This window comes from Bacillus sp. SDLI1 (genome assembly GCF_001553895.1).
GTDB lineage: Bacteria > Bacillota > Bacilli > Bacillales > Bacillaceae > Bacillus > Bacillus siamensis.
This window is the reverse complement of the sequence record NZ_CP013950.1, coordinates 1,085,684-1,142,358: the sequence shown is the minus strand read 5'-3', so window position 1 is coordinate 1,142,358 and position 56,675 is coordinate 1,085,684. Positions and strand designations below refer to the sequence as shown.

At 46.9% G+C, this 56,675-nt stretch carries 57 protein-coding genes, 4 pseudogenes, 1 riboswitch and 1 other annotated feature (2 of these 63 running past the window's edge); of the genes and pseudogenes, 43 read left to right on the top strand and 18 right to left on the bottom strand.

Translation table 11 applies throughout. The features are described from left to right. Positions 1 to 323: the 3' portion of a YisL family protein gene (locus tag AUL54_RS05145; RefSeq protein ID WP_045925301.1), read on the top strand. 34 nt of this gene lie to the left of the window's left edge; 323 of the gene's 357 nt are visible here — the last part of the coding sequence; its start codon lies beyond the left edge, outside the window; it ends in the stop codon at positions 321 to 323. 250 nt (positions 324 to 573) lie between these two features. Here AUL54_RS05145 and AUL54_RS05140 read toward each other — a convergent pair whose 3' ends face one another. Next, positions 574 to 1,116: a DUF2777 family protein gene (locus AUL54_RS05140; protein WP_060963116.1), complete on the bottom strand. Its 543-nt coding sequence runs from the start codon at positions 1,114 to 1,116 to the stop codon at positions 574 to 576. 174 nt (positions 1,117 to 1,290) lie between these two features. Between AUL54_RS05140 and asnB the strand changes: the two genes are divergently transcribed. Next, on the top strand, positions 1,291 to 3,132 hold the full coding sequence (gene asnB / locus AUL54_RS05135) for an asparagine synthase (glutamine-hydrolyzing) (protein ID WP_060963115.1): 1,842 nt from the start codon (positions 1,291 to 1,293) through the stop codon (positions 3,130 to 3,132). An 84-nt stretch (positions 3,133 to 3,216) separates the two neighbouring features. After that, on the top strand, positions 3,217 to 3,960 hold the full coding sequence (locus AUL54_RS05130; RefSeq protein ID WP_060963114.1) for a squalene/phytoene synthase family protein: 744 nt from the start codon (positions 3,217 to 3,219) through the stop codon (positions 3,958 to 3,960). 37 nt (positions 3,961 to 3,997) lie between these two features. On the opposite strand, the gene AUL54_RS05125 is transcribed toward AUL54_RS05130, so the two are convergent. Continuing rightward, positions 3,998 to 5,365, bottom strand: coding sequence for an MATE family efflux transporter (locus tag AUL54_RS05125; RefSeq protein ID WP_060965055.1), 1,368 nt, complete (start codon positions 5,363 to 5,365; stop codon positions 3,998 to 4,000). 122 nt (positions 5,366 to 5,487) lie between these two features. On the opposite strand from AUL54_RS05125, the gene AUL54_RS05120 reads away from it, so the two are divergent. Next, positions 5,488 to 6,351 (top strand): AraC family transcriptional regulator, encoded by an 864-nt coding sequence (locus AUL54_RS05120; RefSeq protein ID WP_060963113.1) that lies wholly within the window; start codon positions 5,488 to 5,490, stop codon positions 6,349 to 6,351. A gap of 141 nt (positions 6,352 to 6,492) precedes the next feature. On the opposite strand, the gene AUL54_RS05115 is transcribed toward AUL54_RS05120, so the two are convergent. Continuing rightward, entirely contained in the window at positions 6,493 to 6,987 is a 495-nt protein-coding gene (locus AUL54_RS05115; protein ID WP_060963112.1) for a DinB family protein, read from the bottom strand. 54 nt (positions 6,988 to 7,041) lie between these two features. Next, complete coding sequence (locus AUL54_RS05110) at positions 7,042 to 7,650, bottom strand: LysE/ArgO family amino acid transporter (RefSeq protein WP_060963111.1); 609 nt, start codon at positions 7,648 to 7,650, stop codon at positions 7,042 to 7,044. A 124-nt stretch (positions 7,651 to 7,774) separates the two neighbouring features. On the opposite strand from AUL54_RS05110, the gene pdxR reads away from it, so the two are divergent. Next, complete coding sequence (pdxR, locus tag AUL54_RS05105; protein WP_060963110.1) at positions 7,775 to 9,217, top strand: MocR-like pyridoxine biosynthesis transcription factor PdxR; 1,443 nt, start codon at positions 7,775 to 7,777, stop codon at positions 9,215 to 9,217. Positions 9,218 to 9,224: 7 nt separating this feature from the next. Here the strand turns inward: pdxR and AUL54_RS05100 are convergent, their stop codons facing one another. From AUL54_RS05100 to AUL54_RS05085, 4 genes and pseudogenes are all read right to left on the bottom strand, one after another. Next, on the bottom strand, positions 9,225 to 9,851 hold the full coding sequence (locus AUL54_RS05100) for a pentapeptide repeat-containing protein (protein ID WP_060963109.1): 627 nt from the start codon (positions 9,849 to 9,851) through the stop codon (positions 9,225 to 9,227). Positions 9,852 to 10,034: 183 nt separating this feature from the next. After that, positions 10,035 to 10,201, bottom strand: a pseudogene (locus AUL54_RS21630) (GNAT family N-acetyltransferase); the annotation flags it as partial. A gap of 76 nt (positions 10,202 to 10,277) precedes the next feature. Beyond that, entirely contained in the window at positions 10,278 to 12,119 is a 1,842-nt protein-coding gene (locus AUL54_RS05090) for a bifunctional homocysteine S-methyltransferase/methylenetetrahydrofolate reductase (RefSeq protein WP_060963107.1), read from the bottom strand. Between the two features lie 89 nt (positions 12,120 to 12,208). After that, a riboswitch (SAM riboswitch) is annotated at positions 12,209 to 12,330 on the bottom strand. Between the two features lie 100 nt (positions 12,331 to 12,430). Next, positions 12,431 to 12,922 (bottom strand): YajQ family cyclic di-GMP-binding protein, encoded by a 492-nt coding sequence (locus AUL54_RS05085; RefSeq protein WP_060562135.1) that lies wholly within the window; start codon positions 12,920 to 12,922, stop codon positions 12,431 to 12,433. Between the two features lie 99 nt (positions 12,923 to 13,021). Here AUL54_RS05085 and AUL54_RS05080 point away from each other — a divergent pair, with 99 nt between their 5' ends. Next, on the top strand, positions 13,022 to 13,918 hold the full coding sequence (locus AUL54_RS05080) for a CvfB family protein (protein WP_201025258.1): 897 nt from the start codon (positions 13,022 to 13,024) through the stop codon (positions 13,916 to 13,918). Positions 13,919 to 14,088: 170 nt separating this feature from the next. Here AUL54_RS05080 and AUL54_RS21110 read toward each other — a convergent pair whose 3' ends face one another. Then, positions 14,089 to 14,211, bottom strand: coding sequence for a DUF3941 domain-containing protein (locus AUL54_RS21110; protein ID WP_101605560.1), 123 nt, complete (start codon positions 14,209 to 14,211; stop codon positions 14,089 to 14,091). A gap of 49 nt (positions 14,212 to 14,260) precedes the next feature. Then, a pseudogene (locus AUL54_RS05075) lies at positions 14,261 to 15,111 on the bottom strand (DegV family protein). Between the two features lie 125 nt (positions 15,112 to 15,236). Between AUL54_RS05075 and AUL54_RS05070 the strand changes: the two are divergent. Both AUL54_RS05070 and AUL54_RS05065 read left to right on the top strand, forming a co-directional pair. Further along, positions 15,237 to 16,079, top strand: coding sequence for a YitT family protein (locus tag AUL54_RS05070; protein ID WP_007610547.1), 843 nt, complete (start codon positions 15,237 to 15,239; stop codon positions 16,077 to 16,079). 14 nt (positions 16,080 to 16,093) lie between these two features. Next, positions 16,094 to 16,555 carry a BsuPI-related putative proteinase inhibitor gene (locus AUL54_RS05065; RefSeq protein WP_007409142.1) on the top strand — a complete coding sequence of 154 codons (462 nt, stop codon included), beginning with the start codon at positions 16,094 to 16,096 and terminating at the stop codon, positions 16,553 to 16,555. Between the two features lie 36 nt (positions 16,556 to 16,591). Here the strand turns inward: AUL54_RS05065 and AUL54_RS05060 are convergent, their stop codons facing one another. The 3 genes from AUL54_RS05060 to AUL54_RS05055 form a co-directional block, all read right to left on the bottom strand. Then, positions 16,592 to 16,789, bottom strand: a complete 198-nt coding sequence (locus tag AUL54_RS05060; protein WP_003155097.1) for a DUF3813 domain-containing protein — start codon at positions 16,787 to 16,789, stop codon at positions 16,592 to 16,594. Next, positions 16,789 to 16,938, bottom strand: a complete 150-nt coding sequence (locus AUL54_RS21470) for a hypothetical protein (protein WP_003155094.1) — start codon at positions 16,936 to 16,938, stop codon at positions 16,789 to 16,791. The genes AUL54_RS05060 and AUL54_RS21470 overlap by 1 nt, the downstream gene beginning before the upstream one ends. 85 nt (positions 16,939 to 17,023) lie before the next feature. Then, positions 17,024 to 17,836 carry a Cof-type HAD-IIB family hydrolase gene (locus tag AUL54_RS05055; RefSeq protein ID WP_029973157.1) on the bottom strand — a complete coding sequence of 271 codons (813 nt, stop codon included), beginning with the start codon at positions 17,834 to 17,836 and terminating at the stop codon, positions 17,024 to 17,026. Between the two features lie 120 nt (positions 17,837 to 17,956). Between AUL54_RS05055 and AUL54_RS05050 the strand changes: the two genes are divergently transcribed. Further along, positions 17,957 to 18,724: a prolyl oligopeptidase family serine peptidase gene (locus tag AUL54_RS05050; RefSeq protein WP_007409140.1), complete on the top strand. Its 768-nt coding sequence runs from the start codon at positions 17,957 to 17,959 to the stop codon at positions 18,722 to 18,724. Between the two features lie 62 nt (positions 18,725 to 18,786). Then, a complete protein-coding gene (locus AUL54_RS05045; protein ID WP_003155088.1) occupies positions 18,787 to 19,095 on the top strand; it encodes a metal-sulfur cluster assembly factor in 309 nt (102 codons plus the stop codon). A gap of 73 nt (positions 19,096 to 19,168) precedes the next feature. Here AUL54_RS05045 and fosB read toward each other — a convergent pair. Next, positions 19,169 to 19,589 (bottom strand): annotated as a pseudogene (gene fosB / locus AUL54_RS05040) (metallothiol transferase FosB). Positions 19,590 to 19,808: 219 nt separating this feature from the next. Between fosB and AUL54_RS05035 the strand changes: the two are divergent. The 10 genes from AUL54_RS05035 (at position 19,809) to AUL54_RS04990 (ending at position 31,571) form a co-directional block, all read left to right on the top strand. Next, complete coding sequence (locus tag AUL54_RS05035) at positions 19,809 to 21,245, top strand: FAD-binding oxidoreductase (protein ID WP_060965054.1); 1,437 nt, start codon at positions 19,809 to 19,811, stop codon at positions 21,243 to 21,245. Continuing rightward, a complete protein-coding gene (locus tag AUL54_RS05030) occupies positions 21,242 to 21,784 on the top strand; it encodes an MFS transporter (protein WP_016938260.1) in 543 nt (180 codons plus the stop codon). Before AUL54_RS05035 ends, AUL54_RS05030 begins: the two co-directional genes overlap by 4 nt. A gap of 132 nt (positions 21,785 to 21,916) precedes the next feature. Beyond that, positions 21,917 to 22,954, top strand: a complete 1,038-nt coding sequence (gene argC / locus AUL54_RS05025; protein WP_060965053.1) for an N-acetyl-gamma-glutamyl-phosphate reductase — start codon at positions 21,917 to 21,919, stop codon at positions 22,952 to 22,954. Positions 22,955 to 22,976: 22 nt separating this feature from the next. Beyond that, positions 22,977 to 24,194, top strand: a complete 1,218-nt coding sequence (argJ, locus tag AUL54_RS05020) for a bifunctional ornithine acetyltransferase/N-acetylglutamate synthase (protein ID WP_060963105.1) — start codon at positions 22,977 to 22,979, stop codon at positions 24,192 to 24,194. A gap of 14 nt (positions 24,195 to 24,208) precedes the next feature. Next, positions 24,209 to 24,985 (top strand): acetylglutamate kinase, encoded by a 777-nt coding sequence (gene argB / locus AUL54_RS05015; protein ID WP_060963104.1) that lies wholly within the window; start codon positions 24,209 to 24,211, stop codon positions 24,983 to 24,985. Continuing rightward, positions 24,982 to 26,139, top strand: coding sequence for an acetylornithine transaminase (locus tag AUL54_RS05010; RefSeq protein WP_060963103.1), 1,158 nt, complete (start codon positions 24,982 to 24,984; stop codon positions 26,137 to 26,139). Before argB ends, AUL54_RS05010 begins: the two co-directional genes overlap by 4 nt. Positions 26,140 to 26,209: 70 nt before the next feature. Further along, positions 26,210 to 27,268: a carbamoyl phosphate synthase small subunit gene (locus tag AUL54_RS05005; protein ID WP_060963102.1), complete on the top strand. Its 1,059-nt coding sequence runs from the start codon at positions 26,210 to 26,212 to the stop codon at positions 27,266 to 27,268. Further along, positions 27,261 to 30,356, top strand: coding sequence for a carbamoyl-phosphate synthase (glutamine-hydrolyzing) large subunit (locus tag AUL54_RS05000; RefSeq protein ID WP_060963101.1), 3,096 nt, complete (start codon positions 27,261 to 27,263; stop codon positions 30,354 to 30,356). Before AUL54_RS05005 ends, AUL54_RS05000 begins: the two co-directional genes overlap by 8 nt. After that, positions 30,344 to 31,315: an ornithine carbamoyltransferase gene (argF, locus tag AUL54_RS04995; protein WP_060963100.1), complete on the top strand. Its 972-nt coding sequence runs from the start codon at positions 30,344 to 30,346 to the stop codon at positions 31,313 to 31,315. Before AUL54_RS05000 ends, argF begins: the two co-directional genes overlap by 13 nt. A 76-nt stretch (positions 31,316 to 31,391) precedes the next feature. Beyond that, positions 31,392 to 31,571: a YjzC family protein gene (locus tag AUL54_RS04990; protein ID WP_016938252.1), complete on the top strand. Its 180-nt coding sequence runs from the start codon at positions 31,392 to 31,394 to the stop codon at positions 31,569 to 31,571. Between the two features lie 36 nt (positions 31,572 to 31,607). Here the strand turns inward: AUL54_RS04990 and AUL54_RS04985 are convergent, their stop codons facing one another. After that, on the bottom strand, positions 31,608 to 31,793 hold the full coding sequence (locus AUL54_RS04985) for a YjzD family protein (RefSeq protein WP_016938251.1): 186 nt from the start codon (positions 31,791 to 31,793) through the stop codon (positions 31,608 to 31,610). Between the two features lie 261 nt (positions 31,794 to 32,054). Between AUL54_RS04985 and AUL54_RS04980 the strand changes: the two are divergent. The 4 genes and pseudogenes from AUL54_RS04980 (at position 32,055) to AUL54_RS04965 (ending at position 34,683) form a co-directional block, all read left to right on the top strand. Next, positions 32,055 to 32,788 (top strand): annotated as a pseudogene (locus AUL54_RS04980) (hypothetical protein). Between the two features lie 82 nt (positions 32,789 to 32,870). After that, the gene (locus AUL54_RS04975) at positions 32,871 to 33,437 is read left to right on the top strand and encodes a hypothetical protein (RefSeq protein WP_060963099.1); all 567 of its coding nucleotides are present in this window, start codon (positions 32,871 to 32,873) and stop codon (positions 33,435 to 33,437) included. An 88-nt stretch (positions 33,438 to 33,525) separates the two neighbouring features. Further along, complete coding sequence (locus AUL54_RS04970; RefSeq protein ID WP_060963098.1) at positions 33,526 to 34,479, top strand: BMP family ABC transporter substrate-binding protein; 954 nt, start codon at positions 33,526 to 33,528, stop codon at positions 34,477 to 34,479. 12 nt (positions 34,480 to 34,491) lie between these two features. After that, positions 34,492 to 34,683, top strand: a complete 192-nt coding sequence (locus AUL54_RS04965; protein ID WP_003155061.1) for a ComZ family protein — start codon at positions 34,492 to 34,494, stop codon at positions 34,681 to 34,683. 29 nt (positions 34,684 to 34,712) lie between these two features. Here the strand turns inward: AUL54_RS04965 and AUL54_RS04960 are convergent, their stop codons facing one another. After that, complete coding sequence (locus tag AUL54_RS04960; RefSeq protein ID WP_060963097.1) at positions 34,713 to 34,955, bottom strand: hypothetical protein; 243 nt, start codon at positions 34,953 to 34,955, stop codon at positions 34,713 to 34,715. 165 nt (positions 34,956 to 35,120) lie between these two features. Between AUL54_RS04960 and AUL54_RS04955 the strand changes: the two genes are divergently transcribed. From AUL54_RS04955 to AUL54_RS04915, 9 genes are all read left to right on the top strand, one after another. Then, entirely contained in the window at positions 35,121 to 36,059 is a 939-nt protein-coding gene (locus tag AUL54_RS04955) for a beta-ketoacyl-ACP synthase III (RefSeq protein ID WP_060963096.1), read from the top strand. 23 nt (positions 36,060 to 36,082) lie between these two features. After that, positions 36,083 to 37,321, top strand: a complete 1,239-nt coding sequence (gene fabF / locus AUL54_RS04950) for a beta-ketoacyl-ACP synthase II (protein ID WP_060965052.1) — start codon at positions 36,083 to 36,085, stop codon at positions 37,319 to 37,321. Positions 37,322 to 37,405: 84 nt separating this feature from the next. Further along, entirely contained in the window at positions 37,406 to 38,191 is a 786-nt protein-coding gene (locus AUL54_RS04945; RefSeq protein ID WP_060963095.1) for a DUF2268 domain-containing putative Zn-dependent protease, read from the top strand. A gap of 172 nt (positions 38,192 to 38,363) precedes the next feature. Next, positions 38,364 to 39,350, top strand: coding sequence for an ABC transporter ATP-binding protein (locus AUL54_RS04940; protein WP_060963094.1), 987 nt, complete (start codon positions 38,364 to 38,366; stop codon positions 39,348 to 39,350). Next, entirely contained in the window at positions 39,347 to 40,336 is a 990-nt protein-coding gene (locus tag AUL54_RS04935) for an ABC transporter ATP-binding protein (protein WP_060963093.1), read from the top strand. The genes AUL54_RS04940 and AUL54_RS04935 overlap by 4 nt, the downstream gene beginning before the upstream one ends. A gap of 77 nt (positions 40,337 to 40,413) precedes the next feature. Next, the gene (locus AUL54_RS04930) at positions 40,414 to 42,042 is read left to right on the top strand and encodes a peptide-binding protein (RefSeq protein ID WP_060963092.1); all 1,629 of its coding nucleotides are present in this window, start codon (positions 40,414 to 40,416) and stop codon (positions 42,040 to 42,042) included. A 66-nt stretch (positions 42,043 to 42,108) separates the two neighbouring features. Then, entirely contained in the window at positions 42,109 to 43,059 is a 951-nt protein-coding gene (locus AUL54_RS04925) for an ABC transporter permease (RefSeq protein ID WP_045925327.1), read from the top strand. 21 nt (positions 43,060 to 43,080) lie between these two features. After that, positions 43,081 to 43,995 (top strand): oligopeptide ABC transporter permease, encoded by a 915-nt coding sequence (opp4C, locus tag AUL54_RS04920; RefSeq protein WP_060963091.1) that lies wholly within the window; start codon positions 43,081 to 43,083, stop codon positions 43,993 to 43,995. A 148-nt stretch (positions 43,996 to 44,143) separates the two neighbouring features. Next, the gene (locus tag AUL54_RS04915; RefSeq protein WP_016938238.1) at positions 44,144 to 44,896 is read left to right on the top strand and encodes a YjbA family protein; all 753 of its coding nucleotides are present in this window, start codon (positions 44,144 to 44,146) and stop codon (positions 44,894 to 44,896) included. Between the two features lie 31 nt (positions 44,897 to 44,927). On the opposite strand, the gene trpS is transcribed toward AUL54_RS04915, so the two are convergent. Then, positions 44,928 to 45,920 carry a tryptophan--tRNA ligase gene (gene trpS, locus AUL54_RS04910; protein WP_060963090.1) on the bottom strand — a complete coding sequence of 331 codons (993 nt, stop codon included), beginning with the start codon at positions 45,918 to 45,920 and terminating at the stop codon, positions 44,928 to 44,930. Positions 45,921 to 45,975: 55 nt separating this feature from the next. Continuing rightward, positions 45,976 to 46,188: a binding site (T-box leader), on the bottom strand. A gap of 477 nt (positions 46,189 to 46,665) precedes the next feature. Between trpS and AUL54_RS04905 the strand changes: the two genes are divergently transcribed. From AUL54_RS04905 to spx, 8 genes are all read left to right on the top strand, one after another. Continuing rightward, on the top strand, positions 46,666 to 48,300 hold the full coding sequence (locus tag AUL54_RS04905; RefSeq protein WP_060963089.1) for a peptide ABC transporter substrate-binding protein: 1,635 nt from the start codon (positions 46,666 to 46,668) through the stop codon (positions 48,298 to 48,300). A 106-nt stretch (positions 48,301 to 48,406) separates the two neighbouring features. Then, the gene (locus AUL54_RS04900; RefSeq protein WP_016938235.1) at positions 48,407 to 49,342 is read left to right on the top strand and encodes an ABC transporter permease; all 936 of its coding nucleotides are present in this window, start codon (positions 48,407 to 48,409) and stop codon (positions 49,340 to 49,342) included. 3 nt (positions 49,343 to 49,345) lie between these two features. Beyond that, on the top strand, positions 49,346 to 50,263 hold the full coding sequence (oppC, locus tag AUL54_RS04895; protein WP_049628257.1) for an oligopeptide ABC transporter permease OppC: 918 nt from the start codon (positions 49,346 to 49,348) through the stop codon (positions 50,261 to 50,263). A 12-nt stretch (positions 50,264 to 50,275) separates the two neighbouring features. Further along, positions 50,276 to 51,352 (top strand): ABC transporter ATP-binding protein, encoded by a 1,077-nt coding sequence (locus AUL54_RS04890; protein WP_060963088.1) that lies wholly within the window; start codon positions 50,276 to 50,278, stop codon positions 51,350 to 51,352. Then, on the top strand, positions 51,345 to 52,262 hold the full coding sequence (gene oppF, locus AUL54_RS04885) for an oligopeptide ABC transporter ATP-binding protein OppF (protein ID WP_060963087.1): 918 nt from the start codon (positions 51,345 to 51,347) through the stop codon (positions 52,260 to 52,262). Before AUL54_RS04890 ends, oppF begins: the two co-directional genes overlap by 8 nt. 105 nt (positions 52,263 to 52,367) lie before the next feature. Next, a complete protein-coding gene (locus AUL54_RS04880; protein WP_082761606.1) occupies positions 52,368 to 53,555 on the top strand; it encodes a putative glycoside hydrolase in 1,188 nt (395 codons plus the stop codon). A 117-nt stretch (positions 53,556 to 53,672) separates the two neighbouring features. Then, complete coding sequence (locus AUL54_RS04875) at positions 53,673 to 54,251, top strand: GNAT family N-acetyltransferase (RefSeq protein WP_045925331.1); 579 nt, start codon at positions 53,673 to 53,675, stop codon at positions 54,249 to 54,251. 178 nt (positions 54,252 to 54,429) lie between these two features. Further along, positions 54,430 to 54,825, top strand: coding sequence for a transcriptional regulator Spx (gene spx / locus AUL54_RS04870; RefSeq protein ID WP_003327578.1), 396 nt, complete (start codon positions 54,430 to 54,432; stop codon positions 54,823 to 54,825). A 57-nt stretch (positions 54,826 to 54,882) separates the two neighbouring features. Here the strand turns inward: spx and AUL54_RS04865 are convergent, their stop codons facing one another. Further along, positions 54,883 to 55,539: a TerC family protein gene (locus tag AUL54_RS04865; protein ID WP_060963085.1), complete on the bottom strand. Its 657-nt coding sequence runs from the start codon at positions 55,537 to 55,539 to the stop codon at positions 54,883 to 54,885. Between the two features lie 275 nt (positions 55,540 to 55,814). On the opposite strand from AUL54_RS04865, the gene mecA reads away from it, so the two are divergent. Both mecA and AUL54_RS04855 read left to right on the top strand, forming a co-directional pair. Beyond that, a complete protein-coding gene (gene mecA / locus AUL54_RS04860; protein ID WP_060963084.1) occupies positions 55,815 to 56,471 on the top strand; it encodes an adaptor protein MecA in 657 nt (218 codons plus the stop codon). 150 nt (positions 56,472 to 56,621) lie between these two features. Further along, positions 56,622 to 56,675, top strand: the 5' end (the start) of a protein-coding gene (locus tag AUL54_RS04855) for a competence protein CoiA family protein (protein ID WP_060963083.1). It continues 1,107 nt past the right edge of the window; 54 of the gene's 1,161 nt are visible here — the first part of the coding sequence; its start codon is at positions 56,622 to 56,624; the stop codon falls past the right edge of the window.

Here is a 56,675-nt window from a genome sequence, read left to right as displayed (position 1 = left end):
CGCTTATCCTGGTGTTTGTCAGCTACGGGCTGTACGGCTCCGGAAAAGCGAAGGGCGCAAAAATAACGCATATGATTCTGCGCTTATTCTACATTATTATTATTTTGACCGGCGCTGAACTGTTTGTCCGTTTTGCGAATTGGAACGGAGAATACGCCGGAAAAATGCTGCTCGGCATCATTACCATCGGACTGATGGAAATGCTCGTCATCCGCAAGAAAAAAGGCAAATCGACCGGAGGACTGTGGATCGGTTTTATTATCGTGCTCATCCTGACGGTGCTTCTCGGCCTTCACTTGCCGATCGGCTTTCACATATTTTAATCAATCGCTTGAAAACCCGGATGCAATCCGGGTTTTTTTATTTATGCATACATTCTGCGCAACTGTGCCGCTGAATGAGAAATGCCGTGACAGGGGGATGTTGATGAGGCGAAGGAGATGTGCAGGATGCCAAAAGCGTCAATCACTCTTGTGACCGCAAAAGCTACGGCTGTGAAGGGTAAAAGCAAACGCCGGGCGTCAATCAGCGTAAAAAACAGGCGGCACCTATTTAAAAGGCACCGCCTGTTTTTTACGCTGTTCCGCCGTGTTTGGCCGCTGAATACATAATGGAGCGCCGCCCGTCAGATGCCGTCCATTCAAATCTGTCATGCTTACCCGGGCTGCCGCGGTGATGCTGCAGGGCGCATTGGGCGTCATCTGCCGAAAAGTGATAAAACGAGACCCCTTCACCGGAAAACAGCGTCTGATTGTAGGAAAATACGCAATCATATACAGACAGGCCGAACCCGTGCAGATGGCTGAGAAACAGCAGAAACGTTTCATCGTCCAGCGAATCGAGCAAGGTTAACAGCGGCCGTTTGACTGCCTTCTCATATCGGATCTCTTCTCCGCCGAACAGGGCAACCGTGTCTGCGCCGATTTCGGCTGAAGCGCCGTGAATCCGGGCTTGCTGCCATCTGCCGTCACGTTTCATCAAGACGGCGGCGTTTCCTAGACTGTCTGCCAGCAGGATATCACCCTCATCGTTTTCGACGAGACAGATGCCGTCTTCTATTATCAGAGTGCCGCGCCCCCATTTGTTTTTTTCTGAGAAAAGCTGTTTTCGTTTCATATCCGTGCGGTCTCCTTTGTTTGTTTCTTCTCTTCCGTTCTTTCCAAATCAGGCTTGTCTCATACAACTCTTAGTGGGACAAATCAACTATCTGCGTTTCTTTGCATAAACTGGGTAAAGTGCTGATAGAAACGAATTTGATACCGACAGAAATGGGATTGGAGCTGATATCACATGTGTGGAATTGCGGGTTGGGTCGATTTTCAAAAGCAGCTCGTCCAAGAGAAACATATTATGAACAATATGATAGACACTCTTTCAAAACGAGGGCCTGATGATTCAAACGTCTGGGGAGAGCCCCATGTTTTATTCGGACATAAACGACTTTCGGTCGTTGATATTGAAGGCGGCCGCCAGCCGATGGGCTGCACGCATCAAGGGGAAACGTACACCATCATTTATAATGGCGAGCTGTATAATACGGAAGAATTGCGGAGGGAGCTGCAGGCGAGGGGCCACCGTTTTGAACGGACCTCTGATACAGAAGTGCTGCTGCACAGCTATATTGAGTGGCGGGAGGAGTGCGTTGACCGCTTAAACGGTATTTACGCTTTTGCCATCTGGGATGAAAAACGGGAGCGGCTGTTTGGGGCAAGAGACCGGCTCGGCGTCAAACCGTTTTTTTATAAAGAACACGGCTCTTCCTTTCTGTTTGGATCGGAATTGAAGGCCATCCTTGCCCATCCTGATGTGAAAGCCCGCACAGACAGCAGCGGACTTGCGGAAGTTTTCGGGCTTGGGCCGTCCAGAACACCGGGCTGCGGGGTATTTAAAGGAATTCACGAAGTGCGTCCCGCTCATGCGTTCACTTTTTCAAAGGACGGTTTGTCCATATGGCGTTATTGGAATGTAAAAAGCGAAAAGCATACAGACAGCTTCGATGACACTGCAGCTCACATCAGGTACTTATTTCAGGATGCCGTAACGCGCCAGCTCGTATCTGACGTGCCGGTTTGTACGTTTTTGTCTGGGGGGCTTGATTCAAGCGCGATTACCTCGATAGCCGCCGCTCATTTTGAGAAAGAAGGCAGAGATCCCCTCCATACTTATTCCATTGATTATGAGGAGAACGGCAAATTCTTTAAAGCGAGTTCATTTCAGCCGAATGATGACGGCCCGTGGATCGATAAAATGACAGCTGCATTCGGCACACAGCACCATAAGTGTGTGATTACGCAGGATGAGCTGGTTGAACATCTGGAGGAATCCGTTCTCGTCAGAGACCTGCCGGGCATGGCGGATGTTGATTCCTCGCTGCTGTGGTTCTGCCGTGAAATTAAAAAAGATTTTGTCGTGAGCCTTTCCGGGGAATGCGCAGACGAAATTTTCGGCGGATATCCATGGTTTCACACCGCGGCCGAAGAAGACGGATTTCCTTGGATGAGATCCACTGAGGAGAGAATCACCCTCTTGGACGAAAAATGGCAAAAACGTCTGAACCTAAGAGAATACGTAAATGCGAGATATGAAGAAACCATTGCGGAAACGCCGCTGTTAGACGGTGAGACGGGAACAGACAAAGCGAGACGGCAGCTTTTCTACTTAAATATGCTTTGGTTTATGACAAATCTGCTCGACCGCAAAGACCGCATGAGTATGGGAGCAAGTCTGGAAGTGCGCGTGCCGTTCGCCGATCACAGGCTTGTAGAATACGTCTGGAACATCCCTTGGGAAATGAAAATGCACGGCAGCCGGGAAAAAGGCATTTTGCGGAAGGCGCTTGAAGGGCTGCTTCCGGAAGAGGTTCTGTACCGCAAAAAAAGCCCTTATCCGAAAACCCATCATCCGAAATACACGCAAGGGGTCACAGAGTGGCTGAAAACGATTTTGCAGCATAAAGATTCCGTGCTTCACACCCTGCTGGACAGAAAGAAGCTGGAAATGCTGCTGGAGACAGAGGGTTCGTCTTTTCAGGTTCCGTGGTTCGGCCAGCTGATGAAAGGCCCGCAGCTGATCGCCCATCTCGCCCAGATCCATACATGGTTTGAGGCGTATCGTATCGATATAGAAGAATAACAGTGCCGCGACCGGTTTCCGCTGAGGATATCGGTCTTTTTATTGTGAAACATATGGTACACTAAAAAACAGAGGAGTGATACCATGACCGAATACGAAACATGCGCGCAGCTTGCCGAGGCGCACTTTCCTTTATATAAACGGATCTTTTCATCCCTGCCGCCAAAAAACAGACAGGCCGCGTGGGCGGTGCTGGCTTTGTTTCATGAAGCTGAGCAGCTTGCGGATGTCCGTGAGTTTGAGGGATTTGAACAGGCAGCACAAGACTTTATGAACGGGACAGGCGCCGACGGCTTTTTGTGGAAAGCGCTCGCCGATGTGAGGCAGCAATTTGCGCTCGAAGAAGAACCGTTACGTGAGTTTATCGCCGGCCAAAGATCTGACAGAGAAAAAGAGACCTGCCAAGAGTTTAACGACCTGCTGATGTACGCGGGCCAAACAGGCGGAGCCCTCGGTCTGCTTCTGCTGCCGGTTTGCGCCCGCCGAAATCAAGAGAAACTCCGCCATGCAGCCGTTTCATTAGGAGCTGCCATTCAGCTGAGCCGGGTTCTCACCAGGGTCTGTGCGGATGAGCGGATGAAAAAGCGCCTTCCGCGTCAGGTGATGGCGCAATTCGGCTATACGGAAGAAGAGCTGGAGAACCGCACGATCAACAAAGCTTTTGTGAATGTATGGGAGTATATCGCATTCGAAGCCGAGGCGTATTTTGAGGAGGCGTCTGAAGAGCTGGAGCTGTTTCCGTTATACTCAAGGCCCGCCGTTACCGGTTTGCTGGCTCATTACCGGTCAGAGCTCGAAAGCATGAGAAAACGGCTTTCTCAAGCATAAAAAAAACGCCCCGGCTTCATAATGAAGCTTCGGGCGTTTATGCAATCCCTTTTTGAATCCAAATCCGTGACCGCCATCTTCTGTACATGAGAATGCCTCTGACCCATTCATCCGCGATAAATGAAATCCAAATCCCCATAAGCCCCAATCCGAAATGGATGCCGAACAGGTAAGCGAGAGGCAGACCGATGCCCCACATGGAAATCATCGCCATATAGACGGGGAATTTTGCATCTCCGGCAGCCCGGAGCGAGTTGATGATAATGACATTAAATGAACGGCCGGGCTCAAGAATGATCGTCATGGCAATCAGCATGCTCGCCGTCGCAATAATATCAGGGCTGCTTGTGAAAATTCCGATCAGCTGCTTTGAAAACAAGGTCATGATAACCGATGTCATAGCGGCAATGCCAAGCGCCCAGTACAGGCTTTTCATACAGCGGTCATAAGCGTCGTCAAACTGTTTGGCGCCGATGTACCTGCTTATCAAAATCTGGGTGCCTTGGCTGATCGCCGTTCCGAACAGCAGGATAAACATGGTGATGTTTTGTGTATATACCTTTGTTGTAAGCGCCTGGGCGCCCATAATGGCGATAAAATAAGTGACAACCATTTGTGAAATGTTATAAGACAGCTGTTCACCTGCAGACGGAATTCCGATTTTCAGGAGTTTCCGCAAGTGCTCTTTATGAACGTGAAAGATCTTTTTCCATGTAAGACCGAGTCCGATACGTTTTTTGACGATCACAACCATAGCGATCAGTCCGATGATCCGCGCGATGGACGTTGACATCGCAACTCCGGCGACGCCCAGCACCGGCAGGCCGAGCGGCCCGAAAATGACAAGAAAGTTTCCGGCAATATTTAATATATTCATCCCAATCGTAACGAACATCGTATCTTTCGTATGGCCGTAGCTTTTTAAAATGGCGCTGAACGTCATAATCAGTGCCTGAATAAATGACAGCCCGCCGACCACCTGCAAAAAGACTTTGGCATCCGGCATCAATTCATCGGAAAGACCCATGACATGAAGGAGCGGAACAGCCGAGAAAAACACGGCGGCGCTGATGGCGAGACTGATGACGAAGTTCGCTCCTATCGATACATAAGCCACTTCCTGCGCTTCTTTTTTCTGTTTAGAGCCTAAAAACTGCGAAATTACAATTGTCGTACCCGTTGCGATAAAGCTGAACATCACGATAATTAAATTTAAGATCTGATTGCTGACGCCCACGGCCGCCACACTGTTGTCAGAGTATTGGCTAAGCATAAGAGTGTCGGCGTTTCCCATAAACATATATAATGAAACCTCAATAAAAATCGGCCAAGTCAGCGCGTATAATGAGAGTTTGTGATCAGAAGATTGTTTGAATGCAGCCCGTTTTAAAATCGCTTGTTTCATTTCTTTTAACCCCTTTCCTGACAAAATCAACGTTTAACAGTGTACCTCCATTTTCTTATAATAAAAAGGGAGAGAAACGAAACTTCTTGCAAAAATCCGACTTAAAAAGGAGGGCCGAAAATATGACCTTTCTCGAGTTCACAGTCCCTCCGTTCCCGGTCTTTATCGCTGCGGGAGAAGGGGTGTTCAAAAAAGGCGAAACCCATGTGAGACGGGTCTTCCCGGTGTTTGATCTGCTGTATGTGAAAGAAGGCGTCCTTCACATTACAGAAAGCGAAAACGCCTTTTCCGTTGAAGCCGGAGAATATATTCTGCTCTCTCCAGGCCTTGAACATTACGGAACAAAAGGCAGTGAAGAAACGACCTCCTATTTGTGGCTTCATTTTGAGGGAGCGGATTATGAGGTGGCGGAAACAGCCGGTAACAACTGGGCGGAGCTGAGGCGGAAAAAAGGCAGTTTTGAAGAGCCGGCCCGCTACCGTCTGTCCTTGCCGCAAAAAGGAAAAGTGAGACGCCCGCAGTTTATGGCCGGGCAATTCAGTGTCCTGACAGATGACAGCGCTGAGAACTCCGACCTGCCGCTGAGAAAGCAAATTTTGTTTGAGGAGCTGCTGCTTCACCTTCAAAAGGAAGCGTTCCAAATACCGTCCGCAAAGGAAAGAGTCGCATGGGAGGCCGCCCGGTACCTGCAGGAGCACTATCAGGAGAAAACAACCATCAAAGCGCTCTCTTCGGCTCTTCATTACAATCAAGACTATGTGACCCGCTGTATGCAGCAGGTGCTCGGCGTCACGCCCGGCCAGTATACGAACAAAGTCAGAATGACGGAGGCGAAGCGTCTTTTGTCCGCAACCAATGACAAAATGGGGGCGATCGCGGACGCCATCGGCATGGAGGACCCGACCTACTTTTCTAAACTGTTTAAACAGATTGAAGGCATTTCGCCGCTTGAATACCGCAAATTCGTAAGCCGGAAAACGGACTGACCTAATACCAGAGAACAGAAGGGATCAGCAAGCATGAAAATAACAATTTACGACGTGGCCGAAAAAGCGGGCGCTTCCAGCTATGCCGGATGATGATAGATTTGAAGTAAAAAAGCAAAGGCTCAGCCAGCCTTTGCTTTTTTATGATTCGTATGAAAAAAAAATGTAGTCAGTCGGCACGCCTTTATATCCCATTTGATGAAGCATCGCGGTTATATTGCCGCGATGGTATGTGCCATGATTCACAACATGGCGGATCACATCGGCATATGTCGTCTGGAGCGATCCCAGACGCGGGTGGGAAATGGAGATCGGACTTTCCGGGTTCTCCAATTCTCTTAAAAATTTGTTGTATTCTTTGTCCAGCTCAGTCATTCTATGTTCAATCGCCGCAAAATCTCCGCCGAGCTTTTCAAATTGGTCAAATTGCGAGACGATTTGTTCGTAAGTTTCTCCGTAAAGCACATGAAGCCAAATGTAATCAGCCCGGTATATATGCACAAGCACGGCGTTCACAGTCGGAAAAACACTTTGCAGTTTCTGCTGTAAGCTTGCAGCGGGCAAGGTCTTCAGATGCTGGAGGACCTCCTTATTCGCCCATCTGTGATAGTGATAAAGCTTTACAATGTCTGACACTCCAATTCCCCCTTTTCCTTTCGATACATTCAACATGGCTTGGGAGAATTCCTTTTATCTGAGCAAAAGCGCCGCAAAATAAAAAGCCGCACCCCACATCACTAATGCCGAGCATTTATTCAGGATGCCGAGCAGCTTGCCGCCTGTATCCGCTGTTTGAACGAGCCGTCCCGCAAATGCCAGTCCGGCGAACCATACCCAGGACACCGCGATACAAGCACCGGCAAACAGCCATTTATCAATTCCCGGATAGGCGGCGGAGCTTGTGCCGATGACACTGACGGTATCCAAAATCGCATGAGGGTTCAAAAGGGACACCATGGCGGCTGTGGCCGCCTGTTTTTTCGCCGTGAAAACCGTTTTTTCCGCCTGTTCGGCCTGCGGCTTGCTTCGCCATGTCTGCCAGCCTAAAAAACTGAGAAACAAAAAGCCGCATATAAGCATGACGGTCTGAAAGAGGGGAATCTCTGCAATAATGACTGACACGCCTGCGACGGCGGCGCTGATGAGAATCGTATCGCATATCGCGGCAACTGTGACTGCGGGAAACGCCTGCCACACATGTTTCTGCCAGGCTCCCTGCTGAAAAATAAACACGTTTTGCGCGCCCAATGGCAAAATAAGACCGAAAGCGAGCATCACTCCGTGAAGAATAGCATTCATGTCGTAAACTCCTCCAATCATCAACTGAAAACTATTGTAAACGCCCCGTGTGCGGATGTCTCCGGCCATTTGGCTGACGCTTGAACCAGCCAAATGTATAATGAGTAAACAAGGAGGGATTCGTATGAAAAGCTGGCGTCCGGATCGTGAGTCATACATACCGCTTTATCTTCAGATTGAACAGCATATCAAAGAAAAAATACTTCATGGGGAATGGACGATCGGCACGAAAATTCCCTCGCAAAGAAAGCTCGCCGAGGAGCTTCAAGTCAATCGAAGCACAGTGACGGCGGCAATTGATGAGTTAATCGCCCAAGGTCTTCTGGAAGGAAAAAGAGGGGGAGGCACAAAAGTCGTCAACAATACGTGGAGCATGATGGCGGCGGCTAAGCCGCTTGATTGGACCGCATATGTGACATCGGGAAGTCATCAGCCGAATTCAGCCTTGATTCAGGCCATTAATCAAAACGAGCCGCGTCCGGATCTGATCAGGCTGGGGACAGGTGAGCTGAGTCAAGAGCTGCTGCCTGAGCAGGAGACGGCGGAACTGTTTCGTGAAGCGGGAACTAACATTTTTGCGCTCGGCTATGAAGAACCGAAGGGCAGCCTTCAGCTTCGGCAAAGCGTTGCGGAACATTTAAAAACAAAGGGGATTCACGCGTCCCCGGCCTCCATCGTCATCGTCTCGGGCGCGCTGCAGGCGCTTCAGCTCATTTCAATCGGGCTGCTAAAACCAAACTCCGTCATGCTGACTGAAAATCCGTCGTATCTCCACTCCCTGCGCGTGTTTCAATCAGCGGGCGTCACGCTTAAGGGAGTGCCGATGGATGAGAACGGAATCAAAACGGACCTTCTTCCCGCTTACCGTCGGCAATACGAAGCGGGACTGCTGTACACCATTCCGTCATTCCATAATCCGGCGGGAACGGTGATGTCACTTAAGCGGAGAAAGGAACTCATCGCACTTGCAAGAAATCACCGCCTGCCTGTCATTGAAGATGACGCATACGGTGATTTATGGATCGATAAAGAACCGCCGCCTCCGTTAAAATCGATGGATGGTGAGGGGAATGTGCTTTATATCGGCACACTGTCAAAAACCGTAAGCCCGGGTCTGCGCATCGGATGGGTCGTCGCCCCTGAGCGGGTTGCAGACAGGCTCGCCGATATTAAAATGCAGACGGATTACGGTTCCAGCGCTTTATCTCAATGGGCCGCATGTCAATGGCTGTCAAGCGGCCGCTATGAAAAGCGTCTCTTGCGTCTCAGAAAGGAACTCAAAATCAGAAGAGATGCGGCACTGCGTTTTCTTGAAAGATACGCGGGAGATATTGCGGAGTGGCGTGTGCCGGAGGGAGGGTTTTATATTTGGGTCACCTTTCATCAAGCGTTCGCCGTTCAAACGTTTTTCACCCGTGCCTTGGATGCCGGCGTGCTGATCAACCCGGGCGCTCTTTATCTTCCCGAAGACCGGAAAAGCCTGCGTCTTTCCTATTCGTACGCATCCTTACCGGACTTGGAAAAAGGCATTCAAACGATAGCGGACATCGCCCGCCGTTTCGTTTGATAAAAGGTCACGTTACAATGGCTCCGAGCGCTTCTGCGAATGTAACGGCATGCGCCGGAGAGATTCGGCATCCTTTCAGCTTATCAAGTGAGATGTGCAGGTGATCAAATGTGCACGTGCTGATATCCATGTTAAAAAGGGATGTGCCGATGAAGTTCGCGCCGTTCAGATCACATGCCTCAAGATCTGTGTGTTCAAGCGCGGCATCATTCCACTCGCTTTCTGTAAGAGCACACGTGTCGAACCGGACATGCTTCATATTGGAATAGCTGAAGGAGCTGTAATTTGCGAGGCAGTCTTCAAACCGTACATTGCGCATGGCAGCATCGGCCAGATTCAAACCGAGAAGTTTTGAATGCTGAAAGACTGTTCTATGGATGATGCTTCCGCTGAAATCTGCGTTTGAAACATCACATTTTTCAAACAAAACATCCGTACATTCCATATGTCTGAAAGAGACATCTGTAAAAACGGTATTTCTGAAAATGACTTTTTCGGCGCGCAGGCCGTGCAGTTTGCCGCTTATGATGCCGTTTTCAATGACCGCTTCTTTGATCTGATCGTCCTGAAGCGCTTCAGCGAAAGAAAGCACCGGCAGCTCTTTCGGGATTTTCGGTTTTTGGATCGTATTCATCTCATACTCCCTTTTCATAAAAAATAGCTGATCAGCAGTTGACAGATATCGTTTCATACCCGGTGTCCTTGCCGAATTGCATGTTGCTTTATGAACAAAGGGTAATAAAAAAGCGGGGAGGCGTCAATACGGCAGCTGATGCAAAAGCGCTCAGAGGATGCTTCTCTGGGGGCTTTTTCTGTTTCAGGAGAATTCTTTATACATGATCACATGGGGGGCCGGTGCCGGGTATTCAAAGGGGCCGCCGGTGCTTTTCCAGCCGAGCTTTTCATAATATCCCTTTACGTGACATCTAACGTGCTTCCCGCTTTTTGCGTCCGGTATTCCTCAAGCGCCGCCATGCCGCGCAGCACGTCGTGTCTGATTGCGTACGTGTCTTCTGCTGTGATAAAAAGCCGCCTGTCACATCAGGCGGCTTCTTGATTATTAATGCAAATATACATCGGCCCGCTTTTCATCCTTTTGCTTAATATAAGCAGCAAGCTCTGACGTCAAATCAGACCGGAGAAACGGGGTGATTAAATAAATTCCGTTGAACAGTTCGCACGCAGTGTCAAGAAGCGACTTGGCGATGGCAAGGCCCTCGGCTTTCTGCTTCCGCTTGTCTTCGCCGGCGAGCGCCATTTTTTCGCGGATGCTGTCAGACAGCTTAATGCCCGGGATTTCATGATGAATGAACTCTGCATTGCGGCTGCTCGTTAACGGCATGATTCCGATATACACCGGTGTATTGAGATGTTTTGTTTCATGATGAATGTCAATGAGCTGCTGCTCTGAGTAGACAGGCTGAGACACGAAGTAGTCAGCGCCGCACTCGATTTTTTTCTCCAGCCGTTTTACGGCCTTATCCAAATGACGGACATTCGGGTTAAACGCCCCTGCTACGGAAAAGTTTGTTTTCTTGCCGAGCGGTTTCCCCGATAAAGAAATGCCCTCGTTGAATTGTTTAATCAGTCTGATCAAGTCAAAGGACGTTAAATCATAGACGGAGGTAGCCCCCGGAAAGTCGCCGATTTTTGAAGGATCGCCGGTGATGGCTAAAATGTCGGTAAGCCCGAGCGTATCCAGCCCCATTAAATGTGACTGAAGGCCGATGATGTTGCGGTCTCTGCATGTAATATGGACGAGAGAACGGATATCAAGGCGTTCTTTCAGCAATGAACCGCAGGCGGCATTGCTGATTCTCGGTGTCGCCAATGAATTGTCGGCGAGCGTCAGTGCTTCTATGCCGGTTTCCTTTAATTCTGCCGCCGCTTGCAGAAATTTGTCAAAATTCAATTTTTTCGGCGGGTCAAGCTCTACGATAATTGACCGTTTTTGCGCGGCGATTTCGTTTAAACCCGGCTCGGTCCGTTCATCCCGGACTGAGATGACTTCTTCTTCCCGCCTGATTTTCACTTCTTTATCAGTGACGGGTGAAAGTCCGCGGACCGCTTCAGCCATGGCTCTGATATGGTTGGGCGTCGTGCCGCAGCAGCCGCCGATAATGCGAGCGCCCTGAGTGCGGAATTGTACGGCGCTTTCCCGGAAATAGGCATCATCCGTATCATAAACAAGCCGGCCTTCTTCTAAGGACGGAAGACTGCTGTTCGGATAGACCGATAAATAAGCGTCACGGAAAATCGGCACTTCTGTCAGCGCTTCAATCATGTGGTACGGGCCGAGCCGGCAATTGATTCCCGTTATATCAGCGCCGAGATCGGCAATTGAACTGAGAGCTTCCCGAAGCGGCGTTCCGTCCTGAAGCACGCCCTGCTCGTGCATGGATACGTTCAGCATGATCGGAAGTTCAGTTTCTTTTCTGGCGATCTTCAGCACTTCGCGCGCCTCTTCTAAATCATAGTATGTTTCCAAAAGCAGGCCGTCCGGCTCTTCGTGCAGCAATAAATAAAGCTGCTCCCGAAAGCTGCGTTTAATCTCTTCAAGGCTGTAGGCGTTTTTGTTAAAGGTGCGGATGCCGCCCATCGTTCCCAATACATAAGCGCTGTCTGAGGAAGCGCGCGCGATTTTGACCGCTTCCTGATTGATTTTTTTCGTTTCATCCTCAAGGCCGTATCTGGAGAGCTTAATAAAATTCGCGCCGTACGTGTTCGTCTGGATGATGTCTGCACCTGCTTCCACGTATGCCTTATGTATCCGCTTGATCTCATCGGGCTTAGATACATTCAGCTCCTCAAAACATCTGTCAATGCCGTAGGAGTAGAGGAGAGTGCCCATCGCGCCGTCTCCGATTAAAATCCGTTCTTCTAAGTCTTGTAATAGTCCCATTGTTTGCCTCCTTCATCACATTCAGCAAGGAAAAAAGAGAAATAAAAAAAGTCTTCTTAAGAAGAAGACTTTGTAATCATTTGTCTCTCTTCTTATCTTCCAAGCTGTTTTTAGCTTGCTGGATTTAGCACCTTGGTCATGGTTTGGGTAAACCACTACACCGGTTGCTGAAGCGTCGTCGGGCCAGTCCCTCGGCTTCTCTTGATAAGAACGTTCATGTAATTGTCATGGGTTTCCAAAACTTAACTGTGAAAATCCCTTTCTCCAAATTTACCGAAAATAGAGACAATAATCAATAGGAATCACATAATTTATCTGAAATTAATAAATTGAACGTCAATCGGCAGGTCTGCTCCGCGGACAGCTGCAATAATCTGCTGCAGATCATCTTTATTTTTTCCGGTGACGCGCACTTGGTCATCCTGAATCTGCGACTTAACCTTCAAGCCGGAGTTTTTAATCACCGCGTTGATTTTTTTGGCGTTGTCTTTATCAATCCCCTGTACAAGCTTCGCGCGCTGGCGCACCGTGCCTCCCGATGCATTTTCGATTTTGCCGTATTCAATGTTTTTCGTCGGCACGTCCCGTTTAATCAGCTTGCCGCTCAGCACATCCTTGAGCTGATTCAATTTAAACTCATCATCAGAAATCAGAACAAGTTCTTCCTTTTCTAAAGTCACATCGCTTTTAGATCCTTTAAAGTCATAGCGCGTGCTGATTTCTTTCAGCGTCATCTGAATCGCATTCTGCACTTCAGGAAATTCAACTTTGGATACAATATCAAAAGAACTTTCTTTTGCCATGAGAAAACCTCCTATAACATTTCACTTATGTGTTGATTATAGTAGAATAAAGAGAAATGTCCAACAGCACAAAGCATGAATTTGTGCGAATTGGAAAAAATGAGAAAAACATCAGCCTCTGACGGGCGAAGCAGGAAGGACGATAACATGAAACCAGGGCAGCAGCTCACGCTTAGTATAGATCACCAGACCGATTTCGGTTATTTTTTAACGGACGGCGAGGATACGGTTCTTTTACATAACAGTGAAATCACGGAAGATATCGAAGACAGAGATGAAGTGGACGTATTTATTTACGTCGACCATCAGGAAAGACTCGCGGCGACGATGAAAAAGCCGCTTATCAGCTTTTATGATTACGGATGGGTGGAAGTGACGGACGCTGTGGAAGATATGGGCGTATTCGTCGACGTCGGTCTGTCAAAAGACGCGCTTGTCGCAACGGAGCACCTGCCTCCGTACAAATCCGTCTGGCCGCAGAAAGGCGACAGACTGTATTGCATGCTGAAGGTGACAAGCCGCGGACGCATGTTTGCCAAGCCGGCGCCGGAGGATATCATCAGCGAATTATTTACGGATGCAGAGGAAGACGTCATGAATAAAGACTTGACAGGCACGGTGTACAGACTGATCGCATCTGGCTCTTTTCTGATTACAGATGAAGGCATCCGCGCGTTTATTCACCCTTCAGAAAGAAAGGAAGAGCCGAGACTCGGCAGCCGCGTGACAGGGCGTGTCATCGAGGTGAAGGAAGACGGGTCCGTCAACATGTCGCTGCTGCCGAGAAAGCAGGACGCGCTTTCGGTTGACGCAGAAGAGATTCTGACCTATCTGAGATCAAGAAACGGCGCAATGCCTTACGGAGACAAAAGCCATCCTGACGATATCCGCGAACGGTTTCATTTAAGCAAAGCCGCCTTTAAGCGGGCGCTCGGGCACCTGATGAAAAACGGCAAAGTGTATCAGGAAAACGGCTGGACATACGAAAAACAATAAATATTCTGCAAAAACATCGGTGAACAAAAACCGATGTTTTTTATTTCCTCAAAATCCGCTATATCCTGCATTTATTTATCAGATCCGCCGGTTTACTATGTAACTGGCGAACTTATGGCCGTACAGAAAAAACAGCCCTCTTTTTCTAAGGTAAGAGGGCTGTTTTGCATTTACAGATGGTCCGGTTTTTTTGAATTCTGGTTTTTTCCCGCCTGCCGGTTTTTTTCGGCAAGCCGGTTCTTTTTTTGATTTAAGGCGTTATGATCCAGCGGTTTTTTGTCATCATCTTTCATATGGCAAAGCCTCCCTTCTTTACGATAGGATGCCCGCCGGCATTGGAAATTATGGCTTCAGGAAAAAAATCGCGAGCGTTCCCGGACCGGAATGGGCGCCGATGGCGGAACCGATTGAATGAAGAATGATCTCTTTCGGACCGAACGCATCTTCAATCATCTCTTTCATGCGAAGCGCCGTCTCTTCATTGTCGGCATAGCTGATTCCGACTGTTTGATCCGGCCAATCGCCGCCTTCTTCCTTCATCATTTCTAAAATCCGTTTAAACAGTTTCTTCTGTCCGCGCAATTTTTCGAGCGGCACGAGTCTGCCGTCAGCCACATGCAGGATCGGTTTGATGTTCAAAAGCCCCCGACAAAAGCGGACGTTTTTGAAATTCTGCCGCCCCGCGCGAGATAAGCGACATCATCGACCGTAAATATATGTTTCATCCGTGCGCAAAAGCTCTTTACAGACGTTTCGATTTCTTGTATTGTATTCCCGTTAACACAGAGTGTTTGCGCGTGCATCACCGCAAGGCCGCAGCCCAATGAAGCGCATTTGGAATCTACAATCCGTAAATCAAAATCGGGAAATTCCTCTTTTACTTCATTGGCGATCATCACCGCCGTCTGATAGGTGCCGGAAAGACCTGAGGAAAAGGCGATGTATATCGCCGGTTCTCCCAGTTCCGCGTATTGTAAAAATACTTTTTTTATCGTATCCGGTGATGCCTGGGATGTTTTCGGAACTTTCCCGTCCCGCATCGCTTGAAATATATGATCCGCCTGAATGGTGACCGTGTCCTCATATTCGTTTCCGTCAAGTGTTACGTGCAGCGGAATGAACCCGATCCGGTTTTCTTCAATATAAGATTTCGGCAGGTCAGAGGCGCTGTCAGCAATAAGGTGAACTGTCATCATAATTCCCTTCTTTCCGATTGGTGAGAGTGATGCCAACTATATCATATAAATGTGGCAAAATAGTGTTCAAAACTTTATTTTAAGGGAAAAGCTAATAATGAAAATGAGCGGAGGAGCAAGCCATGGTACTAGAACAAGCAAAAAAATTAGCAATCGTCGTCATCGGCGCGTTTCTGTATGCGGCGGGACTGAATTTATTCCTGATACCGGCGAATGTATATGCCAGCGGTTTTACCGGTGTCGCCCAGCTGCTGTCAAGCGTCGTTGATCAATACGCCCCCTTTTATATTTCGACAGGAGTTCTCATGTTCCTCTTAAACATTCCCATCGGTGTGTTAGGGTGGCTGAAAGTCGGCAGATCATTCACCGTATACAGCATATTAAGCGTAGCGATGACGTCCGTCTTTATGGGAATTCTCCCGGAAATGAGACTGTCGCACGATATTCTTCTGAATACCGTATTCGGAGGAGTCATCTCAGCTATCGGCATCGGTTTAACGCTGAAATTCGGCGCTTCGACAGGCGGTCTTGATATCGTGTCGATGGTGCTGGCCAAATGGAAGGATAAACCGGTCGGCACATATTTCTTCATTTTGAACGGGATTATCATTTTGACGGCAGGATTATTGCAAGGATGGGAGAAAGCATTATATACCCTTGTCGCTCTGTATGTCACAACAAGGGTGATTGACGCCATTCACACCCGCCACATGAAACTGACCGCCATGATCGTTACGAAAAAAGCCGATGAAATCAAAGAAGCGATTTACGGGAAAATGGTCCGCGGCATTACGACGGTGCCGGCAAAAGGCGCTTACACAAACGAACAGAAAGAAATGATGATCATCGTCATCACGCGGTACGAATTGTATGACCTCGAGAAAATCGTGAAAGAAGTCGACCCGAAAGCCTTCACAAACATCGTGCAAACGACGGGGATCTTTGGTTTCTTCAGAAAAGACTGATAGGAGCGGATAGAATGAAGTGGCTGTTTGGCCTGTTATTACCGGTCATTTTACTGATCGGATGCAGCAGTCAATCCGGGCAGAAGGAGCCCGCTGAGGAGGTATCCGGAGAGATGAATGAACAGCAAGCGGAATTAGCCGTAAACCCTGTGCAGACGGATCAGCAGATCGAATTTCAAATGTCTTTAAAAAACAAGAGCGGCAGCCCGATCGATTTCACATTCAGCTCAGGGCAGAAATTCGAATTGACCGTACATGACCAACATCACAAAGAACTGTACCGCTATTCAAAAGACAAAATGTTTACTCAGGCGTTTCAGACCGTGACCTTAATGCCGAATGAAACGTATGACTTTTCAGATGTGTGGAAAAACGTGCCCGGTCCGGGAACATACACGGTGACGGTGACGTTTTTAGGGAAGTCCGATCAGATCGGAAAAAGGCTGAAAACGGTAAAAACATTTGAAGTGAAATAAAAAAGCGGCGCCCTCGTCTAAACGGGGCGCCTTTTTTTATTGCAATTTCTCCAGCTGATCCTGAAATTGGTGCAGCTGCTGACGTTCTGCATCCGTCGAATTGGCGTACGCGGAAGACACGGCGTTTTTGGCGCGTGAGACGGCTTTTTCCTGATCGCCGTCCTCGAAACCGTTAGCAATCATGACGGCCTGCTGGACAAATGACTTGGCTTGAGAAAACAGTTCGTTTCTCATTAAAAGTCAACCTGCCTTTCAGCCGAATCTTTTGCTGCATCATGCTGTGCTTCCTCTAATGTAGACCGATATGGAAATCTTGCGTCATGAAGACTGACAGAGTCCTTGCCTTGCTGAATAAACCGTTTTGATTTGTTTCGTTTACCCATTGCAATGTCCCCCTTCCATATTTAGACGAGATGAGTCGTCTGTTTTAGTATGGGCGGAAGGCTTTGTGTTATGAGCGGCAAAACCTCACAGGGAGAAATAGGATTTTAAAAATTCGGCGATTCCGTCCGCTTCATTTGATCCCGTGACGCGGCCGGCGGCCTGTTTGACTTCATCCGTGCCGTTTCCCATCGCTACGCCGCACCCGGCAAATCGGAGCATTTCAAGATCGTTGTCTTCGTCGCCGAACGCGATGATCCGTTCTCTCGGCACTTGGTAATAGTCGCTGATTTTCTTCAGGCCTACCGCTTTATTCATGCCGTGTTTAATAATTTCAATCACATGCCAAGGAGCCGCCCATCTTCTGTGGTCAATGACCTCGGCGTGCACATCGGATAAATGCGCGCGTATGTCCGCGACGTCCTCTTCCTTTGCATGTATCAATACGGACGTCACATCTTCTTGGACTGTTTCGCGCAGATCGCCGAATGTGACATTCGCCGTATTCATATGAAACGCCTCAATTAAATGCTCATCATGATAATGGAAGTACACATCATCAATGATCTCAGCGAGCACATTATGTATTTGATAGGTCTCTGTAAGTTCGGCAAGCTGTCTGACCACATCGACAGATAAGGACGTGTGGTATCGTCCCCATGACTCGTCTTTCGGGTGGTGGACAAATGCCCCGTTAAAATTGACAATCGGCGTTGTCAGCCCGAGCTCGTCATAATACATCGAACTGGAACGGAAAGGGCGGCCGGTTGAGATGCAGACATGATGACCCGCTTCTTTCAGCGTCTGAATCGTCCGCGCCGTTTCAGGGGAAATGGTTTTATCATCTTTTAATAAGGTTCCATCCAGATCTAAAGCGATGAGGTAAGGTTTTGTCTCCATAAATAACTCCTTTTGTCATGTAATTTGCTGTTTTTCTCTTATGTACAGTGTAGCTTTTTACCATCTTTATTGTCTACATGTTACACTTATGATTATGGTTATCCTAAGGAGGGAGTCAACGTGATTCTTATTGATCATCAAACCGTATCAGGCATTCCGTTTTTACATATTGTAAAAGAAGAAAATCGGGACCGTCCCGCTCCCCTTGTTTTCTTTATTCACGGTTTTACAAGCGCGAAGGAGCATAATCTTCATTTCGCTTACCTGCTTGCTGAAAAGGGCTTCAGGGCGGTGCTGCCGGAAGCTCTTTACCACGGTGAACGCGCTGAACAGCTGTCAGCAGAAGAGCTCGCCGTCCATTTTTGGGACATTGTATTAAATGAAATCGAGGAGCTTGACGTGCTGAAAAAGGATTTTGAAGCGCGCGGTCTGATTGAAGACGGGCGGATCGGTCTTGCGGGCACGTCAATGGGCGGAATTACGACATTCGGCGCGATGGCCGCGTATGATTGGGTCAAAGCCGGCGTCAGCCTGATGGGAAGCCCGAACTATACGGCGTTTTTTCAGCAGCAGATTGACCACATTCAAAAGCAGGACATCGACATTGACGTCACAAAAGAACAGGTCGATGAACTGTTTGCGCGGCTCAAACCGTTTGATCTCAGTCTGGAACCGGAAAAACTCCGGAGCCGCCCGCTGCTGTTCTGGCACGGCGTTCAAGACAAAGTCGTTCCGTATGCACCGACCCGCGGCTTTTATGAAACGATTAAACCTCATTACAGCAGCCGGCCTGACCATCTTCAGTTTCTGAAAGACGAACGGGCTGACCATAAAGTCCCGAGATACGCCGTTTTAGAAACCGTCGCCTGGTTCGATAAGCATTTATAAAGCACAAAGGTGTTAACAAAACCCGCTTTTACGTTATACTGAGGAAAAAGGAGTGATGGAACGTGGAAGAAGCATTAAAAGAAAACATCATGGGCGCCTTGGAGCAGGTTGTTGACCCTGAGCTCGGCGTCGATATCGTCAATCTCGGCCTTGTATACGACGTTGATATGGATGACGACGGCCTGACGCACGTTACGATGACACTGACATCAATGGGGTGCCCGCTCGCTCCGATCATCGTCGACGAGGTGAAAAAAGCGCTCGCCGACATTCCGGATGTAAAAGAGACGGAGGTCCACATCGTCTGGAATCCGCCGTGGACGAGAGACAAAATGTCACGCTACGCGAAAATCGCATTAGGGATTCAGTAATAAGAAAATGCACCCCGGATTTTAGGTACACCCTAAAGTTTGGAGGTGCTTTTCTTTTGTCTGCATAAAACCTTTATATATAAAACGTCATATGGGGTTTATCTTTTTTGTAATAAGACAGTCTGTCTTGGAGTGTGCCTGTGTGGAATTCAAATTTATGTCCATCGGGATCAGTAAAATAAATTGATTTTTGATCCTGCTGATCTCGGGGCCGTCCGTTTAATATATTTACATTTAGATTTTCCAGCCTTTGATGTATTGCATCAAAATCTTGGATCAATTGAAAAAGCCGTATGTGTGTAGGATTTATGTATTTCATTCCTTGGAATATCTTCCTCTAAGTTCAGTGCAAGCCAAAGCCCATTCAGATCAAAATATGCTGTTTTTTGCCCTTTCACCAGGAGCTGTGCATGAAATACTTTTTCATAAAATTCTATGTATTTTTCCAAATTTGAAACAGAAAAAAGAAGATGATTGATTCCTTTTATGTTCACGTTCCCACCTCATTTAACATGTTTATTATATATAAAGAGTATATACCAACTAAAAAAATTTCGGCGGTCGCTGAGGCCGGCGTGCGGAAAAAAGGGCAAATTACTAAAAAAACTCCGAGTGTTCCAGCATTCGGAGTTTTTTTCGGTATCGGGATAAAAAGGAAAAAAGAGGGCGGAAGTCGTGATATAATAGACCGGCTGCACGCGAGGGAGGAACATATGAAGAAAAAAATACTTCTCATTATCCTTAGCATCCTTGTTTATACGGCGCTGTTCGCTGTTTCTGTCTTCCACAAAGAGCAGCATCAGCAGGCGGGAACAATGACGGATGTCAGCCGTCTCATGCCGGTGAAAATTAAGCAGACGGTCAAAGGAAAAGAGAAAGAAACATTGGTCGAAACGATTAAGGAAGCAAAGAGAAAGCATCTGAAGATCTCGATTGCAGGCGCCCAGCACTCAATGGGCGGCCAGACGTATTATGAAGACGGTATCGTTCTCGACATGACGGGATACAACAAAATACTCGGTCTCGACCGAAAGAAAAAAATCATCAGAGTGCAGGCGGGGGCGACGTGGAATGATATTCAGCGGTATGTCAATCCGTACGGGCTCGCGGTAAAGGTCATGCAGTCGCAAAACATCTTTACGATCGGCGGCTCACTGAGCGCCAACGCTCACGGCCGGGATATCCGGTACGGCTCGCTGATTGATACGGTTAAATCGTTTCATCTTTTAAAGGCGGACGGCAAAATCGTTACGGTCACCCCGAAAGATGACCTGTTTTCAGCCGTCATCGGCGGGTACGGCCTGTTCGGTGTGATTCTTGACGCAGATATTGAGCTGACAGATGATGAGCTATACGAAATGAAAACGAAACGCATGAACGCTGATACATACAGTCAATATTTTACCCGGCATGTACAGCACAATCCTGCCGTGCGCATGCATCTTGCGCGGATTGCTACAGGGGATAAAGGCTTTTTACACGAGATGTATGTGACTGATTACACGCTCTCAGACAATCAGACTGAATTAAAGCAGCACAATGAACTGAAAGAAGATGAGCATCCGGCGCTGACGAAATTCGCGCTCGGCCTCTCCCGCCGGTATGACTGGGGAAGAAATTGGCTCTGGTCGGCCCAGCAGTCTTATTTTCTCAGCCAAAACGGCGTGAAAATCTCCAGGAATAATGTCATGAGGTCAGAATCGAAATTTTTGGAGTATGAAAACCCAGACAACACCGACGTGCTTCAGGAATACTTCGTGCCCGTCGGCGAATTTGCGCCGTACATTCATGATTTGCGCACGGCGCTGTCACACGAAGATCTCAATCTCGTAAATATTACGATCCGCTACGTGCAAAAAAATGAAAAAGCCGACCTGTCATATGCAAAGGATGATATGTTTTCGCTCGTTCTATTAATCAATGAAGGGTTTTCGAAAGACAGTCAGGCGAGTGCGGCGCGGATCGTCAGAAAAATGACGGACACGGCATTGCGCCACGGCGGCAGCTATTATCTGCCGTATATGCTGTACCAAACGAAAGAGCAGATGCGCAAGGCGTATCCGAAGACCGACATGTTCTTTCAGAAAAAGCGCAAGTATGATCCGGATGACTTATTTATGAATTATTTTTATCAGAGGTACAAATCATGAAACACAATCATTTAAAATGGCTGATCCTGTCTCAGAGCAGTGTCTTTTTTGCCGGCAGCCTGATCTTTCCTTTTTATATTTTATTTATTAAAAACATCGGTTCCAGCTACACGCAATTCGGTTTGTCATACGGCTTGTTCGGCCTGAGCGGCGCTTTGATCCATCCGCTGCTCGGCCGGCTGTCGGCAAGACTTGATCCCCGCTGGTTCCTTATGGCGAATTCGTGGGGCATGGCGGTGCTTCTCCTGACGCTCCCGCACATCACCGGCGTGCACCAGGTTTATGTTGTGCAGGTGCTTTTAGGCCTGTTCGGCGCCATGCAAAAACACGGCGAAAAAATAGTGATCGCCGATTACACCGACGGCGGGGAGCGGGGGAAAAAAGTCGGCAGTTATCATTTTTGGACGGCTGTATTTTCCGCTGCCGCCATCATTCTGGGCGGCTTTCTCGCTGACTTCTTTACGGTTCACATTATTTTTTACGCAAGCTCTGTGCTGTTTTTTATAAGCGGGCTGATGATGCTGAAGAAAACAGGCTGATCAAATCAGCCTGTTTTTTTGTCGGCAAAAACAGATGGGAAATGAATGAAAAATATTAAATATACAATTGAATTAATTTTTATTCATGTTATAATGTTAAATAATTTCACAAAAACCAAGAAGGTGAACCCGTTGAAAATTGGTATTATAGGCGCAACTGGTTATGGAGGCGCCGAACTTGTCAGGATTCTTAACCATCACCCTTATACAGATAATTGTATATTATATTCATCGAGCGATGAAGGAAAGGCATATGATGCTTCATATCCGCATTTGAGAAATATAGCGCAGCAATCACTTCAGCCGCTTCATATAGAAACGATCTGCAACGAAATTGATGTGATGTTCATAGCCGCGCCGCCCGGCGTTTCCGGGGAGTGGTCGCCGAAGCTGGCGGAGGCGGGCATTCCGGTCATTGATCTTTCCGGCGATCTGCGGATTCAAAATCCGGCCGTGTATGAAAAGTGGTATAAGCGGCAGGCCGCCCCGGAAGAAACGATTCAAAACGCGGTTTACGGTTTAGCCGAACTGCAAAAAGAAGAAATTCAGAATGCAAAGCTGATTGCCAATCCGGGGTGTTTTCCGACGGCTGTGCTTCTCGGGCTCGCCCCGCTGGCGAAAAATAAGCTTTTACAAGATTCATTTCTGATTGTTGATGCGAAGACAGGCGTATCCGGCGCCGGCCGAAAAGCTTCCATGGGCACACATTATTCTGAGCTGAATGATAATTTCAAAATTTATAAGGTCAATGAGCATCAGCACACTCCGGAAATTGAACAGCAATTGGCGGCATGGCAGCCCGGCACAGGTCCGATCACGTTTTCCGCTCATTTGGCGCCGATGACAAGGGGGATTATGGCGACGATGTATACCGACGCCCCTCCGGGAATGTCTTCTGCACAATTAAGAGAGTTTTATTCCGAATTTTACAAAGATTCATATTTTGTCAGGATCAGGCCGGAAGGTGAATTCCCGGCGACGAAAGAAGTGTACGGCAGCAACTTTTGTGACATCAGTGTCACTGTGGATGAACGAACAAACCGCGTGACCATCGTTTCTGTCATAGATAATCTGATGAAAGGCGCCGCCGGGCAGGCGGTTCAAAATTTAAATATCATGAATGGCTGGCAGGAAGAAACGGGACTTATGATGACGCCAGTCTATCCATAGAACGAAAGAGGGATTCAAAAATATGATTCAGCTGAGTGAGAAAATCACGAAAATCAAAGGCGGCGTATCTTCGCCGAAAGGGTTTGAGGCAAAGGGCGTCCACTGCGGGCTGCGCTATTCAAAAAAAGATCTCGGGGCGATTATCAGCCAGACGCCTGCTGTCAGTGCAGCGGTATATACGCAGAGCCATTTTCAGGCAGCACCCTTGAAAGTGACGCAAGAGAGCTTGAAAAAAGAGGCTGTGCTTCAGGCGGTTATTGTCAACAGCGCGATTGCCAACGCCTGTACGGGAGACCAAGGTTTAAAGGACGCTTATGAAATGCGGGACGGATTCGCAAGCCGGCTCGGGATTGAGCCGGAGCTTGTTGCGGTTTCGTCAACCGGGGTGATCGGCGAGCTGTTAGACATGGAAAAAATTCAGGCGGGCATTGAGCAGCTCGGTCAAGCGCCTGCAGTGTCCGGAGCTTTTGAAGAAGCCATTTTGACGACGGATACAGTGACGAAACAGACGTGTTATGAACTGGTGATCGGCGGAGACATCATCACGATCGGCGGAGCGGCGAAAGGCTCCGGCATGATTCATCCCAACATGGCGACAATGCTCGGCTTTGTCACAACGGATGCGGCCGTGGAAGAACAGGCGCTTAAAAACGCGCTCAGAGAGATCACGGATGTTTCATTTAACCAAATCACCGTTGACGGAGAAACATCGACGAATGACATGGTGCTCGTGATGGCGAACGGCTGCGCGGGGAATGAGTGTCTGACGGAGCAGCATTCCGACTGGCCGGCTTTTAAAAAGGGGCTGAAGCTTGTATGCGAAGACCTTGCCAAAGATATTGCCAGAGACGGTGAAGGAGCGACGAAATTAATTGAAGCCAAAGTCGAAGGCGCGAAAAATAATCTCGAAGCGAATATCATCGCCAAAAAAATCGTCGGCTCAAGCCTTGTGAAAACCGCCGTTTACGGCACTGACGCCAACTGGGGGCGCATCGTCGGCGCAATCGGGCACAGTGCGGCAAGCGTAACGGCCGAACAAGTGGAAGTTTTCCTCGGCGGTCAGTGTCTGTTTAAACACAACGAACCTCAGCCGTTTTCAGAGACTGACGCCAAGGAGTACTTATCAGGTGATGAAATTACGATTGCAGTCCGCCTGCAAGAAGGCGCCGGCAGCGGCCGGGCATGGGGCTGTGACTTAACCTATGACTATATCAAAATCAATGCGAGCTATCGCACATAACAAAGGGGAGCGGCATGAAGAAAACCATTGTTTTTAAGTGCGGCGGCAGCGTGATCCGCGAGTTATCCGCCGCTTTTTTTCAAAATGTAAAAGAGCTTATGCAATCGGGCTGGAACATTGCCGTCGTGCATGGCGGCGGTCCGGAAATTTCACAAATGCTGAAAACATTGCAGATTGAAACGGAATTTGTCGATGGGCAGCGGAAAACGACCAAACCGGTGCTGGAAACAGCCGAAATGGTCTTGTCAGGAACGGTCAATAAATTTTTCGTAACCGAACTCGCGAAAAACGGGCTGAAAGCTGCGGGAATCTCAGGAAAGGACGGCGGTCTCCTTCAAGCATCCTATCTTGATCAAGACAAATACGGAGAAGTCGGTGAAATCCGGAAAACCGATCCGTCCATTATTCAAGCACTAATGAAAGAAGGCATCATTCCCGTTATCGCTCCGCTTTCCATGACAAGTGATTTTGAAACGCTGAACGTCAACGCAGACGCAGCGGCATCAGCCGTCGCTTCAGCCTTACAAGCCGATAAACTTTTATTTGTCACGGATGTCGAAGGAATTATGGACGGAGAGAACCGGCTGGAGACGTTGACGCCGCGGGAGATTCAGACCCTCATCGATGGCGGCGTCATTTCGGGAGGGATGATTCCGAAGGTGAAGTCGGCATTATCGGCACTGAGTGAAGATGTCGCGGAAGTTATGATCGTAAACGGAAAAGGAGCGTTTTTCACCGATCAAGCCTTCCAAGGAACAAAAATCGTCAAGGAAAAGGAGAGCGTGTCATGAGCAGTTTATTTCAAACCTACAGCCGCTGGCCTATCGATATCAAAAAAGCGAAAGGGACAATCGCAGAGGATGAAAACGGAAAAACGTATCTGGATTTTATTCAGGGCATCGCCGTTTCCAATCTCGGCCATTGTCATGATGCGGTGACAGAAGCGGTCAAAGAACAGCTTGACAGCGTATGGCACGTTTCCAATCTGTTTGAAAATGACCTTCAGGAAAAAGCCGCGGCAAAGCTTGCCGAACATAGCGCGGGGGACCTGGTTTTCTTCTGCAACAGCGGGGCTGAAGCGAATGAAGGCGCCATTAAGCTTGCCCGTAAAGCAACGGGAAAAACAAAAATCGTGACATTCCGGCAATCCTTTCACGGACGGACATATGCGGGAATGGCCGCCACCGGACAAGACAAAATCAAAACCGGTTTCGGACCGATGCTCCATGGATTTCACTATCTTCCGTTTAATGATCCGTCAGCATTCAGCACGCTTTCAAAAGAGGATGATATCGCCGCCGTCATGCTTGAGACGGTGCAGGGAGAAGGGGGAGTCCATCCCGCCGACCCGGAATTCATCGAAGCCTTACAGACATTTTGCAAAGACAAACAGGCGCTGGTTATCATAGACGAGATTCAAACCGGAATCGGCCGGACGGGAAAAGCATTCGGCTATGAGCATTTCGGCATCTCTCCGGACATCATCACCGTTGCGAAAGGGCTTGGAAACGGTTTTCCCGCCGGAGCCGTGATCGGCAAAAAGAAGCTTGGCGAAGCCTTCACGCCGGGTACGCATGGTACGACGTTCGGCGGCAATAAGCTTGCCATGGCAGCTGTGAATGCAACCTTGGACATTGTGTTTCAGCCGGACTTTCTCCAGGCTGCGGCCGGCAAAGGCTCTTTTTTAAAAGACCGGCTGAAAAGTGAGCTGACAGGGCCTTTTGTAAAAGATATCCGCGGAAAAGGGCTATTAATCGGCATTGAATGTGCAGGTTCCGTTTCCGGCATTATCGGAGACCTGCAGGAACGCGGACTTCTCGTGCTTCCGGCCGGACCGAATGTCATCAGGCTGCTCCCGCCGCTTACGGTTTCTGAAGAGGAAATGCTCTCGGCCGTCAGCATGCTGAAAGCAGCGATAGAAGCGCATACCGCAGTGAAACGATAATTTTTTTTTCGCTATAAGAGTATAAAAATTCATGTTTTTAATTAATTATTCGTCAAGAGGTGGGCTTTAGATGAAAGGCTATTTAGTATTGGAAGACGGAACATCATTCGTCGGTGATCTTGAAAAAGAAGCATGCTGTGTTGGCGAAGCGGTTTTTTTCACCGGAATGACGGGCTATCAGGAAGTGCTTACGGACCCGTCATATAAGGGGCAGATCATTGTTTTTACGTATCCGCTGATCGGAAACTACGGAATTAATGAAAAAGACCTTGAGAGTAAGATTCCTCAAGTCAAGGCCGTTGTCGTGTATGAAGCGTGTGAACATTTTTCTCACCATGAAGCAGTCTCAAGTTTGAGAGAGTATTTAAACAAATGGAACATCCCACTTTTAACCGAAGTGGACACACGGGCCGTCGTCAAAACCATCCGCTCCGGCGGCACGATGAACGCTGCCGTGTCAACAACAGGAGAAGTTCCGGCGGCATCCGGAACAGAAAACCCGGCTGAGCTGGCGCAGGCCGAAGAGATCACCTCTATGGGGGACGGAGACCGGCATATTGCGCTGATTGATTTCGGCTATAAAAAATCAATCGCTTCGTCGCTTGTAAAGCGCGGCTGTAAAGTAACAGTCGTTCCGTATCACCAGATGAATGCCGTTTATGATATTCGGCCTGACGGAATCGTGCTTTCAAACGGACCTGGGGACCCGAAAGCGATTGCTCCGTACATGGACCGGATTAAGGCTTTACTGAATGCTTTCCCCGTACTCGGCATTTGTCTCGGACATCAGCTGATTGCCCTCGCTTTCGGAGGGAATACGTATAAACTGCCGTTCGGGCACAGGGGAGCCAACCATCCCGTTATTGACCGGAAAACGAAACGGGTGTTTATGACAAGCCAGAACCACAGCTACGTCGTCGATGAAGCATCAATTGACCAAAACGAGCTGTCGATCAGATTCCATCATGTCAATGACACCTCAGTGGAAGGGCTCATTCACAACAGCCTTCCCGTATTAAGCGTACAGTTCCACCCTGAAGCTCATCCCGGACCGGCTGAGAGCGAGTGGATATTTGATGAATTTCTAGAGAAAGTGATACCAGCAAGGAGAGAAATCGCTCATGCCTAAAGATACAACCATTTCCAGCATATTAGTCATCGGCTCAGGCCCGATCATCATCGGCCAGGCGGCTGAATTTGATTATTCAGGAACGCAGGGATGCATGGCTCTGAAAGAAGAAGGATACCGTGTTATTCTCGTCAACAACAACCCGGCAACGATTATGACGGATGAGGCGTTTGCCGATGAAATTTATTTTGAACCGCTCACGCCTGAAAGCATCGAAGCCATCATTGAAAAAGAAAAACCGGACGGTCTCCTTGCCAATTTGGGCGGCCAGACGGCATTGAATTTAGCCGTTAAGCTTGAAGAAGCAGGCGTGCTGAAGAAGCATCACGTCAAGCTTTTAGGAACATCAGTGGAGACCATTCAAAAAGGCGAAGACCGGGAGCGGTTCCGGGCCCTGATGAAGGAGCTCGATCAGCCCGTTCCGGAAAGCGAAATCGTCGACAACGAAGAAGATGCCCTCCGCTTCGCTGAGTCTATCGGATTTCCGGTTATTCTGAGACCGGCGTATACGTTAGGCGGAAAGGGAGGCGGAATCGCGAAAACGAAAGAAGCGTTTCAGACGCTGATTAAACAGGCGCTGTTGGCAAGCCCGATCAGCCAATGCCTCGTCGAAAAAAGCATCGCCGGTTTTAAAGAAATCGAGTATGAGGTCATGCGTGACAGAAATCATACATGCATCACCGTCTGCAACATGGAAAACATTGATCCCGTCGGCGTGCATACAGGAGACTCGATCGTAGTCGCGCCGTCCCAGACGTTAACGGATGAAGAATATCAGATGCTGCGTTCAGCTAGTTTGGCGATTATTTCAGCGCTTGATGTAGTCGGCGGCTGCAACATTCAATTTGCGCTGGACCCGTTCAGCAAACAGTACTATGTCATTGAAGTGAACCCGCGTGTCAGCCGCTCTTCAGCTCTCGCGTCAAAAGCGACCGGCTATCCGATTGCCAAAATGGCGGCGAAACTTGCCGTCGGCTATACGCTTGATGAACTGAAAAATCCGCTGACGGGCTCTACTTATGCAAGCTTTGAACCGGCGCTGGATTATGTCATCGTCAAGTTCCCGCGCTGGCCGTTTGATAAATTTAAACATGCCGACCGCACGCTCGGAACGAAGATGAAAGCGACGGGAGAGGTCATGGCGATCGAAAGAAACATGGAAGCGGCCATTCAAAAAGCGGCGGCCTCCCTTGAGCTGAAAACGATCGGCACCCGCCTTCCTGAACTCGGCGGCTTTACGGTCAATCAGCTGTGGGACTTAGCGGTAACGCCGGATGACCGGAGATTCTTCGTCGTCATGGAACTGTTAAGCCGCGGTGTAACGATAGAAGACATTCATTCTAAAACGAAAATTGACCCGTTTTTCCTTCATGTATTCCGAAATATCATCACATTGGAAAACAAGCTGATGGAAGAAGGAGATCATTTGTCCGTCCCGCTTTTAAAGCAGGCGAAGATAAAAGGCTTCACGGACGTCATGATCGCGTCTCTTACGGGGAAAACGGAAGAAGACATCCGCGCTCTCAGAAAGAAAGCAGATATCGTCCCGTCGTTTAAAATCGTAGATACATGCGCCGCTGAATTTGATGCCAAGACAAATTATTTCTACTCCACCTATCTCGGAGAAAGCGACGGAGATATCAGCCGAAAAGAGAAAAAACGGGCGCTCATTATAGGATCAGGCCCGATCCGTATCGGTCAGGGTGTGGAATTTGACTACAGCGCAGTCCACGGCGTCCTGACCCTGCAAAAGCTGGGCTATGAAACGATTATGATCAATAACAATCCGGAAACGGTAAGCACCGATTACGAAATTGCCGACAGGCTCTATTTTGAACCGCTGACGGCAGAGCATATTTTAAACGTGGCGGAACATGAAAACATTGATTTTGCCATCGTCCAGTTTGGGGGACAGACCGCTATCAATGCCGCTGAATCACTGGAAAAAGCGGGCGTTCAGCTGCTCGGAACATCCTTTAGAACCCTGGATGCGCTGGAGGATCGGGATCTGTTTTATCGGCTGCTTGATGAGCTTGATCTGAAACATGCCAAAGGGGAAACGGCTTATACGAAAGAAGAAGCCGCGGAAAAAGCAAGCCGCATCGGGTATCCCGTGCTGATCCGTCCATCTTATGTCATCGGGGGGATGGGCATGATCATCGTTGATTCAGAAGCGCAGCTGTCAGACCTGCTGGAAAAAGAAGCGGGCATGCCGTATCCGATTTTGATCGACCAGTACATTACAGGAAAAGAATTGGAGATCGATCTGATTTCCGACGGACATGAAGTATTCGTTCCGACTTACACAGAACACATTGAACGGGCCGGTGTCCATTCGGGCGACAGTTTTGCGATTCTGCCGGGTCCGTCCGTCACACTTGATATGCAGCGGGATATAAAAAAGGCTGCCGAAAAAATTGCGGTAAAACTGGGTTTCAAAGGCATTATGAACATTCAGTTTGTCATTGATGACAAAGGGGATATTCTCGTTCTTGAAGTGAATCCGCGGGCAAGCCGCACGGTTCCTGTCGTGTCTAAGGTGATGGGAGTGCCGATGATCCCGCTTGCCGCCAGACTGCTGGCCGGCGCTTCCCTTAAAGACCTCAAGCCCGAGGTTCAAAATCAGCATGGAACGGCTGTGAAATTCCCGGTATTTTCTTCTCACGCCATTCAGGATGTTGACGTAAAGCCGGGACCGGAAATGAAGTCGACAGGAGAAGGGATGTGTGTCGCCTTTGACGCAGAAAGCGCCCTGAAAAAAATCTACGCGCATGTCTGGGAGAAAAAAGGAAGCGTCTATCTGGAAGGCGGAGATGAGGAACTGGCACGGCAGGCTCAAGCTGCGGGATTCACCGTGTGCAAAGACTCTTTTCAGGCCTGGGCGGATCGGAAAGATAAAGCGGTCCATATTAATTTCAATCATTCTGAAGAAGCGCGTAAACAGCGGATTGAAGCCATGACGCACGGCGTGACGGTCTTTACTGAACCGGAAACCGCAAAGGCATTTTTAGCAAGCGGCTCCGGCAAACCTCAGCCTGTATCGCTTAAAGATCTTTATCAAAAGGATGTGGCATCATGCACACAGTAAAAGCGGAACATACATTAACCCATTTGTACGGCAAAGATTTTCTTTCCTTGAAGGATTTCAGCCCGTCTGACATTAACGGGCTTCTGACAGAAGCTTCATTATTAAAACAGCATCCGATACAGCCGATTTTTCAAGGAAAAACATTGGCGATGATTTTTGAAAAATCTTCAACCCGCACGCGTGTATCGTTTGAAGCGGGAATGGCTCAGCTCGGAGGAACAGGACTATTCCTTTCAAGCAGCGACCTGCAGCTTGGACGGGGAGAGACGGTCGCGGATACGGCGAAGGTGCTGTCCGGATTCGTTGATGCCATTATGATCCGCACTTTTGAGCATGAAAAAGTCGAAGAACTTGCCGAGCATGCACACATTCCCGTCATAAACGGGCTGACCGACCGGTACCACCCGTGTCAGGCACTCGCGGATCTGTTAACGATACAAGAGATAAAAGGAAAGCTGAAAGGAGTAAAAGTCGCCTATATCGGTGACGGAAATAATGTCGCGCATTCACTTATGATCGGCTGCGCAAAAATGGGCTGTGACATTGCGATTGCTTCGCCGAAAGGCTATGAAGTAGAGGAAGAGGCGGTAAATGCCGCAAAAGAAGCTGCGGCTGTTTCCGGAGCGGAGATCATCCTTACCGAAAATCCGCAGGAAGCGGTGCGGGATGCAGACGTGATTTACTCCGATGTCTTTACGAGCATGGGACAGGAGGAAGAGATGCAGCAGCGGCTGAACGTGTTTGCTCCGTACCAAGTCAACGCCTCACTCGTCAGTCTCGCCAAACCTGACTATACCTTTTTGCACTGTCTGCCCGCGCATCGGGAGGAAGAGGTCACGTCCGAGATAATTGACGGCCCGAACTCTGCGGTATTCCAGCAGGCGGAAAACCGGCTTCACGCACAAAAAGCGCTCTTGAAAGCTCTTCTTTACAATCAGGATGAACAAAAAAACCGCTGAGCCTCATTCAGCGGTTTTTTAATATTTTCCCGTATACAAGCGCATACTACATGAAAAAGAAAAAGGAGGAAATGACGTGGGACAGCAGCATCAATTCCGACCGGGACAAAAAGCGCCGAATAACGGTGTGTACGTTGAAATCGGCGAAACGGGAAGTATGGTCAAAAATCCGCAAAAAATCAAGCTTACGGCGGGAGAAATGTTTCCTGAGACTTCAAATCACAACAGATTGTGGACATATCAACGAAAACCGTGAACAGAAAAAAACCTGCTGAATAGCAGGTTTTTTTAATTAATGCTGGCTTGCATCCTGTTTGACAGGCATGACTTCCGCAAGAACAAACACAAGCACCGCGATAACTACGGCGATAACGGATGATTGCTTGAAGTTGTACGCCGCGCTGTTCATGGAGGCGATCAAATAACAGGCCATATGTGTTAAAAGGAACGTCCAAATAAAACCGATAACTAACCGCACGTTTCCACCTCGTCCTTCATTTTATTCTACGTTGTATCATACCATACATAAGGCGCGGGCGGAAGGTCAATTTCGCATCAAAAAGCCCCGCCCTAAAACTGACTTTTTACCGCATGCCCGGCCGTCTGACGGAAAATACGGTCCCCGCACCGGTATAATAGCCAAAACATAGAAGCAACTAGGGGTTTAACTGATCCGTTTTCATTCTTCTTACATATGATAGCCAATAGAGAAACTAGGAGTAAAAGGAGGCGGAAAGGCATGGGGATAACGGAAAGATTTTTCCAACTCGGATCTGAGCTGAACGTCATCCATCTGCCGTATCGGCCGAACGGCTTCTGTATCTTTATTCTTGGGGACAGAACTCACTTTGTCAGCGGGGATTCAAGCTTTTGGCTCGAACATGAAGGGAGAAACCAGCTGTTAAATACGCTGCGTGACAGAGGTTATACAATCTTCAACAGCAATTTATACGGCAGGCATTGGGGATCGGAAAAAGCCGCCGCTTACGCCAGACAGCTGATTCATTATGTGCTGAAACAAGAAACCCTCAACCCGAAAATACACTTGCTTGCAGAAGGCATGGGCGCTCTCATCGCCGATCAACTGCTGCAATCTTCGCCGGAGCATATTCGTTCAGCAGCAATGTTAGATCCTTGTCTTGACCTTCAAGCCCATTTTGAATCAGAGAAAGAAAATAAGTTTTTTTATAAGCAGTTTCTGAGAGAAACGGCTCAAAGCTTCGGTGTTTCTGAAAAAGAGGCAAGCTCGCTGACCTATCAGACCATCACCGGCTGCCGCACCAGCGTGCCGGTACATATATGGCAAAGAACGACCGGAGCGCCGTATCCGTATACCCTGCATCGAACGCATATAAAGAAGCCCGGGCAAAGACCGGATGCAAGACTGATATCACGTATCACATGCTTGAGAATCCGGCGCGGATGTACAGAGCCATCTGCCGCTTTTTCCGCAGTCATGAAAAAGACCTGTAGTGAATAGTATACAACAGCCATCTCTTTTCAGAGGGCTGTTTGGCTTGTGCGTGAATGAAAAACCGGAAAGGCGGCATATGTGATGAAGACAGCGCTGATCATTGGAGCAGATGAATTTCTCGGCCTTTCATTATGCGAACGGATGATGGATGAAGGTGTGCATGTTGATGTCATTTTGGATGAGCCGGAGGACAAAACGAGGCAGCTGTATTTAGAAGAACGTTTAATGTGGCTCGGGAGGAACGGGCTTTTTCAAATCATAGATGAAATCGGTGATAAGGAATACGATCGAATCTGCGTTCAATACGGGAGCGGATGTCTGCCTGAAGACAGAACGGAGCCTTTATATTGGATTGTTTACAACGAGGATCACGGAGACTGGGAAAAAAGCGGCCAGCGGGACACGGTTAAAACGATTATTCTTCCGCCGCTTTACGGCCCGTGGACGGAAGCGAAAGAAGATAGCGAAAGCAGGGTCTTTTTAGAAGACGCAGCCTGCGGGCTGATGAATAAGCTTCAGGCGGACGGCACAGAGGACGAAAGTCAGGTTATTACCCTGGAAATAATAGAAAAAACGCAAAAAACAGAAGCGGAAGAAAAAATTCAAGAGTGGAAAAGACAATTTTCATCAACATTCGACAATTTTTAAGAAATACCTTCCATGTTATGTGCATTACCGCTACAATAAATGTATACCAATTATACATGTTATGAGTAAAAAAGGGGTTGAACACGGCTTGATCACCAGGCTTGTCATGGTCTTTTCTGTCCTCCTTTTATTGAGCGGATGCGCACAAACTCCGTTTAAAGGGAAAATTGAGAAGGTCGGAATGCTGTTTCCCGATACCATCAGTGACCTGGTATGGGGCACAAAAGGTTACAAAGGTTTATTAGCGATACAATCTGAATTTAACGTTGACGTTTATTATAAAGAAAATATCAGATCTGATGAAGATATTTTAAAAGCGATAGATGATTTGCATAAAAAAGGAGTCAATCTTTTATACGGGCACGGAAATGAATACGAGGAAATCTTCAATATGATCAGTAAGGATTATCCCGACATGGAATTCGTCGTCGCTAACGGAACGGCGAAAAACGATAATGTCATAAGCGTTCATCTTATAGGAGAAGCGATGGGCTTTTTTGGGGGAATGACGGCCGCCCATATGTCAAAAACCAATGAGGTCGGCGTCATCGCCTCGTTTTTATGGCAGCCTGAGGTAGACGGCTTTATTAAAGGGGCAAAATATGAAAAGCCCGATATTACCGTCAATACTGAATTTACGGACCATTGGGATAACGGCAATGAAGCACTGCATCTTTATAAGAAGTTAAAAGCAGAAGGCACGGATGTTGTATATCCGGCCGGAGACGGGTATAATGTTCCTGTCATTCAGCAAATTAAAAAAGACGGGCTTTACGCCATCGGCTATGTCGCCGAGCAATCGAACCTCGGCAAAAACACGGTGCTGACAAGCACCGTGCAAAATGTAGACAAAGCCTATACAATAATCGCCGAGCAATATAATAACGGCACGCTCAAGAGCGGAGATCACAACTTCGATTTCAGGGAAGGAGTCGTTGAAATGGGGACGTTCAGCCCTCTGGTGGACAAAGCATTTCAAGACAAAATCTCAGACCTTGTAAAAACGTATAACCGAACAAATGAACTGCCGTCAAATGAATAGAGGTGGATACACATGCAGCATGAAAAGTCTCTTGAATTTATGCAGATCGCAATGAAATACCTGCCGGAAGCAAAGGCGGAGCTTGAGAAATCCGGCATTGATCTGTCTATGGAAATGATTCAGCCGTTTATGGATCTATTTACATCGGTCATGGCGGAAGCGTATGAGCTTGGCAGATCTGATGCCGGAGAGCTGAATAAATAAAGAGAGCCACTTTTTCATGAAGTGGCTTTTCACATGATTTTTTTCTTGATGGCGGATACCATCGATCCAAGCCCAAGGTCTTTAAATACAGGCTTTAATTGATCGAGGGAGTTCATGATGGAGCCGAGCTGATTCATCACGTGGTTGTAATCGACCGGACCTTCGTTTTCAGCCTGAGGCTGCTCGGGGTTTTCTTCGTTTTTTTCGTTTTCTTCCGGTTCTTTATCCCGGTCCCCGGAATTGCCGAACATCATTTTAGTGAAAATATCCATAATAAAGCCTCCTTTCATCTTCCTTATATTCTATGAAGAGCGGGAGCCGATAGTTTAGACGAATATATTGCCAACAGAAAAAAAATAGGGTAGAATTAGTACCTGATACTAACAATTGATCATAACTAATTAGTTTTAAATTCATTATAAAAAGGAGTCTTTCCTATGAAAGCTGGAATTCTTGGTGTCGGCCGTTATATCCCGGAAAAAGTGCTGACAAATCATGATCTTGAACAAATGGTAGATACATCGGACGAGTGGATTCGTACGAGAACAGGTATAGAAGAAAGAAGAATCGCCGCTGAAGATATGTATTCATCCGGCATGGCCGCTGAGGCTGCACAAAAAGCGCTTGATCAGGCGGGCATTTCCGCTGAGGAGCTTGATATGATCCTCGTGGCGACGGTCACTCCCGACCAGTCTTTCCCTACCGTATCCTGTATGATACAAGAAAAGCTCGGGGCCAAAAAAGCGTGCGCGATGGATATCAGCGCTGCATGTGCCGGTTTTATGTACGGTATCGTAACCGCCAAACAATTCATTGAATCGCAAACATACAAACATGTCCTTGTGGTCGGAGTCGAAAAGCTTTCAAGCATTACTGACTGGGAAGACCGCAATACGGCTGTTCTGTTCGGGGACGGGGCCGGAGCGGCTGTCATCGGACCGGTCAGCGACGACAGAGGCATACTGTCATTTGAGCTCGGAGCAGACGGTACAGGCGGTCAGCACTTGTACTTAGATGAAAAAGGGCATACAATCATGCATGGAAGAGAAGTATTCAAATTCGCCGTCCGGCAAATGGGTGAATCAAGTGTAAATGTCATTGAAAAAGCCGGTCTTTCCAAAGAGGACGTAGACTTTTTGATTCCCCATCAGGCAAACATCCGCATTATGGAAGCGGCACGGGAACGTTTGGAGCTTCCGGTTGAAAAGATGTCTAAAACAGTCCATAAATATGGAAACACATCCGCAGCATCCATTCCGATTTCATTAGTAGAGGAACTGGAAGCAGGTAAAATTAAAGACGGCGATGTCATCGTCATGGTCGGTTTCGGCGGAGGATTGACATGGGGCGCCATAGCGATACGCTGGGGACGATAGAAAAAAGGTGAGGTGCACACATGATGAATAAAAAAAGAGTAGTCGTTACAGGACTTGGAGCCCTGTCTCCGCTTGGCAACGACGCCGAAACAAGCTGGAAAAATGCAATTAGCGGCGTATCCGGAATCGGACCGATCACACGTGTGGAATCGGACGAGTATCCGGCGAAAGTAGCTGCTGAACTGAAAGATTTCAATATTGAAAACTACATGGATAAAAAAGAAGCGAGAAAAATGGACCGCTTCACGCAATATGCTGTCGTAGCAGCGAAAATGGCTGTTGAAGATGCCGGTCTGAACATCACAGAAGAGATCGCGCCAAGAGTCGGCGTTTGGGTCGGTTCCGGAATCGGCGGCCTTGAAACGCTTGAATCCCAATTCGAAATCTTCCTGACAAAAGGGCCGAGACGGGTCAGCCCGTTCTTTGTTCCGATGATGATTCCGGATATGGCGACAGGCCAAATCTCAATCGCTCTCGGAGCAAAAGGAGTCAACTCCTGTACGGTGACGGCATGTGCGACGGGAACAAACTCTATCGGTGACGCGTTTAAAGTCATTCAGCGCGGCGATGCCGATGCGATGATTACGGGCGGAACGGAAGCGCCGCTGACAAGAATGTCATTTGCGGGCTTCAGCGCAAACAAAGCCCTTTCTACAAATCCTGATCCGAAAACGGCAAGCCGCCCGTTTGATAAAAACCGTGACGGCTTTGTCATGGGAGAAGGCGCGGGGATCATCGTACTTGAAGAGCTTGAGCACGCGCTTGCCCGCGGTGCGAAAATCTACGGAGAAATTGTCGGTTACGGCTCAACGGGTGATGCTTACCACATTACCGCGCCTGCCCAAGACGGGGAAGGCGGTGCGAGAGCGATGCAGGAAGCAATCAAAGATGCGGGCATCAAGCCTGAAGAAATTGATTACATCAACGCTCACGGCACAAGCACGTACTACAATGACAAATACGAGACAAAAGCCATTAAGACCGTTTTCGGCGATCATGCGTACAAGCTTGCCATCAGCTCGACAAAATCAATGACGGGCCATTTGTTAGGCGCTGCCGGAGGAATTGAAGCCATCTTCTCCGTCATGGCGATTAAAGACAGCGTTATCCCGCCGACGATTAACATCGAAACACCTGATGAAGAGTGTGATTTAGATTATGTACCGGACAAAGCGCGCGAGCAGGATGTTAACATCGTTCTCAGCAACTCGCTCGGATTCGGCGGACATAATGCCACTTTGATCTTTAAAAAATATCAATAATACAGTTTTTTGACCGGCTGCCTGAAAAAGGCGGCCGGTTTTTTTGTGCGTGCATATGATAACAACAAGAGGAGGCGAACCGGTATGAGCGTCAAGCAGACATATAAATGGATGGAAAAGGCGGCATCCATGAATGATTTGGCCCCGCACCTTTTGCCGCTTTTTTCAGGGGCCGAAAAGAAAGAGTGGAAGCCGATACTCGGCATGCTGCAAAACCACGGAATGTTCCGCCATCTGAAGGACGGCGTTAGGACCAGTAAACGGCTGAAAGAAAGAGGAAGCTACAGCCATATCCAAAAGGAGGAAGCTTATTTAAAGGAGAAGTGGAACGGGCCGGACGTGCCGATCGTTGTTTTGCCCGTTGATGAACGAAACCGGAAAATCCGTCTGGAATTCGGGTCAAAATCCGGTCTTGCTTTCCGGGACAAAATGTTTCTCTTCTTATCGTCGGATAGTTCCAATTCAGCTGTTTCCGCCCTTATGACACATGAATATAATCACGTCTGCCGGTTAGAACATGTGACAAAGGACGAAAAAGATGAGACATTACTTGATACAATCATGATGGAGGGGCTGGCAGAATATGCTGTATATGAGCGATTCGGCTCAAGTCTTACGGCGGAATGGACGTCCTACTATACGTCTGAGCAGCTTGATTTTCTGTTTGAAAAAAGAGTCAAGCCGAACCTCCGATTAACGAGAGACAGCAGAATGTTTTCACAGCTCTTATACGGAAAAGGATACTTCCCCTCAATGCTTGGTTATGCCATCGGATTCAATATAGTAAAAAAATATTTAACCGATCATCAAAAAACAGTAAAAGAAGCATTGGCCATCCCTTCAAAAACCTTTCTGGAAGCAACGCTTTAAAAGAATGAAAGAATGGTAATTATTTGATGATATTACATTTATCCTAAAAAATTCTTGCTTTTGTAATAATGATGTAATAATATACAACTATAAAATTTTTGACTATTCTATATTTTGTGATAGCGAAACGTATGTTTCCCTCTGCTGCAGCGGAATGAGAAAGGGGCGTATCATGAGCACACTATTAGAAGTGAATAACTTAAAGACCTATTTTTTCAGAAAGAAACAGCCGATTCCCGCAGTCGACGGGGTGGATTTTCACATTAACAAGGGCGAAACCGTCGCCCTTGTAGGAGAATCCGGCTCGGGCAAAAGCATCACCTCTCTTTCTATTATGGGACTTGTCCAAGGCTCGGGCGGGAAAATTGTGGACGGCTCGATTAAGCTGGAAGGCAGGGACCTGGCCTCCTTCACCGAAAACGAATATTGCAAAATCCGCGGAAATGACGTCTCTATGATCTTTCAGGAACCTATGACTTCTCTAAACCCGGTGCTGACCATCGGCGAACAAATTACCGAAGTGCTTGAATACCATAAAAAAATGAGTAAAAAAGAAGCCGCGAATAAAGCCGTTGAGCTTCTCAAGCTCGTCGGATTCTCAAGAGCGGAACAAGTAATGAAAGAATATCCGCACCGCCTTTCCGGGGGAATGAGACAGAGGGTGATGATCGCCATTGCGCTCAGCTGCAACCCGAAGCTTCTGATAGCCGATGAACCGACGACGGCGCTTGATGTGACGATACAAGCCCAAGTATTGGAGCTGATGAAAGACCTCTGCAAAAAATTCGATACTTCCATTCTGCTGATCACTCACGATTTAGGCGTCGTTTCCGAAGCCGCCGACAGGGTGATCGTGATGTACTGCGGACAAGTCGTTGAGAGCGCGAGCGTGGAAGACTTATTTTTAAACCCCCTTCATCCGTACACAGAAGGGCTATTAAACTCCATACCGGTGATAGACGGAGAGATTGATACATTAAAAGCGATCAAAGGCAGTGTCCCGACACCGGATCATCTTCCGGAAGGCTGCCGATTCGCTCCGAGGTGTGCGAAGGCGATGGACAAATGCAAAACGGGGAAGCCTGAGCTGATAACACATGAAAGCGGCCGTTCTGTAAGGTGTTTTTTATATGAGGAAGAGGGTGCCCAATCAAAATGACAGCTGTGAACCAAGAAACGATATTAGAGCTGAAAGACGTAAAAAAATATTTCCCGATCCGTTCCGGTTTTTTTCAAAGAAAAGTCGGAGACATCAAGGCTGTCGACGGTGTTTCTTTTTCACTGAAGCGCGGCGAGACGCTCGGCATCGTCGGTGAATCAGGATGCGGCAAATCAACGGCGGGAAGGACAATGATCCGTTTATACAAACCGACAGACGGCCGGATTCTTTTTAAGGGCCAGGATATTTCCGGCTTATCAGAAGAAAAGCTGAGAAAAAGCGTCCGCAAAAACATCCAGATGGTCTTCCAGGACCCCTTCGCATCGCTTAATCCGAGAAAAACGCTGCGCTCCATTATTAAAGAACCGTTCCAGACTCACCATATGTACAGCATTCGCGAGCGGAACGAGAGAGTAGAGGAGCTGCTGGCGAAAGTCGGTCTCCATCCGAGCTTTGCGAACCGCTATCCGCATGAATTTTCCGGAGGGCAGCGTCAGCGGATCGGGATTGCGCGGGCTTTAACATTGAATCCCGAGCTGATTATTGCGGATGAACCCGTATCCGCGCTTGATGTCTCCATTCAGGCTCAGGTCATCAATCTGATGGAAGAACTGCAGGAAGAATTCAACCTGACCTATTTGTTTATATCCCATGATTTAAGTGTTGTCCGCCATATCAGTGACAGAGTCGGCGTTATGTATCTGGGAAAAATGATGGAGCTGACCGATAAACATGAGCTGTACGACAATCCGCTTCACCCCTATACGCAAGCGCTGTTATCTTCAGTGCCCGTCACGAGAAAAAAAGACGCCGTCAAGCGGGAACGAATCATCCTGAAAGGAGAACTGCCGAGCCCGGCAAACCCGCCGAAAGGCTGCGTGTTCCACACGCGGTGCCCGATGGCCAAACCGATCTGTAAGGAACAAATCCCGGCATTTGAAGAAGCCGCTCCCGGCCATTACGTCGCCTGCCATTTATATACCTGAAATGACAAGCATCGAGAGGGGGTATGCCGGATTACATAACCTGTTTGCTGCATATATATCACAAAGGGGGAATTGATATGAAATTACGTAAAACCGCACTGATGATGCTAAGTGTTTTTATGGCGCTCGCCATCTTCCTGTCAGCCTGCTCCGGCTCAAAATCCACAAGCACCGAATCCAAACCGGCCGGAAAACCGCAAAAAGGCGGAGATTTGGTTGTCGGGTCAACTGGGGAACCAACGCTTTTTAATCCTCTTTACTCCACCGATGTTGCAAGTTCCGATATTGAAGGAATGATTTACAGCACATTATTAGAAACCGATGAGAAATTGAACGTCAAGCCGTCGCTGGCTGAAAAAGTAACAGAGTCTGACGGGGGATTAACGTATGATGTAAAACTGAAAAAAGGCGTAAAATTCCATGATGGAAAAGAGCTCACGGCCGATGATGTAGTGTTCACCTACAGCATTCCTCTTAACAAAGATTACAACGGTGAGCGGGGCTCAGGTTTTGAGTCACTTAAATCCGTAACGAAAAAAGGAAAATATGAAATTCAGTTTAAAATGAAGAAAAAAGATGCCTATTTCTACAATGTCGTTCTCGGCAGTTACGGCATTTTGCCAAAACATATATTGGGTAAGGTCCCGGTTGCTGATCTGGGAGAAAATGAATTTAACCGTAAAAACCCAATCGGCTCCGGTCCGTTTAAGTTTGTCGAGTGGAAAAAGGGCGAGTATGTCAAACTGAAAGCAAATGATGATTACTTTGAAGGCAGACCATATCTTGATACAGTGACAGTCAAAACAATTCCTGATTCCAACGCAGCCGTGGCCCAGTTAAAAGCGGGGGACATTGATTTCTTCGCTGTGCCGGGCACAGATTTTGATACGGTTAAGACGTTTGGGAACGTAAAGGTTAAATCTGATCTTGGCTTAAACTACAGCTATATCGGCTGGAATGAGAAAAAAGAGCTTTTTAAGGACAAAAAAGTGCGTCAGGCATTGACTTACGCTCTTGACAGGCAGGCAATGGTAGATCAAGTGCTGAACGGAGACGGTAAGGTAGCGGATGTTCCTGAAAGTCCGCTGTCATGGAATTATCCGAAGTCTAAAGTGCCGACATTTGATTATAATCCGAAAAAAGCAAAGCAGCTGTTAAAAGAAGCCGGATGGGAAGATCATGACGGTGACGGCTACCTTGATAAAGACGGGAAAAAATTCTCTTTTGAAATTAAAACGAATCAAGGCAATAAAATTCGTGAAGATTTAGCGGTTGTCGTTCAGCAGCAATTAAAAGAAGTAGGAATTGAGGCAAAGCCGCGGATTGTTGAATTCAGTGCGTTAATTGAACAGACCAGTGCCCCTAATTGGGATTATGACGCTCTTCTTCTTGGATGGAGTCTTGCTACGTTCCCGGATCAGTTCTCCATCTTCCATTCAAGCCAATCTAAAAACGGGCTGAATAATATTTGGTACAAAAATCCGAAAGTCGATAAGCTGCTTGAAGAGGCGAAGTCAATTACTGACAGAAAAGAATACCAAAAGAAATATGAAGAGATATACAAATTGATTGCGGAAGATCAGCCGTACAGCTTCTTATTCTATTACAACTATCACAGAGCGATGCCGAATAATTTACAAGGCTATGTATTCCACCCTAAAAATGACTTGTACAATATTGAAAAATGGTGGCTGGATCAAAAATAGCAAAAGCCCTTGAGAGGGAAGGAGGTTCCTTTCCTCTCTTATCCTATTTAAAAAGGGGACAAGAATATGGTTACATATATTTTACGGCGAACATTAATGTCCTTGCCGATTCTCTTAGGCATTACAATTTTGTCGTTTGCCATCATGAAAGCAGCGCCGGGAGATCCGATGTCACTTATGATGGACCCTACAATCAGTCAAGCGGACAGGGCGAAATTCATTGAAAAATACGGATTGAACGATCCGGAACCGGTTCAATATGTGAAATGGCTGGGGAATATGCTGCAAGGCGATTTCGGGACTTCTATTGTGAAGAAAGGCACCCCTGTTTCTGAACTTATCTTATCCCGCTTACCGAATACGATTGTGCTTATGCTTTTCTCAACCCTTGTCGCTCTTCTGATTTCTATTCCATTTGGTGTTTTGTCAGCGAAACGTCCTTATTCAAAATTGGATTACGGGATAACTGTTACTTCATTCTTAGGGCTTGCTATTCCGAATTTTTGGTTCGGTTTGATTTTAATTATGGTTTTATCTGTGAATCTTGGGTGGTTTCCCACTGGCGGAGTAAGCACTTTGAATGCTGACTTTAACATATTTGACCGTTTGCATCATTTGATTCTGCCTGCTTTTGTGCTCGCAACGGCAGACATGGCTGGAATAACGAGATACACAAGATCCAGTATGCTTGATGTGTTAAAACAGGATTATATACGCACGGCGCGTGCGAAAGGATTCAGAGATAATAAAGTGATTTTTAAGCACGGTTTGCGAAACGGACTTCTTCCTGTCATCACTATTTTTGGTCTGATGATACCGTCATTTATCGGGGGAGCGGTAGTGGTAGAACAGATTTTTACTTGGCCGGGTCTCGGCAAATTGTTTATTGATTCAGCCTTTTCACGAGATTATCCGGTTATCATGGCCATGACGGTCATTTCAGCTGTTTTGGTTGTAGTGGGGAATTTAATTGCAGACATCTTATATGCGTTGGCTGACCCGCGTATTGAATATTAACTAAGAGAGGTGAGAGGTCAAATGTTACAGCCAAATACCGGCACACCCCCCAGTGAAATAAAATTAAAAGAAAATATTCAATCCAAACCGGAAACAATGACTAAGATTTTTTTCGAAAAGTTCTTTCAAAACAAACTTGCTGTAATCGGAGCCGTTATATTAACCATCATCATTTTGTCAGCTTTATTCGCTTCGGTAATCGCTCCTTACTCTCCAGAGAGTCAATCTCTTGTCAATCGTTTGAAGCCGCCGAGTTTAAAACATCTAATGGGAACTGATAAATTCGGAAGAGACATCTTTACGAGGGTTCTGTACGGGGCGCGCGTTTCCTTGCTTGTCGGATTCGCATCTGTGATCGGTGCAATTACAATCGGAACTGTTGTCGGAGCTGTTGCCGGTTATTTTAAGGGGATTGTCGATGCCGTTCTCATGAGAACTGTGGATATCGTATTATCCATACCTGATATATTTTTGCTTATTACACTTGTTACGATTTTTCAGCCCGGAATGGATAAATTAATTTTAATTTTCTCCCTTACAGGCTGGACAACAACAGCACGTCTTGTGCGAGGGGAGTTTTTATCGCTTCGTTCCAGAGAATTTGTACTGGCTGCAAAGACGATCGGTACAAAAAATCATCATATTATTTTTTCTCATATATTGCCGAATGCGCTTGGGCCGATTATTGTCTCGGCCACATTAAAGGTCGGAACGGTTATTTTGGCAGAATCTACATTGAGTTATCTCGGTTTCGGGATTCAGCCGCCGATCGCAAGCTGGGGGAATATGCTTCAGGATGCTCAAAACTTTACGATTATGATTCAGGCTTGGTGGTACCCGTTATTTCCAGGGTTGTTGATTCTTCTTACTGTATTGTGCTTCAACTTTGTCGGAGACGGGCTGCGTGACGCGCTTGATCCGAAAAATGTGAAATGATCTCCCGGACGGAACGGGAGATTTTTTTTGTTGCGATGCAAGGGGAAATCCAGCCCCCTCTTGAGGAAATCTCATATCAAAATGGAATAATTTATCTATCCCTTGCCTATACTGTGGACAACAGTTTTTATAAAGTGAGGGGTCGAATATGTTATTTCTTCATGATGTGTGGGTCAATTGGTTTGAAGGGGAAGAGAATGGCTACAATGTATGCCATTTTCACGAATGGCGGAAGGAAGACACGGTTGAGCTTTTGGATCAGACGCCGCTGCTCAGAGTGCCGTCGGTATTATTTCATTACATAGAAAACGACTTATCAGAGCTTCCGAAAGAGCTGCTGGAACAAGTGCATCAAAAGTCATATGTGCGAAAAAATCATGAACGGACGAAGCTTGAGTACTGTTTTGTCGTGACTGACGGAATCGGCATCATTGCCGTGGATACGATCGGGTATACCATTCCGGTCAGAAAGAGCCGCCTGATTCCGAGGCAGGAGCAGCTTGTTTATGAAATGGTAAAGGATGTAGAGCCGGAATCGTTTCAATTTGAGCCTGCACAATTGGAGTCTTCAAAGGAATATCACATTTTATCATTGGCGCCGGAGCATGTCAGAGGGCTGACAAGAAAAGAACGGCAGATCAAGCAGCTGATGTTTATGGCGCTTGACCAGCTTAAAGGGCTGAAGAACCGCGCGGAAATAGTGTATTGGTACACGGAATGGAATCCGCATATGTACGAGCAGATCAAACGGATGAGCTTTGAAGAGATTTGGGACATGCTTTATAATGAAACAATCGAAGGCTGGTCAGACAAGCATCTTGCGTTCTGTGAAAATTTGATTAAAGGGCAGCCGTTTTTCGAAAAGCTTTGGGAAATGGAACAGGAATCAAAAGTGAACTAAAAAGAGGCGGGGATCATCCCGCCTCTTTTCTTTATCTTCTTTTCCGTCCGAGACCCATGGCGTTCTCCATTTTTTTCACCATTTTGCCGGCGGTTTTGTTTGCGCGTGCTGCCCCTTCGTCGAGAATGCGGTCAAGCTCGTCGCTTTCAATTAATTCACGATAGCGCTCTTGGATCGGTGACAAAGCGCCGATAACGACTTCGGCTAAATCGCTTTTGAATTCACCGTAACCTTTGCCTTCATATTTTGCCTCTAATTCTTCAATTGATGTGTTTCCTAAAATAGAATAGATCGTCAAAAGGTTAGAAACACCCGGTTTGTTTTCTTTATCATACTTTACAATGCCTTCCGAATCAGTCACGGCGCTCTTGATTTTCTTTTCAAGCTGTTTCGGCTCATCAAGCAGCGTGATGTATGCCTTTTGGTTCGGGTCTGATTTGCTCATTTTTTTGAGCGGATCAGCCAGTGACATGATGCGTGCGCCTGTTTTAGGGATTTTCACCTCAGGAATCGTGAAGATGTCATTGTATTTCTTATTGAAGCGCTCTGCCAGATTGCGGGTCAGTTCAAGGTGCTGTTTTTGGTCTTCTCCGACCGGAACAAGGTCCGTGCCGTACAGTAAAATATCACCGGCCATCAGCGGCGGATATGTTAACAGTCCTGACACGACGGCTTCTTTGCCTTTTGACTTATCTTTAAATTGCGTCATCCGCTCAAGCTCGCCGATATATGCGACACATTGGAGCATCCACCCCGCCTGGGCATGAGCGGGAACCTCTGACTGGATAAAGAGGGTCGCTTTCTCGGGGTCAAGTCCGACGGCCAGGTAAAGAGCCGCCAGATTGCGGATGTTCTTCCGCAGCTCAAGCCGATCCTGCGGAACCGTAATTGCATGCTGATCGACGATGCAGAAATATCCGTTGTAATCATGCTGCAAATCGACAAATTGCTTCATGGCGCCGATGTAGTTGCCGAGGGTAACGGAGCCGCTCGGCTGAATGCCTGAAAAAATCGTTTTCTTCATAGTTCTTACCTCATTTCTTAAAACATAATAAAAAAAGCCCATTCTTCCCGTAGAAAAAAGGGACGAATGAACCGTGGTGCCACCCTGATTATTCCATTACAATGGAATCGCTCGAGACGTTGGTAACGGAGGCTGCTCCGGCTGGGCCTACTTTACGTTCGGTCAGCTGCTCAGAAGTCCATTCCACAGGGCCCGTTACCTGCTCCCAGCACCGCAGGCTCTCTTCAAACGGGTTGATATGTGTACTACTCTTCATCATAGCAATCACAACAAAATGTTCTTTGATTGATCTATTATAAATCAATTATAGCCAAATGTCATCAGAAGAATACAAGCTTATTTCCAATTTGCTTAAGGGCTGAAAATCCACAAAAAGAACTGAAAATGCCTAAATGATAACGGATATCAACATTTCGTATAACGAATATTATATGTAAAAAGCAATATGAACTGGAAATTACAATAAAAATATTTAGTTAGGTCATGCTTTAAACTATAGAAGTGTATCACCTTTTTGGCAGAAAAACTGACCAAATTTAAATATTTTAAATTGAGAAAATAGTATTGCAATAAATTATTCATTTCATTATAATGAACTTGTTCACTCTATTGTTACAGCTTCTTTACATAAAATAATCAGAAAAGACGGAACACAATTAAAGTTTAGAAAAATATTACGTTATTTTGTCTGATATTTCTGAGTATTTAGTAGTAAAGGCTGAAAATTTGATTAGGGGGTTAGTGCATGAAAAAGCGTTGGTCTATTGTAGGTTTGATGCTTATCTTCTCGCTTGTGTTAAGTGCGTGCGGCGGATTCAGCGGCGGATCAGGAGACGGTAAAAAAGACACCAAAGGACAGACTACACTTAATATCAATATTAAAACTGAGCCGTTTTCAATGCATCCGGGATTAGCGAATGATTCCGTTTCAGGAGGCGTAATCCGCCAGATTTATGAAGGATTGACACGCGTAAACTCCAAAGGTGAGCCTGAAGAAGGAATGGCATCTAAAATTGAAACAAGCAAAGACGGAAAGACCTATACATTTACGATTCGTGACGGTGCGAAATGGTCTAACGGCGACCCCGTGACTGCGCAGGATTTTGAATATGCATGGAAATGGGTGCTTGACCCGAACAACGAATCACAATACGCTTATCAGCTCTACTACATCAAAGGCGCTGAAGCCGCCAATACAGGAAAAGGCAAGCTTGATGACGTAGGCGTAAAAGCCGTAAATGACAAAACATTAAAGGTTGAACTGAACAACCCGACACCTTACTTCCTGCAATTAACTTCATTCTATACGTATATGCCGATCAACAAGAAAATTGCTGAAAAACATAAAAACTGGAACACAAACGCAGGTGAAAATTACGTGTCAAACGGCCCGTTCAAAATGACGGCCTGGAAACACAGCGGTTCTATCACGCTTGAAAAGAACGATCAATATTGGGATAAAGACGCTGTGAAATTGAAGAAAATCAACATGGTGATGATTAACAATGACAACACCGAACTGAAAAAATTCCAGGCCGGTGAGCTTGACTGGGCAGGAATGCCGCTCGGCCAGCTTCCGACCGAATCTCTGCCGACTTTGAAAAAGGACGGATCGCTCCATGTTGAACCGATCGCAGGTGTGTATTGGTACAAATTCAACACAGAAGCGAAACCGCTGAACAATGTTAACATCCGTAAAGCCCTTGCTTATGCGATCGACCGCTCATCTATCGTGAAAAATGTGACGCAGGGGGAACAAATCCCGGCCATGGCTGCAGTGCCGCCGTCAATGAAGGGATTCGAGGATAACAAAAAAGGCTATTTCAAAGACAATGACGTCAAAACAGCAAAAGAATACTTAAATAAAGGACTGAAGGAATTAGGAGTCAAGAGCGTCTCTGACCTTCCGGCAATCAAATTGTCCTACAATACGAATGATGCGCATGCGAAAATCGCGCAGGCCGTACAGGAAATGTGGAAAAAGAACTTAGGTGTCAAAGCTGAGCTTGATAATTCCGAATGGAATGTGTACATCGATAAGCTGCACAGCCAAGATTATCAGGTCGGGCGTATGGCCTGGTTAGGCGACTTTAATGATGCAATTAACTTCCTTGAAGCCTATCGCGATAAAGATGGGGGAAACAATGATACAGGATGGGAAGACCCTGAGTTTAAAAAGCTGCTGAACCAATCTCAGCTTGAAACGGATCCGGATAAACGTATCGAAGAGCTGAAAAAAGCAGAAAAAATCTTTATGGACGCAATGCCGGTCGCGCCAGTTTACTTCTATACAGATACTTGGGTGCAGGATAAAAACCTCAAAAATGTAATCTTGACCGGAACAGGTGACGTTTTCTTCAGAAACGCTTCTTTTGAATAACAGGCGGTTCTGAAAACAAAAGACCCAAGGTATATGGGGAGGATGTCCCCGTATACCTTTCTTGCTTATTAAGTTTAAAATGGTAAAAAATATGGAGGTGTTCACCTTGCTGAAATACATCGGTAAACGATTCATTTACATGATCATCACGCTGTTTGTGATTGTCACCGCCACTTTCTTCTTAATGCAGGCAGCCCCGGGCGGACCATTTTCCGGCGAAAGAAAGCTGACGCCTGAAATTGAAGCAAACTTAAACGAACACTATGGTCTGGACAAGCCTCTTTTCGTTCAATATGTCAGCTACTTAAAATCTGTAGCGATGTGGGACTTTGGGCCTTCTTTTAAATATAAAGGCCAAAGCGTTAATGATTTAATCAATTCCGGCTTCCCCGTCTCATTCACTCTCGGTGCAGAAGCAATTCTCCTCGCATTAGCGTTTGGTGTGCTTTTCGGGGTGCTGGCTGCCCTGTACCATAATAAATGGCAGGATTATACCATTGCGATTTTAACGATCTTTGGGATCTCAGTTCCGAGTTTTATATTGGCGACGATTTTGCAATATATTTTCTCCATTAAATTAGAACTGTTCCCGGTCGCGGGGTGGGAATCCTGGGCATACACCTTTCTGCCCTCCATTGCGCTCGCTTCCATGCCGATGGCGTTCATTGCCAGACTCTCCCGTTCAAGCATGATTGAAGTGTTAAACAGCGATTACATACGGACTGCAAAAGCAAAAGGCCTTTCCCGGCCGTCAGTCACAGTGCGCCATGCGCTTCGAAACGCGCTTTTGCCCGTCGTGACATATATGGGGCCGATGGCGGCATCCATTTTAACAGGAAGTTTCATCATTGAATCGATTTTCGGAATCCCCGGTTTAGGCGCGCATTTTGTAAACAGCATTACAAACCGTGATTATACGGTCATTATGGGAGTTACCGTGTTCTTCAGTGTGATCCTGCTTTTATGCGTATTGATTGTAGATGTGCTGTACGGATTAATCGATCCGAGAATCAAGCTTTCTAAAGCAAAGAAAGGAGCCTAGACCATGCAGAACATTCCTAAAAATATGTTTGAACCAGCTTCAGCTAATGCCGGCGATGCCGAAAAAATAAGTAAAAAAAGCCTTTCCCTCTGGAAAGACGCCATGCTCCGCTTCCGCAGCAATAAGCTTGCGATGGTCGGATTGGTACTGATCGTTCTTATTATTCTTATGGCGATTTTTGCTCCTATTTTTTCAAAATATGATTATGCGACTACCAATCTATTAAATGCTGATAAAGCACCGTCGAAAGATCATTGGTTCGGCACGGATGACCTTGGAAGGGACATATTTGTCCGGACATGGGTGGGCGCGCGGATTTCCATCTTTATCGGTGTCGCAGCTGCCGTGCTTGATTTATTAATCGGCGTAATCTGGGGCAGCATTTCCGGATTCCGCGGCGGACGCACAGATGAAGTGATGATGCGCATCGCCGACATTCTGTGGGCTGTTCCTTCATTATTAATGGTGATTCTACTGATGGTTGTTCTGCCGAAAGGGTTGCTGACCATTATCGTCGCCATGACGATCACGGGCTGGATCAATATGGCGAGAATCGTCCGCGGACAGGTGCTGCAATTAAAGAATCAGGAGTATGTGCTTGCTTCACAGACACTCGGTGCCAAAACCGGCCGGCTTTTGTTTAAGCATATTGTCCCGAATGCGATGGGATCTATACTTGTAACGATGACACTCACGGTTCCGACGGCGATTTTTACAGAAGCGTTTTTAAGTTATTTGGGGCTTGGCGTACCTGCGCCGCTCGCGAGCTGGGGGACGATGGCCTCAGACGGATTGCCTGCATTAACCTATTACCCTTGGCGTCTGTTCTTCCCTGCAGGATTTATCTGCCTGGCGATGTTCGGCTTTAACGTTGTCGGCGACGGGTTAAGAGACGCGCTGGATCCTAAGTTACGCAAATAAGGAGTGATATGAGTGACACGCTTGCTAGAAGTAAAAGACTTAGCCATTTCATTTAAAACATACGGCGGAGAGGTACAGGCAATCCGCGGCGTGAATTTCCATTTGAATAAAGGAGAGACGCTGGCGATCGTAGGGGAGTCAGGTTCCGGAAAAAGTGTGACATCTCAGGCGATTATGAAGCTGATCCCGATGCCTCCGGGCTATTTTAAAAGAGGACAGATTCTTTTTGACGGGCGCGATATCGTGCCGATGTCCGAAAAAGAAATGCAGGCCATCAGGGGAAGGGAAATCGGAATGATTTTCCAAGATCCGATGACCTCTCTGAACCCGACGATGAAAGTCGGCAAACAAATTACGGAAGTGCTTTTCAAACATGAAAAAATCTCAAAAGAAGCGGCGAAAAAACGCGCCATAGAGCTGCTTGATCTCGTCGGAATCCCGATGCCTGAAAAACGGGTCGGCCAATTCCCGCATGAATTTTCAGGCGGTATGAGACAGCGCGTCGTCATCGCGATGGCGCTTGCGGCAAATCCGAAGCTGTTAATTGCCGATGAACCGACAACAGCACTTGATGTGACGATTCAGGCGCAAATCCTTGAGCTGATGAAAGATCTGCAAAAGAAAATTGATACGTCTATCATTTTCATCACGCACGATCTCGGCGTTGTCGCCAATGTCGCCGATCGGGTCGCCGTCATGTACGCGGGTCAGGTGGTTGAATCGGGCACGGTGGATGAAATCTTTTATGATCCGCGCCATCCGTATACGTGGGGACTGCTTGCCTCAATGCCGAGTCTGGACAGCACAGATCAGGAAAAACTGACGGCCATTCCGGGCACGCCGCCTGATCTCACAAACCCTCCGATAGGGGACGCATTTGCGCTCCGCAGCTCGTATGCGATGAAAATTGACTTTGAACAGGAACCGCCGATGTATAAAGTGTCCGACACGCATTTTGTAAAATCATGGCTTCTGCATCCTGATGCGCCTAAGGTCGAGCCGCCAGAAGCGGTGAAGGCTAAAATCCGTCAGCTGCCGAATACGTATCAGCAGCCTGTTTTAATGAAGGAAGGTGAAAAAAATGACTGAGAAACTGCTTGAAATCAAACATTTACAACAGCATTTTTTTACGCCGAAAGGAACGGTAAAAGCCGTAGATGATTTATCATTTGATATTTATAAAGGCGAAACGCTCGGCCTTGTCGGAGAATCGGGCTGCGGTAAATCAACGACGGGACGCAGTATCATCCGGCTGTATGAGGCAACCGGCGGGGAAGTTCTCTTTAACGGGGAAAATGTCCACGGGAAAAAATCCCGCAAGAAGCTGCTGGAGTTTAACCGGAAAATGCAGATGATTTTCCAAGATCCGTATGCTTCGTTAAATCCGAGAATGACAGTCGCCGACATTATTGCCGAGGGAATAGATATTCACCGCCTGGCCAAAACGAAAAAAGAGCGGATGCAGCGGGTTCACGAACTGCTGGAAACGGTCGGTTTAAATAAAGAGCACGCCAACCGCTATCCGCATGAATTTTCGGGCGGGCAGCGCCAGCGTATCGGAATCGCCAGAGCATTGGCGGTTGATCCGGAGTTTATCATTGCGGACGAACCGATTTCGGCGCTTGACGTTTCCATTCAGGCGCAGGTCGTCAATTTAATGAAAGAATTGCAGCAAGAAAAAGGGCTCACTTATCTGTTTATCGCCCATGATCTATCAATGGTCAAATACATCAGCGACCGCATCGGCGTCATGTATTTCGGAAAATTGGTGGAGCTTGCGCCGGCGGATGAGCTTTACGAAAACCCGCTTCACCCTTACACGAAATCATTGCTGTCCGCTATCCCGCTCCCTGATCCGGACTATGAAAGAAATCGCACGCGAAAGAAGTACGATCCGTCCATTCATCAGCTCCAAGACGGAGAAAAGATGGAATTCAGAGAAGTGAAACCGGGACACTTTGTCATGTGCACAGAAGCTGAATTTAAAACCTATCTATAAACCTATCATCCTCCAAGACTCAGTCTTGGAGGATTTTTTGCGCACATTCAAGTTTATTCAGCCTGCTCCCGTTTTTCTATAATGGAAAAAAAGGGGGAGATCAGTATGAAAACCATTTTGTGCGCCTTTGCGGCGGGACTGTTTTTCAGTGCAGCCGCTTATCCGGCACAGGCGGCTGTAAAAGAAGAGCAGCCGTTTGTAAAAATTGCGCTGACTGAAAAAGAGCTGCCAAAAGCAAATGAGAGGTTTGCTTATCCGTCAGGGCTGCATTTTACACATCCTGATAAGGTCCGGGGCATTTACGTCACAGGACATTCAGCGGGAGGGAGCAAATTCGGGGAGCTGACAGACTTTGTGGACAAATCGAAGCTCAACACAATGGTGATTGATGTGAAGGACGACAACGGAAATCTTACCTTTAAACCGGACGGTCATTCTGAGTATGACAAAATCGCCAAACCGTACATCAAAGACCCAAAAAAGATGATGAAAAAGCTGGAGGAAAAAAAGATCTATCCGATCGCGCGTATTGTCGTATTTAAAGACAGCGAACTCGCGAACAAAAAGCCGGAGTGGTCCTTTAAAGAAAAAAACGGAAGTGTTTGGAAAAACGGCCGCGGCGAATCGTTCGTCAATCCGTTTATGAAAGAAGTATGGGATTATAATGTAAAGATTGCAAAACAAGCTGCGAAAATGGGTTTTCAGGAAATTCAGTTTGATTATGTCCGTTTTCCTGAAGGGTTTGAAAAACGTGATGGCGAACTGACATACGGACACGGCGATTACGGAAAAACAGCAGACAGCAATGTGCAAAAACGCGTTCATGCCGTCACCGATTTTGTCGGATATGCGAAGAGAAAACTCAAGCCGTATGGCGCAAATGTGTCGGTTGATATTTTCGGCTATTCTGCCACACTGCCGGAAGCGCCTGGGATCGGCCAGAATTTCAGCAAAATTTCAGAACAGGTCGATGTCATTTCATCCATGATTTATCCGAGCCATTGGACAAGCTATTTCGGCATTGATAAACCGGATCTTGAGCCTTACAATGTCGTCAAAGAATACGCGAAGGTGGAAAATAACAAACTGTCTAAGCTGAAACACCCGCCTGTGTCGCGCCCGTGGCTTCAGGACTTCACGGCTTCTTATCTTGGCAGCGGAAATTATCAAAAGTACGGGAAAAGCCAGGTGGAAGACCAGATTAAAGCGCTGCATGATGAAGGAATTGACGAATTTTTATTATGGGATGCGGCAAACCGTTATACAAAAAATGTCGATTACACACCATTTTAAAAAAATTGAAACCATGTCAAAGGGTCACACGTCTTAATAGATGTAAGATTGTTTAAACAATCGGAAATGGGGTATATCTAAAAGTGTGAAGACAACGAACCCATAAGGAGCAAATGAATGAACTGGTACGAAAAGCTGAGTGAATATTTTCCGATTGAAGAAATGAAATCAAAAGCGCATATGGAAGCTCTGTTAAAGGAGCGAAGCGATGTTTATCATAAAGAAGAAGGGCAGTACCACGTGCTGATGTATGCGGAATTTGACTCTTTCATCTTTATTGATTACCTGTTTGTGTCGAAGAAATCCAGAGGACAAGGTCTCGGAAGCAAGCTGATCGGCAGGCTGAAAAAGAAAAACAAACCGATTCTTCTTGAAGTGGAGCCTGTTGACGAGGATGACACGGACACACAGAAACGCTTGCGTTTTTATCAAAGAGAGCATTTCAAGCACGCACAGTCAATCGGGTATCGGCGCCGGTCATTGGCTACGAATGAAGTGAACAAAATGGAGATTCTGTACTGGTCGCCTAAGACGGAATCAGAAGAAGAAATGTTTGAAGCGATGAAACAGACATATGAAAACATTCACACTTATAAAGATGAAAAATGGTACGGAGAATCATACGAAAAAACGGATGAAGTTCTCAAAGTCATTGAGGAGAACAAACGAAAAAACATTTTCGATCAGCTGAGCTAATTGAGAATGGGAAATAATCCGCAAAACGTAAATTTGCCGGATTGACACATTTTTTTCTCAGGAGACTGTTCATACTTACTTTTTTATAGTATAATACCTATAAAGATTCCTTTTTTAAAGTCATTTCAATTTGAGAATACAAACATGTTCATCCTACTAATTAGAGGAGTGAAGATTAATGGTTACATTATACACATCACCTAGCTGTACGTCATGCAGAAAAGCAAGAGCTTGGCTTGAGGAGCACGAGATTCCGTTTGAAGAAAGAAACATTTTCTCTGAGCCGTTATCAATTGATGAGATCAAGCAGATTCTGCGTATGACTGAAGACGGTACGGATGAAATTATCTCTACCCGTTCTAAAGTATTCCAGAAACTGAACGTAAATGTTGAATCAATGCCGCTTCAAGACTTGTACACTTTGATCAATGAGCATCCGGGACTGCTCCGCCGTCCGATCATCATTGATGAAAAACGTCTGCAAGTCGGCTATAACGAAGATGAAATCAGACGATTCCTGCCTAGAAAAGTACGTTCTTTCCAATTAAGAGAAGCACAGCGTCTGGCTAACTGATATAAGCCTACGATAAGCATGGAAAAAGCCCAAAACCGTCGCGGTTTGGGCTTTTTATTATTTTTCAGTCTGCTGATAAATCATACTGGCGAGGATGACAAAAGCGACGGTCAAAATCGGCAGCATCATCTGTATAGTGCCGTGTTCTGCCATGAAAAAAGACAGCTTGCTATCCCCGGCAATCATTTCACCGCCGGTAAATGCGAGAAGGCCGCTTCCGGCGTACATCAGTAAAGGCATTTTCTCCATAGCGGCATGAACGAGCTTGCTGCCCCAAATGATAATCGGCACCGAGATGAAAAGCCCTATCACTACAAGCGTCAGCTCACCGTGAGAAGCGCCGGCTACTGCGATGACATTGTCAAGAGACATAAAGATATCAGCCAAAACAATTGTGCGGATGGCTTTCCAAAGGGAAGAACTGCTTTTCACATGCTGTGCATCTTTCTTCTCAATCAGAAGCTGATAGCCGAGATACAATAAAAACACACCGCCTGCGCATTGTAAAAAAGGAACATTCAATAAATAGACCGCGGCGCTCGTCAGTGCGATTCTCAAGACGACTGCGATAAACGTTCCGAAAAGGATCGCTTGCTGCCTTTGTTTATGCGCCAGATTCCGGCTGGCCATCGCGATGACGACGGCATTGTCACCGCCGAGAATGAGATCAATTCCGATAATGAGCAGAAGGGACAGCAGGTAATCGTGCGGCATGGTAACACCTCGCTTATAGATCGGTTGCTTGTACAGCTAATATATGAAGCAGTGCGCCATTTATGATGGGAACCGGGAGAAAGCCTGTTTTTCGGCGTGAAAATGCTTTTTTATTTCTTTTATAACTGTTTTATCATAAAATAGAAATATACAGAATTTGTGCTGTCTTCTATAAGGTTAAGATGTGGACGGAATGGGTAAAGTGTAGTAAAGTACTATTCATCGGGAGCTTAGATGTCCCTTCAACATCTTATAAAGAAGGGAAGGTTGGCAAAATGGAAATAGAAAGAATTAACGAGCATACTGTAAAATTTTATATGTCTTATGGTGATATTGAAGATCGCGGTTTTGACAGAGAAGAAATCTGGTACAATCGCGAGCGCAGTGAAGAACTGTTCTGGGAAGTCATGGATGAAGTTCATGATGAAGAGGAATTCGCTGTCGAGGGTCCTCTTTGGATTCAGGTTCAGGCATTGGACAAAGGACTGGAAATAATCGTAACAAAAGCCCAGCTTTCCAAGGACGGACAAAAACTCGAACTGCCGATCCCGGAAGATAAAAAACAAGAGCCGGCAGATGAAAATCTCGATGCTTTACTTGATGATTTCCAGAAAGAAGAGCAGGCCGAGAGCCAGGAAGATAAGGAGCAAAAGCTTCAGTTCACTTTGCGGTTCGATGATTTTGAGGATCTCATCTCGCTATCAAAATTGAATCTTAACGGAATTAAAACGACCCTGTATTCGTTTGAAAACCGATATTATTTATATGCAGATTTTTATGAGCAAACTGATGAAGAGGTTGAAAATCAGCTAAGCATCCTGTTGGAGTACGCGCACGAATCGTCAGTCAGCATTCACCGTCTTGAAGAATACGGAAAATTGGTGATCGCTGATCATGCGTTATATACGATAAAAAAACACTTTGCATCATAAAAAACCGATTTCTCTCAGCAGAAATCGTTTTTTTTTGTTCTGAATGACATGATAAACGGCTGAAAACCCCCTAACGGCTCTCACCCGCAAACAGGATTATGCCTTCTTTCTGCTGAATACATCAAGATTCAGGAAAGGAGAAGATGCAACATGTTCAGTGCTGTGAATGCCGACGGCCGGCTCATTCAGCTGGCCGGAAACTAT

Excerpts from the sequence above, each read along its gene's own strand:
- AUL54_RS05140 (WP_060963116.1), bottom strand. The coding sequence starts at position 1,116 with ATGAAACGAAAACAGCTTTTCTCAGAAAAAAACAAATGGGGGCGCGGC.
- asnB (WP_060963115.1), top strand. The coding sequence starts at position 1,291 with ATGTGTGGAATTGCGGGTTGGGTCGATTTTCAAAAGCAGCTCGTCCAA.
- AUL54_RS05130 (WP_060963114.1), top strand. The coding sequence starts at position 3,217 with ATGACCGAATACGAAACATGCGCGCAGCTTGCCGAGGCGCACTTTCCT.
- AUL54_RS05125 (WP_060965055.1), bottom strand. The coding sequence starts at position 5,365 with ATGAAACAAGCGATTTTAAAACGGGCTGCATTCAAACAATCTTCTGAT.
- AUL54_RS05120 (WP_060963113.1), top strand. The coding sequence starts at position 5,488 with ATGACCTTTCTCGAGTTCACAGTCCCTCCGTTCCCGGTCTTTATCGCT.
- AUL54_RS05110 (WP_060963111.1), bottom strand. The coding sequence starts at position 7,650 with ATGAATGCTATTCTTCACGGAGTGATGCTCGCTTTCGGTCTTATTTTG.
- pdxR (WP_060963110.1), top strand. The coding sequence starts at position 7,775 with ATGAAAAGCTGGCGTCCGGATCGTGAGTCATACATACCGCTTTATCTT.
- AUL54_RS05100 (WP_060963109.1), bottom strand. The coding sequence starts at position 9,851 with ATGAATACGATCCAAAAACCGAAAATCCCGAAAGAGCTGCCGGTGCTT.
- AUL54_RS05090 (WP_060963107.1), bottom strand. The coding sequence starts at position 12,119 with ATGGGACTATTACAAGACTTAGAAGAACGGATTTTAATCGGAGACGGC.
- AUL54_RS05085 (WP_060562135.1), bottom strand. The coding sequence starts at position 12,922 with ATGGCAAAAGAAAGTTCTTTTGATATTGTATCCAAAGTTGAATTTCCT.
- AUL54_RS05080 (WP_201025258.1), top strand. The coding sequence starts at position 13,022 with ATGAGAAAAACATCAGCCTCTGACGGGCGAAGCAGGAAGGACGATAAC.
- AUL54_RS21110 (WP_101605560.1), bottom strand. The coding sequence starts at position 14,211 with ATGAAAGATGATGACAAAAAACCGCTGGATCATAACGCCTTAAATCAA.
- AUL54_RS05070 (WP_007610547.1), top strand. The coding sequence starts at position 15,237 with ATGGTACTAGAACAAGCAAAAAAATTAGCAATCGTCGTCATCGGCGCG.
- AUL54_RS05065 (WP_007409142.1), top strand. The coding sequence starts at position 16,094 with ATGAAGTGGCTGTTTGGCCTGTTATTACCGGTCATTTTACTGATCGGA.
- AUL54_RS05060 (WP_003155097.1), bottom strand. The coding sequence starts at position 16,789 with ATGAGAAACGAACTGTTTTCTCAAGCCAAGTCATTTGTCCAGCAGGCC.
- AUL54_RS21470 (WP_003155094.1), bottom strand. The coding sequence starts at position 16,938 with ATGGGTAAACGAAACAAATCAAAACGGTTTATTCAGCAAGGCAAGGAC.
- AUL54_RS05055 (WP_029973157.1), bottom strand. The coding sequence starts at position 17,836 with ATGGAGACAAAACCTTACCTCATCGCTTTAGATCTGGATGGAACCTTA.
- AUL54_RS05035 (WP_060965054.1), top strand. The coding sequence starts at position 19,809 with ATGAAGAAAAAAATACTTCTCATTATCCTTAGCATCCTTGTTTATACG.
- AUL54_RS05030 (WP_016938260.1), top strand. The coding sequence starts at position 21,242 with ATGAAACACAATCATTTAAAATGGCTGATCCTGTCTCAGAGCAGTGTC.
- argJ (WP_060963105.1), top strand. The coding sequence starts at position 22,977 with ATGATTCAGCTGAGTGAGAAAATCACGAAAATCAAAGGCGGCGTATCT.
- argB (WP_060963104.1), top strand. The coding sequence starts at position 24,209 with ATGAAGAAAACCATTGTTTTTAAGTGCGGCGGCAGCGTGATCCGCGAG.
- AUL54_RS05010 (WP_060963103.1), top strand. The coding sequence starts at position 24,982 with ATGAGCAGTTTATTTCAAACCTACAGCCGCTGGCCTATCGATATCAAA.
- AUL54_RS05005 (WP_060963102.1), top strand. The coding sequence starts at position 26,210 with ATGAAAGGCTATTTAGTATTGGAAGACGGAACATCATTCGTCGGTGAT.
- AUL54_RS05000 (WP_060963101.1), top strand. The coding sequence starts at position 27,261 with ATGCCTAAAGATACAACCATTTCCAGCATATTAGTCATCGGCTCAGGC.
- argF (WP_060963100.1), top strand. The coding sequence starts at position 30,344 with ATGCACACAGTAAAAGCGGAACATACATTAACCCATTTGTACGGCAAA.
- AUL54_RS04975 (WP_060963099.1), top strand. The coding sequence starts at position 32,871 with ATGAAGACAGCGCTGATCATTGGAGCAGATGAATTTCTCGGCCTTTCA.
- AUL54_RS04965 (WP_003155061.1), top strand. The coding sequence starts at position 34,492 with ATGCAGCATGAAAAGTCTCTTGAATTTATGCAGATCGCAATGAAATAC.
- AUL54_RS04960 (WP_060963097.1), bottom strand. The coding sequence starts at position 34,955 with ATGGATATTTTCACTAAAATGATGTTCGGCAATTCCGGGGACCGGGAT.
- AUL54_RS04955 (WP_060963096.1), top strand. The coding sequence starts at position 35,121 with ATGAAAGCTGGAATTCTTGGTGTCGGCCGTTATATCCCGGAAAAAGTG.
- fabF (WP_060965052.1), top strand. The coding sequence starts at position 36,083 with ATGAATAAAAAAAGAGTAGTCGTTACAGGACTTGGAGCCCTGTCTCCG.
- AUL54_RS04945 (WP_060963095.1), top strand. The coding sequence starts at position 37,406 with ATGAGCGTCAAGCAGACATATAAATGGATGGAAAAGGCGGCATCCATG.
- AUL54_RS04940 (WP_060963094.1), top strand. The coding sequence starts at position 38,364 with ATGAGCACACTATTAGAAGTGAATAACTTAAAGACCTATTTTTTCAGA.
- AUL54_RS04935 (WP_060963093.1), top strand. The coding sequence starts at position 39,347 with ATGACAGCTGTGAACCAAGAAACGATATTAGAGCTGAAAGACGTAAAA.
- AUL54_RS04930 (WP_060963092.1), top strand. The coding sequence starts at position 40,414 with ATGAAATTACGTAAAACCGCACTGATGATGCTAAGTGTTTTTATGGCG.
- AUL54_RS04925 (WP_045925327.1), top strand. The coding sequence starts at position 42,109 with ATGGTTACATATATTTTACGGCGAACATTAATGTCCTTGCCGATTCTC.
- opp4C (WP_060963091.1), top strand. The coding sequence starts at position 43,081 with ATGTTACAGCCAAATACCGGCACACCCCCCAGTGAAATAAAATTAAAA.
- AUL54_RS04915 (WP_016938238.1), top strand. The coding sequence starts at position 44,144 with ATGTTATTTCTTCATGATGTGTGGGTCAATTGGTTTGAAGGGGAAGAG.
- trpS (WP_060963090.1), bottom strand. The coding sequence starts at position 45,920 with ATGAAGAAAACGATTTTTTCAGGCATTCAGCCGAGCGGCTCCGTTACC.
- AUL54_RS04905 (WP_060963089.1), top strand. The coding sequence starts at position 46,666 with ATGAAAAAGCGTTGGTCTATTGTAGGTTTGATGCTTATCTTCTCGCTT.
- oppC (WP_049628257.1), top strand. The coding sequence starts at position 49,346 with ATGCAGAACATTCCTAAAAATATGTTTGAACCAGCTTCAGCTAATGCC.
- oppF (WP_060963087.1), top strand. The coding sequence starts at position 51,345 with ATGACTGAGAAACTGCTTGAAATCAAACATTTACAACAGCATTTTTTT.
- AUL54_RS04880 (WP_082761606.1), top strand. The coding sequence starts at position 52,368 with ATGAAAACCATTTTGTGCGCCTTTGCGGCGGGACTGTTTTTCAGTGCA.
- AUL54_RS04875 (WP_045925331.1), top strand. The coding sequence starts at position 53,673 with ATGAACTGGTACGAAAAGCTGAGTGAATATTTTCCGATTGAAGAAATG.
- spx (WP_003327578.1), top strand. The coding sequence starts at position 54,430 with ATGGTTACATTATACACATCACCTAGCTGTACGTCATGCAGAAAAGCA.
- AUL54_RS04865 (WP_060963085.1), bottom strand. The coding sequence starts at position 55,539 with ATGCCGCACGATTACCTGCTGTCCCTTCTGCTCATTATCGGAATTGAT.
- mecA (WP_060963084.1), top strand. The coding sequence starts at position 55,815 with ATGGAAATAGAAAGAATTAACGAGCATACTGTAAAATTTTATATGTCT.